Source organism: Providencia sp. 2023EL-00965, from assembly GCF_033550225.1.
Lineage (GTDB): Bacteria > Pseudomonadota > Gammaproteobacteria > Enterobacterales > Enterobacteriaceae > Providencia > Providencia manganoxydans.
Genome location: NZ_JAWUEH010000002.1, coordinates 285,916 through 343,586, shown reverse-complemented (window position 1 = coordinate 343,586; position 57,671 = coordinate 285,916). Strand labels below are relative to the sequence as shown.

The following is a 57,671-nucleotide window of genomic DNA, read 5'->3' as shown; positions in this document are numbered from 1 at the left end:
TGACAACGATCATTCAGCCCATAAACAAAAAGCCAATTTATTATTGGCTTTTCAGTCAATGATGACAAAAACAATCAAGCTATAGCACTTAGCCTAACAATTTTTTAATCCGTTGTAATGCATTGAATAAAGAATCTATCTCTTCTTTTGTTGTATAGATCCCAACAGAAGCACGACACATTGCTGGAACTTTATACCGTTCCATCAATGGTAATGCACAGTGATGACCTGTACGTATTGCAATACCATATTGATCTAAAAATGAGCCGACATCATAAGCATGATGCTCACCCAAATTGAAAGCAAGTACTCCTTCCCGCTGCTCATTGCCATATAAAACTAATGAAGGAACTTCTTTCAATTTTTGCGATGCATAGGACATAATCGACTTTTCATAAGCAAATGCCGCTGATCTTCCCAAAGTATTGAGATAATCAAAAGCAGCGCCTAAGCCAATAATCGCACTGACGTTTGGGGTTCCTGCTTCAAAGCGCCATGGCGCATCTGCATAGGTGATCCCTTTTTTTAGGCTAACATTGCGGATCATAGCTCCGCCGCCTTCCCATGGAGGCATGTTATCTAATAGCGATTTTTTACCGTAAAGTACACCAATTCCTGTTGGACCATACAATTTGTGCCCAGAAAAGGTATAAAAATCACAATCTAAATCTTGTACATCAACAACACTGTGCATCGCACCTTGCGCACCATCAACTAATACGTGAAGCAGAGCCCCACAAGAGGCTGCAAATGAGCGAGCCTGCGTTATGATCGCTTTAACTGGGTTAACAGTGCCTAGAACATTAGAGATGTGAGTAAAACTCAGTAAACGGGTCTTGGCATCAATTAATGCTTCAAGCTCCGCAAGTTCCAGTTCACCATTATCGGAAACAGGAAGCACGCGAATTTCACAGCCAATAGTTTCAGCTAACATATACCATGGCACAATATTCGCATGATGCTCCATCTCAGTAATGATGATGTTGTCACCCTGACTAATGAACTTGCGACCAAAGGTATTCGCAACCAAATTAATCGCTTCTGTAGTGCCTTTGACAAAGACAATTTCTTCGGCAGACGAAGCGTTGATAAAATCAGCCGCTTTTTGACGAACTTCTTCCATCATACTTGTCGCTTGGGCACTTAAGGTATGAATACCCCGATGTACCGCAGCATAATGGTGCAACGTAAACTCGCTCTCTTTTTCAACCACTTGAAGAGGCTTCTGTGCGCTAGCTGCACTATCAAGATAAACCAACGGGTGATTATTGATATTTTGAGACAAGGCAGGAAAATCCTGCCTTACTGCTGCTACGTTGTATGTCATTTGCGTATTAAACCTCTGCTAAGCGTCGACGTATATTCGCCATAACCGCTTGTTTGAGTTCATCTGAACCAATTGATTCGGTTAACTCAGCAGCAAATGCGATAATAATCATATGTTTTGCAGCTTTGCCGTCGATCCCTCTTGAACGTAGGTAGAACAACTGTTCATCATCGATACGCCCCACTGTTGCACCATGGCCACATTTTACATCGTCAGCATAGATTTCTAACTGAGGTTTGGTGTCAACTTCAGCTTGCTCACCAAGTAATAAGGTATGATTCCCCATCTGACCATCAGTTTTTAAGGCGCTCGGTGCGACTTTAATCATGCCGTTAAATACCGCTTTACTGCTATCCATTGCAATGACTTTATGTAATTGTCGGCTTTCACAATGGCTTGCGTTATGTTCAAGATAAGTGCGCGTATCAACAATTTCGTTATCTTTCGGCAATAATAAGCTATTCAGTGATAAATTAGCATTTTCCCCTGTCAGCTGAGCACTAGTATGATGACGCGTTAGTGCCCCACCCAGTAAAAAGCTGCTGCTAAGCACTTGGCTATCACGACCAACTACAATGTCATTGTGAGCAAAATGCTGTGAACGATGGTTCTCATTGTTCAGTTTAAAATGCTGATATTGCGCATTATCACCGACTTCAACGGTCAAACGGCTGCCTGTCAGGTGAGCACAGTCATTTGTGCTGACAAAGTGCTCAATAACTTGAGCCTGACTATTTGCACCTAGCGCAATATGATAACGATATTGGCTCGTATTGACCTCTGTGCCTTCATTTCCACTGGAAATATTCAGAAGATAAAGAGGCTTCTGTGCCACTTGATTGGCGGCAAGGTGGATCACAATCGGTTGCTGTGCAAGACTTTCAGTTAAGTGTAAGAAGATCTCGCTATTCACTGCATCAGGCAAAAGATCTTGATTATCTAACAACGCAACTTGGAATGGCCCCATATCAATTGAGCTCAACGCTGAACTATAACGACCATCAATCATGACAATTCGATAAGCGTCTATTGATAGTGCTAATGCCTCACACGCTTGCTCATTAATAGACTGATCTGCAAAGTGATATTGGGTTTTTAATACCGTATGCAAAGGGGTGTAGTGCCAGTCCTCATGACGAAACGGTGGTAAGCCAACTTGTTTAGCCTTTTCCCAATGTGCTGCTGCATGATGCGATTTAGCACCTGCACGTTGTTCGAAAAGTGTTGCAAAACGCGCCATGGCTTGCTCATTTAAAGCAGCGACTTGACCACGTTTACCTGCTCTCTCACTGTTGGTCAATAAGCCAGCCATAACCTTGCTCCTCCAGTTTTTTCGCCAAGCTGAAATCACCTGATTTGATGATTTTCCCCTGATATAACACGTGAACAAAATCAGGTTTGACGTAATCTAGAATGCGCTGGTAGTGCGTCACGATAATAAATGAACGTTCTGGAGAGCGCAGTGAATTGACACCATTTGCAACAGTTTTCAATGCATCGATATCTAAACCTGAGTCGGTTTCATCTAAAATGCATAGCTGTGGCTCTAAGGCCGCCATTTGCAAAATATCATTACGTTTCTTTTCACCACCCGAGAAACCAACGTTTACTGAGCGCGTTAGCAGATCTTCAGGCATTTCCAATAATTGAATTTTATCTTCAATAAAATCTTGAAAGTCAAAGCGGTCTAATGCTTCTTGCTGACGGTATTCACGAACCGCGTTTACCGCAGTTTGCAGGAAAAATTGGTTACTGACACCTGGGATTTCTACTGGGTATTGGAAAGCAAGGAAAACCCCTTCACCAGCGCGTTCTTCAGGATCAAGCTCTAGCAGATCTTTACCTTTGAAGGTCACTTCACCACTGTCGATTTCATACTCTTCACGACCCGCAAGGGTTGCAGATAACGTACTTTTACCCGAACCATTTGGCCCCATAATGGCGTGAACCTCACCCGGTTTCACTTCCAATGATAAGCCTTTTAATATTTCATTACCTTCAACACTTACATGTAAATTTTTAACACTTAACATATCAACATGCCTTTAGCGCTTTTGCGCATAAACTCTTATTGTGATCAACCCACGCTATGCTCTAGGCTGATTGCCAGCAATTTCTGTGCTTCCACTGCAAACTCTAACGGGAGCTCTGAGAAAACATCTTTACAGAAACCATTTACGATCATGGATATAGCATCATCCTCACTAATTCCACGTTGTAAGCAATAAAACAATTGATCTTCACCAATACGAGAGGTGGTTGCCTCATGTTCTAGTTGAGCAGTATTGTTTTTGACTTCAACATAAGGGAATGTGTGAGCGCCGCATTGAGTACCAATCAACATCGAGTCACATTGGGTGAAGTTACGTGCATTATGTGCACTTGGTAATATCTTCACTAAACCACGATAGCTGTTTTGGCTCTTGCCCGCAGAGATACCTTTAGAAATAATCGTTGAACGGGTATTTTTCCCGATATGGATCATCTTAGTCCCTGTATCGGCTTGCTGGTTACCATTAGTCAACGCAACAGAGAAAAACTCACCCACTGAGTTATCACCTTTCAAGATAACACTCGGGTATTTCCATGTAATAGCAGAACCGGTTTCTGACTGTGTCCACGACATTTTGGAGTTTTCACCTTCACATAATGCACGTTTGGTCACAAAGTTCAGGATCCCTCCCGTATCACTGTCACCACCTGAGAACCAGTTTTGTACTGTGGAATATTTGACTTCAGCATCTTTATGAATAATGACTTCAACAACCGCAGCATGCAGCTGATAACTATCACGGACAGGCGCAGAACAGCCTTCAATATAACTCACGTAGCTGCCTTCATCGGCAACTAGAATGGTCCGCTCAAATTGCCCTGTTTTTGCTGCATTAATTCGGAAGTAAGTCGATAATTCCATTGGGCAACGCACCCCTTTCGGGATATAAACAAAGGTACCATCTGAAGCAACCGCTGCGTTTAAGGCCGCAAAGAAGTTATCGTGACTGGAAACAACCGTACCAAGGTATTTTTGCACTAACTCAGGATACTCTTGGATTGCTTCACTGAATGAACAGAAAATAATGCCATGCTTAGCAAGATCTTCACGATAAGTGGTGGATACTGACACGGAGTCAAAAATTGCATCAACCGCAACTTTTGCGCCTTCACGGACAGGAACCCCCAGCTGGTTGAAAGCATCTTCAACTTCAGCGGTAAGATAATTATTGGTTTCAGTGACGCCAGTTGCCTGTGTCGCACCTGATTGCGAACCACAAGTATCATCACATGAACCACAAGAAGGTGCTGAGTAGTAGCTATATTCTTGATAATCTAAATTTGGATAATGGGCTTTTAACCAGTGTGGCTCTTCCATTCCTTTCCAGTGATGATATGCATCAAGGCGGAATTTTAGCATCCACTCAGGTTCATTTCGTTTCGCAGAAATCGCTCGGACCACGTCTTCGTTGATCCCTTTAGCCATTTCATCTGTGGCGACATTCGTAAAGAAGCCTTCTTTATATCGCTGGTCATCTAGCCAGCTTTGAACTTCATCGCCAATTTCTACATTGCTCTGAGACATAATCTGACTTCACATGTTAAACGCCGAAGCTTTCACCACACCCACAGGCATGTTGGGCTTTCGGGTTATTAAATTTAAAGATGCGATTTAGCCCTTCTTGGACATAATCAACAACGGTACCATCAATAAATGGCATTGCTTGTTTCGGCACATAAAGGCGTGCCCCATCGTGTTCAAAGAGTAAATGATCATCTGTTGGGTTTTTGATCATTTCAAAAACATAACCAAAACCAGCACAGCCCGACTGTTTAACCCCTAGCGAAAGCCCTTTAGTATCAGGATTCTGCTCCATCAATTTTTTAATTTGTTTCGCTGCGCTATCAGTCAGATTGACACCTTGCCAATTGGTTTCATCAATAGAAAACGTTTCTACATTGTCATTCACTTTTGCAGTCATTTTGACCCCACAATTTTCATGGCTTTTCAGCCAGTTATCAGGAGATTAACTCCGTTTGTCCTATGGTAACGATAACCCTTGTCACTTCAACCATTTGTTTTGAGAGGTTATACCTATTTTAGCTCATTTTTTGCCCATTCGTAGTCTATTAACTCAGCAAAAACAGTAAAAATGAGTGCTAACCTATTAAATATAAACAGTTAAATTATTTTACATTTTTTTTAATTTTGTGTACTAAGAGATACATAAAAATCGCACAAAATAATAAAGATACATTTATTATACAACTTAAATAATAAACCTAATATTGAAATTATGCTGAAAAAGTTGAAAGAGCCTCAAGTCTAACTCACTTGAGGCTAAAAGCGACTAATCAGAAAGGACCGCGGTAGTTAAACGAGAAGTGCAACACAATTGATCTTTTTCATTAAAAATATCAATGCTCCATACTTGTTGACGGCGCCCTAAATGAATAGGTTTACAAACACCTTTCACCAGCCCTTCTCTTGCCGAACGAATATGATTGGCATTAATCTCTAACCCCACTACGCGTTGTTCCCCTTCACTGCACAGATAACCTGCAATAGAACCTAATGATTCGGCCAGTACCACCGAAGCCCCACCATGTAACAAACCAAATGGCTGTTTAGTGCGATTATCAACAGGCATAGTCCCTTCAATATAATCGTCACCATAACATGTGATTTCAATGCCTAAATGACCTAACATGCAATCTTTTGCCATTGCTGACATCTGCTCAAGCGTAAATTTACGTTTCCAAATCATCCGATTATCTCCAGCAAAGCTTGTATTGGGTGTTTTATTTGTATATTTTCCATCCGTTTCACTTGGCTACGACATGAGTATCCCGTGCTTAAACAACGCGCTTTTGGCAAATTATCCATCGCAGGTTTCCACGACAAATTATAGATGCCTTTTGAATTTTTGAGATTAGCCACTTCATGGCCATACGTTCCCGCCATTCCACAACAACCTACACTGATATTTTTTAACTCTTGTCCGTAACGCTTAAACAAATTAACCCACTGTGCCCCACTATTTGGTAGAGCGGTTGTTTCAGTGCAGTGAGCAAAGAAATACCATGGGTCTGACGTCAAAGTAGCCATTTGTTGAGGTTCAGGCAATGTGCTCAACCATTCATGAGCTAGTTGTACGGTAAAACGGCAGTGTTGCTGACCTAATATTTCATGATATTCATCGCGATAGCATAGAACCAAAGCAGGATCGACCCCTACCATCGGTAACTCAAGTTTAGCCACTCGATTCAGGAAATCTGCCGTTTTCTGTGCGGTTTTAGCAAAACGAGCAAGAAAACCTTTAATATGTTGTGCTTTACCATTTGGTGAAAATGGCAGTAAAACAGGGTTAAAACCCAATTTTTCAATCAATTTAACAAAATCAGCTACCACTTTTGCATCGTAATAACTGGTAAATGGATCTTGAACCACCAGCACATATTTTTCTCGCTGGGAAGGTGACATTGTTTCTAATTGCTCTAGTGTTACCGTGATTGCCGCATGTCCTGATAATTCTTGTTTTAGCGTAGGCTGAGAAAATAACGGTAAATCCACCATACCGATAGTCTGTTCACTCAGTTTTTGCACCCACGGCTGGCGTAAGAAAAAGTTAAATACACCGGGAGCTTTTGATAGCATCGGTGCAGTCGCTTCAACCCCTGCAACAATATGATCACGAACAGGTCTTAAATAACGACCATGGTAGAGCGCTAAGAATTTTGACCTAAATGAAGGTACATCAATTTTAATTGGGCACTGGGTCGAACATGCTTTGCAGGCTAAACAACCCGACATGGCCGCTTTGACCTCATGAGAAAAATCGTAATCCCCTTTTTGGGCACGCCATGTATTACGTGTTTTATCAATCAAGCCACGCAATGATGGACGATTTTCTTTAATCCCCTGTTCTAAGCTCTCAGGGGTGACACCTTGCTCAGAAAGTAAACGCAACCATTCGCGGACTAACGTTGCCCGACCTTTTGGTGAATGGATACGTTGGCCACTGATTTTCATTGATGGGCACATCGGGCTTTTCACATCAAAGTTAAAACAGAGGCCATTGCCATTACAATCCATCGCCCCACGAAACTGTTGACGAACTTGCACTGGTATTTGTCTATCGTAGGTTCCACGTTTTACCGCATCGACTTGTTTCATAGGCGCATCGATACCCGCTGGAGGACAAATTTTCCCGGGGTTAAGACGGTTATCCGGATCAAAAGCGGCTTTTATATTACGCAGTTCTGCATACAATACTTCCCCAAAAAACTCAGGGCTGTATTGTGCTCTAAAGCCTTTCCCGTGCTCTCCCCACAGTAGGCCACCATATTTCGCCGTTAATGCCACAATGTCATCTGAAATTTGTTTCATTAATATTTCTTGTTGCGGATCGCACATATCTAATGCAGGGCGTACATGTAAAACCCCCGCATCCACATGCCCAAACATGCCATAATTCAGTTTATGGTGATCCAGTAAGGCGCGAAACTCGACGATATAGTCCGCTAAATGCTCTGGTGGCACACAGGTATCTTCAACAAATGGGATAGGCTTGGCTGCCCCCTTGCTATTACCTAGCAGACCAACGGCCTTTTTACGCATATTGTAGATACGGTTAATATCTTCCAAGTCACCACAAACCTGATAACCAATAACCCCTGCTTGCTGACTAGCCATCAACTCATCTAAGCGCTGACAGAGGCTTTCCGTTAAACTATTAATCTCATTTTCATCATCACCACTAAACTCAACGATATTGAGACCTAGCATCTCTTTATTAGGGATATCGGTGATCAGTGATTTAACTGAATGCCAAACGATATCTTCACGAGCAAGGTTAAGTACCTTCGAATCAACGGTTTCAACGGATAACGCTTTGGCTTGCACCATAAACGGTGCGTTACGCAAAGCAGATTCAAATGAATCGTATTTGACATTCACCAGACGACGCACTTTAGGTAATGGCGTGATATCAAGGGTTGCTTCCGTAATAAAGGCGAGAGAGCCTTCAGAGCCGGTTAAGATACGAGTCAGATCGAATTCACTAAGGTCGTCATTAAAGACATGGCGTAAATCATAACCCGTTAAAAAGCGGTTAAGTTTTGGAAATTTCTCTTCAATCAGAGGGCGTTGTTCTAAACAACGCTCTAAGACGGTTTTATAAATACGTCCAGTCACCGAGTCTTCTGACGCAATCGATTGGGCGAGTGCAATAGGCATAGCGCGTGTATCAATGCACTCTCCTCCCAATAATACGGCTTTTACCCCAAGAACATGATCCGAGGTTTTTCCATAAACTAAAGAACCTTGTCCAGAAGCATCCGTATTAATCATACCGCCCAAGGTCGCACGGTTACTGGTGGAAAGCTCTGGAGAGAAAAAATAACCATAAGGTTTAAGGAATTGGTTCAGCTGATCTTTGATCACACCGGCTTCAACCTTTACCCAACCTTGCTCAGGGTTTATTTCTAAAATACGATTCATATAACGTGACATATCAACCACTATCCCTTCGGTTAGCGATTGACCATTCGTCCCCGTTCCCCCGCCTCTCGGTGTGAACGTTAATTCACGAAACTTTGCGAGCCCTGCAACGCGGGTAATTATTTGCACATCAGCACTAGAACGTGGAAACACAACAGCCTGTGGTAGTAGCTGATAAATACTATTGTCTGTTGCCATTGATAAACGCTCTGCATAGCTAGTACCATTATCACCGGTAAAGCCTTGCTCTTGCAGCTGTTGCAGGAATTCAATGACAAGTTTACTTAAATGAGGTGCTTCAGTTATACGCGGGATCATTATTAACGATGACTCTTGTTGTTTATACTCGTGATACTTCAAGATGCAACACCTTTCATTTAGGGATGGTGACGACGCTCCGTCACGCCGCTTTATAGGCTCTAGTGACTCGTGCACTTGTCGTCTAGCTGCACCTCAAAATATTTAGAGTATAGTGTTCGCATTACTCGTTATGTACTATCTTTATTTTAAGTAGCACAATAGTGCTTTATTGGTTGATAGGGCTTCCCCTGTACAACCTGTAGTCTTTAAGTTAAAGAGAATACAATCGCTGATGACATTGTCAGTGAAGAACCATATCACAATATTGTTTTTTTTTGATCGCGAAAAAAAATTACGTTATTTTCACCTGAAAAAACGGCTCACTTGCAGTGTTTTTATTTGTTAAGGATTAGTCATTGATGGAAAAATCGCAAAAAAGGCTCGACTTACCCAAGTTGATCTTCGGATTTGCCTCAATCATTTTAATGATTGCCGCATGCTTTTGGGTATTGAACCCTTTTATTCTTGGATTTGTTTGGGCAGGTATGATGGTCATCGCTACATGGCCCCTCCTTTTACGAATAGAAGCAAGACTCTGGAACAAACGTTGGCTTGCCGCCTTAATCATGGTTTCTTTAATATTGCTGCTGTTCGTCATTCCTTTAGGGATCTTGATTGGCAGCATCATTCAAAATAGTGCACCTCTTATTGATTTAGCTAAATCACCCAACAGCCTACGTTTTCCAGATTTAGAATGGTTAAATACACTGCCATTCGTGGGTGAAAAAATTTATTACGCTTGGCACAGCTTAGTCGCCAGTGGTGGTAACGCCTTATTAGCTAAAGTTCAGCCATACTTTGGTCAAGCGGCAGGATGGTTTATTGCTCAAGCTATCAATGCGGGGCGTTTTATGTTCCATCTCATGCTGATGTTATTATTCAGTGGCTTACTATATCTGAAAGGTGAATCTGTCATGTTAGGTATTCGCCATTTTGCGGTACGCTTAGCTGGAATTCGCGGCGATGCTGCGGTTGTCTTAGCCGCTCAATCTATCCGAGCAGTTGCTCTGGGTGTCGTTGTCACGGCATTAATCCAAGCTATCGTCGGCGGGATTGGCTTGGCACTCTCAGGCATTAGCTATGCGGCGATTTTAACTGTCTTACTTTTTATTTGCTGCGTCGCTCAGCTTGGCCCTTTACTGATCATGGTGCCTTCAGTGATTTGGTTGTTTTGGACTGGCGATACCACATGGGCAATTATTTTAGCGATTTGGGCTGCGGTCGTCGCTACCATGGATGGGGTGTTACGCCCTTGGTTAATTAAAATGGGGGCTGACTTGCCGATGGTATTAATACTTGTTGGGGTTATTGGCGGTATTCTTTCATTCGGTATGATTGGTTTGTTTATCGGCCCTGTCGTACTTGCCGTTTCATATAGTTTATTAAAAGCATGGATGAATGAAGTTGCAGTACCCAATGAAAACCTTGATGAAACAGAAAAGTTTCTTCACGACGAATTTATGAGTAAGAAATAATTTAGCTTTAAATTCACCAACAGTGCACAACAATTTAAGTGCACTGTTGGATTAATTATTATCCCCATTAATATTTAGAAACAATATTTAACAGACTAATGTTAGTTTTCAATCATATTTGTGATATTATCTTTTTCGTCGAAACGAATTCTCTTTATGATACAGCTACTAACAATTATATTGAGAGTCTTCTTAATGAAGATTAATTTTAATTAAATTATCATTAATATAATAAATTACGTTTCACTCAATACGGATCTCAAAGCCATGCTTATTTAAGCTAAAGCGTGGCTGTCTCAATCGAATTGCTGTGTGTAGTCTTTGCCTGTCAGCCCATGATAGGCTTTTTTTTTATCTTGACCTTCCAACATGAATATTATTCACTTTAACAAGGCTGTTACCTTGTAAATCATCATATTGTGTACTCACGCTAATTACTCCGATTTGGAGTAAATAAAACTATTTTATAATCCTTTATATATCTATTTATATAACACAATTAAATTTAACTAAAAACGATTAACACTAATGGATCGGTTCATTAACTTTTTAGTTTAAGCTATGTGAGTAAATACTTATTCATTATTATGCATACAGCATTACTTATATTACTTGTATGAACATATTTGATAGTTTATATAAATATCAGTAATTGATATATTCTATTTGATTAATAAAAAAAGCCGGCAATATTATTACCGGCTTTTTTGAGACACTAGTCTTAAATAATAGATTAACTTCTTGTTAATCAGCTAATGTTAGCCAAGTTTTAACAACAGTATCTGGGTTAAGTGAAAGGCTATCAATTCCTTCTTCAACCAGCCATTGTGCAAAATCTTGGTGATCCGATGGGCCTTGACCACAAATACCAACATATTTGTTTTGGCGTTTGGCCGCTTTTATTGCCATCGATAGCATCGCTTTTACTGCATCATTACGCTCATCAAACAACTCAGAAACCACACCTGAGTCCCTATCTAAGCCTAATGTCAGCTGAGTCATATCATTTGAACCTATTGAGAAGCCATCAAAATGTTCAAGGAACTGGTCCGCCAACAATGCATTTGATGGAATTTCACACATCATAATGACTTTCAAGCCATTCTCACCACGTTTCAAATCATGTTTTGCTAATTCAGCAACCACAGCTTCAGCTTGAGCAACGGTACGAACGAATGGGATCATAACTTCAACGTTAGTAAGGCCCATATCATTACGCACACGTTTTACCGCTTCACACTCAAGTGCAAAACAATCACGGAAGCTATCTGAAACATAACGGCCCGCGCCACGGAAACCTAACATCGGGTTTTCTTCTTCTGGCTCATAAATATCACCACCAACAAGGTTGGCATATTCGTTAGATTTAAAGTCAGATAGACGGACGATAACGCGTTTAGGCCAAAATGCGGCTGCAAGAGTCGAAATGCCTTCCGTTAATTTGCCAATATAGAATTCAATCGGATCATCATAACCCGCCATCATGGTACGAATTTCGCTTTGCAGCTCAGGTGTTTGAGCATCAAACTCGAGTAACGCTCTTGGGTGAACACCAATCATACGGTTGATGATAAATTCTAATCTCGCTAATCCAACGCCTTCGTTAGGTAAACAAGCAAAGTCAAAAGCACGGTCAGGGTTGCCGACGTTCATCATGATTTTGACATCAAGCTCAGGCATTTTATCGACAGCAGAGCTGTGAATTTCAAACTCAAGTTGACCATCATAAACAAAACCGGTATCACCTTCAGCACAAGATACAGTGACTTGACTGCCTTCAGTTAAACGTTCTGTCGCATCACCACAACCAACAACAGCTGGGATCCCAAGCTCACGAGCAATAATTGCAGCATGACAAGTACGGCCACCACGATTGGTCACAATCGCAGCAGCCTTCTTCATGATTGGTTCCCAATCAGGATCGGTCATATCGGTCACCAGCACATCGCCTGGCTGAATACGATCCATTTCATTCAGATTATGGATCACTTTGACTTGCCCTGCGCCAATACGATGCCCAATAGCACGCCCTTCAACTAATACATTTCCTTGTTGTTTCAGTTGATAACGTTCCATGACTTGCTGATTAGAACGCACCGTTTCAGGACGAGCTTGAACGATATACAAACGCCCATTATGACCATCTTTAGCCCACTCAATATCCATTGGGCGGCCGTAGTGTTTCTCAATTTGCAAAGCTTGACGTGCAAGCTCTTCAACTTCATGATCCGCCAAAGAGAAACGATTGCGTAGCGCTTCTGGCACATCCTCAATTTGCACTTGTTTACCATGTTCTTGGCTATTTGCATAAACCATCTGCAATTTTTTTGAGCCAAGCGTACGGCGAACAATCGCAGGACGTTGATTAATTAATGTTGGTTTATGAACATAAAACTCATCAGGGTTAACAGCCCCTTGCACAACCATTTCACCAAGACCATAAGCCGAGGTAATAAAGACAACTTGGTCAAAACCTGATTCCGTGTCAATGGTAAACATGACACCGGAAGAGGCTAAATCAGAACGCACCATTCTTTGCACACCAGCGGACAATGCAACGCCACGGTGGTCATAACCTTGGTGAACACGGTAAGAAATTGCTCGATCATTAAACAACGAAGCAAATACGTGTTTAATCGCAACTAATACAGCATCAATACCTTGAACGTTCAAAAAGGTTTCTTGCTGCCCTGCAAATGATGCATCAGGCATATCCTCAGCGGTTGCAGAAGAACGAACAGCAAATGAAGCATCTTTTTCACCTTCAGATAAGGTTTGGTACGCTTCACGAATATCGTTTTCTAACTGAGGTGTTAATGGTGTATCTATTACCCATTGACGGATCTGTTCACCCGCAGCCGCGAGCTGATTAACATCATCAATATCCGTTTCATCTAGCAGCGTATAAATGCGCTGATTAACGCCACTCTGCTCAAGAAAATCATTAAACGCCTGTGCAGTAGTCGCAAATCCGTTAGGTACGGATACACCAAGATCGGACAGGTTAGTAATCATTTCACCGAGCGAGGCGTTTTTACCGCCAACACGGTCAACATCATTCATCCCTAATTGGTTATACCAAAGTACATTACACGGAGTGAGGCCATTTGTGGACATTGAAAGCGATCCTTTATCTTTATCTAGCAATTTAGTGACAAGGTACAAACTCGTAAAAAATCTCATTGGCGATTATTCGCCTCACGAACTAGACTAGCACAGACAATATAGGAATATAGACAGGTGAATCGTTCCAACTAGCAAGAAAAAATTTTTGTTCTAAAAATTGTTCAAATATTGGCTATACTTTCCCCTATAAACTATTTTTTAAACTTTAATCAAATATAATATCTCTTTAAAACCGATAAAAAATACAACAAAAGACCAAATATATGAGTGAAATCACCGTAACTAATCGTAATAAAACCCTCGCAGAACGAACTGTTTTCTTTATTTCTGACGGAACGGCAATCACCGCTGAAACATTAGGGCATGCTGTATTGTCGCAATTTCCTTTAGCATTCACTTCATACACATTACCTTTTGTCACCACAGAAACACGCGCGCAGGAAATAAAACACAAGATTGATACTATTTATCAAGAAACCCAAAACCGCCCTTTAGTGTTTTACTCGATTATTTCGCCATCAGTAAAAAAAATCATCACCGAAAGCGCGGGTTTTTGTCAGGACATCGTGCAAACCCTCGTTGCACCAATTCAGAAAGAAGTTGGCTTAGAGCCTGAACCCAAACTCAATCGAACGCATGGTTTATCCGTTCAGAATATGAACCAATATGATGCGCGTATTGCGGCGATTGAATACACATTAGCCCATGACGATGGTATTTCGTTACGTAACCTCGACCAAGCACAGGTTATTTTGATCGGCGTTTCACGTTGTGGTAAAACGCCAACCAGTCTCTATCTAGCCATGCAATTTGGCATTCAAGCGGCAAATTATCCTTTTACTGCTGATGATATGGATAACTTACAACTCCCTGCTGAACTGCGCCCTTATACGCATAAATTATTTGGTTTAACGATCAGCCCAGAGCGGCTTGCGGCAATTCGCGAAGAGCGTCGAGAGAACAGTCGTTATGCCTCATTACGTCAATGCCGCATTGAAATAGCCGAAGTAGAAGCATTGTTTAGGCAAAATAAAATTAATTACCTCAATACGACGAATTATTCCGTAGAAGAGATATCAGCAAAAGTTATCGACACAATGGGGTTACAGCGACGTATTTTTTAATAGGCGCGTTTTATACTCTAAATAATTCGAGATGTAGGTAGGCGACTCAGTGAACGTAGTCACCCCCTACAGCTTGAAGTATGACGAGTATAGAAAAAATATTGCATTCAATCGCAGTTGTTGGTTGAATTTGAGCCATTTTCGTTTATTGTGATCTTAATCACTGATATGGCTCAGCCTATTAAAGTTTTGAGAAGAAATAATGCATAAAACTGATGAACTACGTACTCAGCGTGTTGATAGCTTAATAACGCCACAAACACTTGCTGACGAGTACCCTATTTCTGAAAAAGTCGCGGAAAACGTGACAGCGTCACGTAAGCGGATTGAGAAAATATTATCGGGTGAAGACCCTCGCTTATTAGTCATTGTTGGTCCATGCTCAATTCATGACATTGATGCAGCTCTTGATTATGCGAATAGATTAAATGTGTTACGTGAACGTTATCAAGATCGCCTAGAAATCGTGATGCGTACCTATTTTGAAAAACCGCGTACCGTCGTGGGTTGGAAAGGCCTAATCTCCGATCCTAATTTAGATAATTCATGCCAAGTGAATACCGGTATTCGGCTTGCTCGTAAATTACTGATTGATGTTAACCAACTTGGTTTACCAACAGCCACTGAATTTCTCGATATGGTCACTGGGCAATACATTGCCGATTTGATCAGTTGGGGTGCAATTGGCGCTCGAACTACAGAAAGTCAAATCCACCGTGAAATGGCATCAGCACTCTCTTGTCCTGTCGGATTCAAAAATGGTACTGATGGCAATATCCGTATCGCAATTGATGCGATCCGTGCTGCGAAAGCTCAGCATATGTTTTTATCACCAGATAAAAGCGGCCAAATGACTATCTACCAAACCAGCGGTAACCCACATGGTCATATTATTATGCGTGGTGGTAAACAACCTAATTATGCGATTGGTGATATCGCCGCTGCCTGTGACAAACTCCGTGAGTTTGAGTTAGCAGAGCATTTAGTCATCGACTTTAGTCATGGAAATTGCCAGAAAATCCATCGCCGCCAGTTAGATGTTGCTCGTGACATTGCTGAGCAAATTAAAGGGGGTTCAACCGCAATTAGTGGCGTCATGGCTGAAAGTTTCTTGCTTGAAGGTACACAAAAAATTGTCTCTGGGCAGCCTCTTACCTATGGACAATCAATCACTGATCCATGCTTAGGATGGGATGATACTGAAGAACTACTCGATATCTTAGTTCAAGCTGTTGAAAGCCGTTTCAAGTGATTTAAATGATATCATTGGCTCTTTCTGGTTATCTTAGCCTGAAAGAGCCAGACCGCCCTACCTACAACCTTATGATTCTCTTTCAATCATTCAATTCTAGTTATAAATCACTATTGCATTGTAGTTAATTTGTCATCCAAATGTAAAAACCTCTTGATGTTACCAATTAACCTAAAGATAATGATTCTCACTATTAGTTTTATTATCAATTGAGTTAAGTATGACGGATAACATCGCTAAACCACCTGTTGAAAATATCGTAAGCCCTACGGTACAACCTGTAAAAGTTGACGTTATAGATAGCTATCAGTTGCTAGGTCATGATGGTAAATTGGTCATTCAACATCGTGGCGAAATGTACCAATTAAGGGAAACCCGCGCCGGTAAATTAATTCTGACTAAATAGTTTTTATTTAAAAATTGAAACTCAAAATAATTCGAGTAGCAGATAGACGACAAACGAAGATAGTCGGGGTGCATAGATAATCACTGAGCCTCGGCGAGCGTAGTCTAGCCTTCTGCAACTTAAATTATCACGAGTATAATCACAGCAAGCCACCCAGATCACTATCAAGGCAGCCAGCTAAATTCACCACATAAGGAAAGGATTTCCTATGGAGTTTAAACTGATGTCTGCAACATCCATCACTTCTTTACATGGGCAAAAAATTGCCATGCCCACCCTTGTTACCGCTTTAGCACTAACTGGATTTAGCGCTTCGGCCTCGACAAAAGAAAAAGATGTGGTTGGTGATACCATACATGTCAAAACCACCCCTTTTCAAAGGGAAAATATTGCCGTTGCAGAACAAGTTGATGTGATTGATGCCCAATCCCCTGAGTATCAATCAGCAACTTCGGCACTCGATTTACTCAAAGGCCAGGCGGGTATCTTTGTATCAGGTACCGGTGGAACTTATGGCCAAGAGATCCACATGCGTGGCTACGACTCACGAGGCGTCAAAGTCACAGTTGATAACGTCACTCAAGATTTTTATTCGGGCCTGTATGAAGCCACCTTTATTGATCCTTCATTGGTGAAAAAAGTCTATGTGCATAAAGGTGCATCATCTGTTGCACACGGTAGCGGCGCATTGGCGGGTGTTGTGGCAATGAAAACGGTTGATGCTTCCGACCTCTTAAAAAAGGGGCAAAATTTCGGTGGTCGTGTCTTCAGTGGCATCAATCGTAATGACCATAGCTACCTTGCGGGTGCCTCTTTATACGGGCGTATAAAGTCATTAGATACCCTGCTCAGCTATAGCCAACGCAAAAAATACTTGTTGGCGCCACCTGAAATATCGACAACGGATCATCACGAAAAAGTGCATAACTGGGCATTGAAAACCACATGGCATGCGCACCCTGCTTATACCATTGCACTGCAATTACGTGAATACCGTAATGATGGCAGCGGTTTAAAACAACCGACCGTTTTTGATACTGGCAATAAAAAGTTTAAGAATACCCCTCATGAGCGCTATAGCCATCAACGTGATCTTGCAATTAATCAGCATTTTTCGCCGCAAAACTCACGTCATTGGCAAGCAGATTGGGATCTGTACTATACCGATTTGTTTTTAGGGCAATTGGATTTAGTTAAACAAAAAACGGATAAGAAATATCAACGAGAAGAGCGTAATCAATACACTTACGGTAGCAAGTTTGCCCACCATTTTATGGTTCCCGTTGAAGGTTGGTTCAATAACCATATCGAAAATGGTGTTGAATATTATCAGCAGCAGCAAAAACCGAATTTGCACACTAATAGCTACCCACAGGCTCAGCTATCTAACCTTTCAGGTTGGATTAATAATGATATGACGCTACATCATTTACCTATCACTTTTTCTGCTGGTACCCGTTTTACCCGTTATGAGTCGTCACGCAAAGACGTTGCGACAAATAAAGATACCAATTGGTCATCCCGTTTTGCGGTGAGTGTAACGCCAACAAATTGGTTAAATCTCTATTCATCTTATTCGGAAGGCTATCGTGCACCACGCATGACCGAGTTATATAACAACTCAAATCATTTTAAGGCATTTATTTTTAGCTCAGATTTTAGACCTTCACCAGATCTCAAACCTGAAACCAATAAGACGCTTGAGGTTGGCTCAAAATTAAGCTTTGACGATGTCATCGGTGTAGGCGACTCGTTACAATTTGGTTCGACCTATTTTAATACAAAAGCAAAAAACTATATCGCTATTGCTGGGAGGTACCTTGATACCTATCGTGGCCCGTTCCCGTTAGAGGTTTTTTACATCAATATTCCATCAGCAAGCATTCACGGCTTCGACAGTTTTATCACCTATAAGACACATTGGTTTGATTTAAATATCAATCACAATCTAACCACTGGAACAGAAGATGGTACCGATAATTCACTATCTTCTCTCCGCCCTGAAACCCTGACAGTTTGCTTTAATGCACCGATTGCAACAACAGGTTTCAACCTTGGCTGGGTAGGCGAATTTGCCGCTAAAACTCAGCTTCAAGGCAATTATGAATATGATCCTAAGAAAAAAACACAGCATGGACTCGATCGTAGACATAGAGAAGTCATGCAGTATGCAGGTTATAGCCTGCACGATTTCTATGTTAACTATCAAGCTGATCAATTTATCAAAGGGTTAAGTACGACACTAACACTGAAGAATGCTTTTGATCGCCAATATGTTTCATCAATGGGTGTTCCTCAAGAGGGTCGTAATTTCTATTTCAATGTGAGTTATCAATGGTAACCATTTAATAATTATAAAATAAATAATACTCACCGGTTAGTTTTCCTACATGCGGGTTTAGGCAAAAACTTAAACTTGAAAACTGCGCTCTAAATAATTCGAGGTGCAGCTAGGCGACAAGTGAATAAGTCTCTAGGGACATAGAAAACTATGTGACTAGTGCGAATGAACGTAGTCAACAACGCTGCAACTTGAAGCATAACGAGCGCAACCGGTAACACTTTATGGAGTATAACAACATGTCTCATGTTTTACGTTTATCAGTTATAACAAGCGCCGTTCTTTCTGTTATTGCTACTGCTCAAGCAGAAACACAAACAACATCAACCCATCGCAATGATGTTATGACCGTCTATGCGACAGGTACTGAACGGGATAGTTTTGATGCACCGATGATGGTGACTGTTATCAAAAATAACTCACCAGAAACCAAAACAGCGAGTACCGCAAATGATATTTTACGCAAAATTCCCGGTATTGGTGTTTCAGGAACCAGCCGAGTGAATGGTCAAGAAATTTATATGCGTGGCTTTGACCGCAAGGGGATTTTGACTCTTGTCGATAATGTCCGCCAAGGCACCGATACGGGCCATGTTAATGGCACGTTTCTTGACCCTGCGTTAATCAAGCAAGTCGAGATCATTCGCGGTCCTTCCGCCCTACTGTATGGTAGTGGTGCAATGGGCGGTGTCATAGCATGGGAAACCGTTGATGCTAAAGACTTACTAGAGGATGGTCAAAATAGCGGTTTTCGTGTCTTCAGCCAAGCCGCTACCGGTGATCATAGCTTTGGTTTTGGTGGTACTTCATTTGGGCGAACCGAGCAATTAGATGGTCTATTCAGTTTTGTCACTAAGCAATCAGGGGATGTTCGCTTGAGCAATGGTGATGATATGGATAATAAAGAAACCATTGCCAACATGCTCGCCAAAGGTACATGGCAGGTGAATGATGACCAAAAGTTATCAGGGCAATTACGTTATTATAACGATAATGCTTATGAGCCGAAAAATCCCCAAGACTTAAACGTGGCAAAAGATAATCTCAAAGTTAATCGCACCACACGTCAACGCGATGCTCAAGCAACCTATTACCTCGCGCCAGAATCAAACAATTGGTTAAATCTTAAAGCCACCACCTATTATTCCGATGTCAATATCACCGCTAAAGGTAATGGTACACCATATGAAGGGCGTACCCAAAAAACCTATGGTTTGAAACTGGATAATAAAACCCATTTTTATGAGTTACCTTTCGCTGCTCATAACTTGACTTATGGTGGTGAGACCTATAAGCAAAATCAGACGCCGTACGCTGCGACCACTCAGTTCCCTGATGCAGATATCACTTTTGCTTCCGGCTTCTTACAAGATGAGATTGCATTAAAGGATTTGCCTGTTTCATTTATTATTGGAACCCGTTACGACCATTATAAATCAACGGCAAAAGGCAATGATGACGTTAAAGAAGGGAAATGGTCATCCAAAGGTGCGGTTAGTATTACGCCTACAGACTGGTCAATGCTGTTTGCTTCCTATTCAGAAGCTTTCCGCGCACCAACCATGATGGAAATGTATAACGATGAAATTCATTTTCAAGTCGGTCCATTTGTAAATAGGTGGAAGCCCAATCCAAACTTAAAACCTGAAAAAACTCAAACTGCCGAGTATGGTTTTGGTTTACGTTTTGATGACCTATTTATGGCTCGCGACAATCTACAATTTAAAACCAGTTATTTTGATACGAAAGCTAAAGATTATATCAATACTGAAGTGAGTTTTCTCGAAGGCTACACGACATCCGTTAACGCCAAACAAGCGAAAATTTGGGGTGTCGATGCTTCAATGGACTATAAAAATGACTATTTCAACTGGAAACTGGCCTATAACAAAACCACAGGTAAAAATGAATACAACGGACAATCGATAACGTCTATCAAACCTGAATCTGTCACCAGTAACCTTTCTGTTCCTATTTCTAATAGCGGTTTTTCTGTCGGTTGGTTAGGTGAATTTACCCGCCATACTGACTTTAATACTGCATCAAAACAACCACGTCAAGCAGGCTATGCAGTACATGATTTCTATGTTAGCTATCAGGGTGATGGTCAATTAAAAGGCTTGGGTACTAGCGTTGTCTTAGGCAATGCCTTCGACAAGGAATATTACTCTTCACAAGGCGTTCCGCAGGATGGACGTAATGCGAAGCTATTTGTCAGCTTCCAATGGTAATTTTAATCAAATAAGGAGATACACAGTGAGTTCAACATTATTCGAGCGTTATCAACAAGCTAAAGCAGAAAATAAAGCAAAATACGCTCGCGATCTAGCGGCTTACCTTAATGTTTCTGAAGGTGAGCTATTACATAGCCGTGTCGGTCATGACAAAGCGCAAAGACTCAATGTTGATGCCCCTACCTTGCTAAAGGCTTTAGCTGCCGTTGGTCAAGTCAAAGCCATCACACGTAATGAATACGTGGTACATGAGCAAGTTGGCCGCTACGATAATGCGAAATTCAGCTCACACGCAGGGTTAATTTTAAATCCACGCGCGTTGGATTTACGGATGTTCTTCAGCCATTGGGATTCTATTTTTACCTTGACCGAAGAAGCTAAAAACGGTGAACGCCATAGTATCCAGTTTTTTGATAAACAAGGTGATGCTCTGCATAAAGTCTATACTACAGATGAGACAGACATGGTGGCATGGCAGGCATTGATTGAACAATATGCCTCTAATGACAACCCGCCATTAGTTGTTGAAGCTGCGGAGCCTTTTTCTCAACAGCCAATCAGCGATGAGCTGAAACAGCAGTTAGAGCAAGAATGGCGCAATATGACCGATGTTCACCAATTCTTTATCTTACTGAAGAAAAATAATCTGAGCCGCCAGCAAGTGTTCCGTGCCGTCAGTGATGATTTGGCTTGGCAAGTCCCTGTTGATTCATTCAATCAATTGATTAATACCGCGTTTAACGATCAAAATGAAATTATGATTTTTGTTGGTAACCGTGGTTGTGTACAGATTTTCACAGGCCAATTGAAACGTTTGATGCCATATCAAGCCGAAGGATCTGAAATTAAATGGCTGAACATTTTCAATCCGGATTTCACCTTACATATGATTGAAAATGGTGTTTCTGAGTGCTGGGTAACACGCAAACCCACTCAAGATGGTTTTGTCACCAGTCTTGAGGTGTTTGATAAAGATGGCAATCAAATTGTACAGATGTATGGCCAACGTACCGAAGGAACGCCAGAACAAGAACAATGGCGTAATCAAGTTATGGCACTGCCACACATCTAATCGTTAGAGACAGTCCTTTTTAGTTAATCGCCAATTTTCATCTGAATTAACGGCTGATATCTAAAATGTAAGTTAACCTCCGAGAGGTTCTTATCTAATGATTAAGATAATGAACCTCTCGATACACATTGGATTGAATGATTGGTTTTTAGATCAACGGCCTGTAGGTAAATAACATGAAACAATGGCTTCTAATTGCAATGACACTCATCATCAGTTGCACCGCCCAATCAGCAGAACGAGTCGTAACGCTCGGGGGAGATGTGACGGAGATAGTCTTTGAACTCAACGCAGGTGACCAAGTGGTTGCTAGGGATAGCACCAGTCTCCACCCTGCTGAAGCAGTTAAACTACCCGATGTTGGCTATATGCGTATGCTTAATGCCGAAGGTGTATTATCTATGCGCCCAACAGTGATACTCGCGAGTGAGCTTGCCAAACCGTCGATTGCACTATCACAGATAGAAAAAAGTGGCGTTAAGATCATCAAAGTCACAGGTAAACCCTCATTAGAAGCTGTTCCTGAAAAAATCACGACCATTGCGAATGCTGTCGGTAAAGTGGAACAAGGCAAACAACTTACTGAGAAATTTAATCAACAATTAGCCAAAGTGAATACATCACCGATTGATAAGAAAGTACTCTTTATTATGAGCCACGGTGGTGTACTTCCTCTCGCAGCGGGTCAACAAACTGCCGCTGATAGTCTGATTAAAGCAACCGGCGCTAAAAATGCCATGTCTGGTTTTAATAGCTATCGTCCATTATCTCAAGAAGGGGTCATCGCTAGCCAACCCGATCTCATCATTGTCACTCAAGAAGGCATTAAATCTTTAGGTGGTAAAGAGCGAGTATGGAAATTGCCGGGGGTTGCAATGACACCGGCGGCGAAAAATAAAGCATTAATTGTCGTTGATGATATGGGAATGCTTGGCTTTAGTCTTGGTACACCAGAAGTGATGCTGCAAATACGCGAGGCATTAGAGAATTCGCAATGAATCGGATTAAATACCCACTATTTGTCGTTATTGCCCTACTCTTAGTGCTGATAACCATTGCAATGGTTTCATCTAATACTGGGGCAATGAATGTCTCATTTAAAACACTGTGGCAACTCCCTACAACCGATCCTGTCTGGCAAATTTGGCTAAATATCCGTTTACCGCGACTTTTATTGGCCATTTTAGTCGGACTTGCCCTTGCCGTCTCTGGCGCAATTATGCAGGGACTATTCCGTAATCCACTCGCCGATCCCAGTTTATTAGGTATCAGTAGTGGTGCCGCTCTGTGTGTGGCTGCTTTTATTGTGCTCTCTGTTTCTTTGCCTAGCGTTTTGCTGAACTATGGTCATATCGGTGCTGCCTTTGTTGGTAGCTTAATTGTCTCGTTAATTATTTTTAGTTTGAACCGTTATTCGAATGGCAATCTTGCTCGATTACTCTTAGCTGGTATCGCTATCAACGCCCTGTGCATGTCATTTATCGGTGTACTCAGTTATATCAGTGATGATCAACAATTGCGTACTTTTAGCTTATGGATGATGGGTACACTTGCGAGCGTAGATTGGACTTCACTGACGATCGCAGCCAGTGTCATTTTACCAACCTGCCTTATTTGTTTATGGCAAGGCAAAAAGCTTAACCTGCTACAGCTTGGTGATGAAGATGCACATTATTTAGGTTTAAATGTTGAGAAAACTAAATTTATTTTACTCTTCTTAAGTGCCTTATTGGTTGGCTGTGCTGTTGCAATGAGTGGTGTGATTGGCTTTGTTGGCTTAGTAGTTCCTCATTTGATCCGTATGACTTTAGGTCCTGACCATCGCTGGTTAATACCCGGCTCGGCTATTGTTGGTGCGACATTACTACTGGTTGCAGATACTATCGCACGTACCGCTGTTAGCCCAGCAGAGATCCCTGTTGGCTTATTGACAGGTTTAATTGGCGGACCTTACTTTTTGTGGTTAATACTGCGACAGCCAGCAGGGAGGATTTAAAAATGAGCAGTAAAGCTCTCCTTGAAGCACGCCATCTTGGCTTTCAAATTGGCGATAAAACATTGATTGATGATATCAGTCTATCCATACAACAACATGAAATGGTTGCTATTATCGGCCCAAATGGCGCGGGAAAATCAACATTACTAAAGTTACTAACGGGATATTCAGCCCCCACGCAAGGCAAGTGTCTATTAGAAGGCCTAGATCTACGTGACTGGCAACACCGTGCACTCGCGAAAAAACGTGCGGTAATGAAGCAGCAGAGCAATTTGTCTTTCGCCTTTACCGTTGAAGATGTCGTCGCTATGGGACGTAGCCCACATGGCTCTGAACACAAACAGCAAGCCATTAAGGAAGTGTTAACACAAACAGATTGCCTTGAACTACGTCAACGTGATTTTCGCCAACTCTCTGGCGGTGAACAACAGCGAGTACAGTTAGCGCGTGTATTAGCTCAAGTTTGGCAACCAACCCCACAACCCGTATGTTTATTTTTAGATGAGCCGACATCAGCCCTTGACCTCTATCATCAGCAACATAGCTTACGCCTACTACACCAGTTAACCCGAGAACGACCCATTGGTGTTTGCTGTGTACTACATGATCTCAACCTCACGGCGTTATACGCTGACCGTATTTATTTGATACATCAAGGTAAACTTGTTGCTGGCGGTACACCTGAACAGGTATTAACAGAAGAAAACCTCACCCAGTGGTATAAAGCTGACTTAGGTATCATTACCCACCCTGAAACAACCACACCACACGTCTACTTGCGCCGCTAATTTCTTCCAGTTTCTTGCAGCGTATTCTGCAAGAAACTGTGTTCTTCGGATGACAACACATGCTCTAATAATGAATTGACTATTTGCGCTAGCATCTTGTTATGAATTAGTTAACACTTTAATTACAATTTTTTACTAATAAAACGAATAACACCAATCATATTATCTTAAAATTATAGATAAAAAAGCATTAACATTTGTGATTATCACATCGGTATTTCCTGTCTATTAAAGCCATTCATCGTTTTTTCCATAGAACTTAAAACAAATTAATTTCTCAACATTTTACTTGGTTAATAAATTCGAATGCATCATACAAAAAAATTGAACAGGGCATTTTTACACGTAAAAATAAACCTAATAAGAACAGCAATAAAATTTATCACATTGATTTAAATAAAAAAATAACATACAATATTGAATGTATAAAACAGTTAGATTGATAAATCCAATCGTATCAATAACCATTCTCACTAAAAAAAAGCACGTTATGCCTATCGATATATCGGAAAAATAGGAAGAATAGACACTAATTTCTTTAGTTATTATTAGTTATTAATGAACAATAACCCATCGTAGTGGGAGGTAAATATGTCTGAGAGTGTAGTTAACGATATTGTTAAATGGCTTGAAAGTCAGTTACAGCGCAATGAAGGTATCAAAATCGACACTATTGCCGATAAGAGTGGTTATTCAAAATGGCATCTACAGCGTGTTTTCAAAGAAATGAAAGGTTGCACGCTTGGCGAATACGTCCGTAAACGTCGTTTATTAGAAGCTGCGAAATCTTTACGTGATGGTAACTTACCGATCCTTGATATTGCTCTGCAATACGGCTTTAGCTCACAAGCGACTTTTACACGTATCTTTAAAAAACATTTTGACATTACACCTGCAAAATTCCGCCAAAACGGTCAAATGCCTGAATGCCAAGAATTTATGTCTTGCAGTTGTAATAATTAAACTTATTTCAGTTCAGTTGTAGAAATATTCGTCATCCCCTTAATACCTTTTATTTCTTTATACTCTAAGTAATTCGAGGGGCAGCTAGGTGGCAAGTGAGTTGATCGCTAGGAACACACTTAAGTATGTGACTAGTGTGAATGAAACTAGTCACCCTACCTAAACAAAAAACGCTGCAAATTGAAATATGATAAGTATATTTAAGTCTATGTCTGAGTCGGTAGCGATACCGGCTCTTTTTTTAACTTAATTCATGTATCAACCAACCTTCTATATCGACAAGTTGCTCAGCTAATTCAGGCCACATCGTGTGCATTTTCGCTATGAGCTGACGTACGGTCTCTGTTTGATAAACCTGCCCCGTCAGTTGCTCACTTAACCACTCCAGTGGTGACGGATCCAAACTATCCGTGAAAAATTGACAGCGCTTAATTTCCCCTTTTTCAATATCAAAATGGAATTCAATACCACCCCATGGGAAACGTGTATCACTGTAATGCGTAAACGCAGGCGCTTGACCAAAATTCCATTCCCAACTGCTTTGCTTAGCGAAGGTTTCACTAAAATTAGGCAGATCAGGCAGCTTCTCAGGTGAAATATATTCAGGTGCTACTGACTCACCATAGTACTCAAAAAAGCTAGCGATAATCCCTTCACAGACTTTTTCGTGGCTGATATCGGATACCAGTTCACATAAATTAGCCACACGAGAACGCACAGAAGTGATCCCTTTAGCCTGTAGTTTTTTAGGATCTGGGTTAAGGTAATCAGCTAAACGATTTAAATCAGAATTAATCAGTAACGTGCCATGATGGAAGCCTCTATCTTTGGTTTCGCGATACGCTGAACCCGATATTTTACGAGGGCCATCAGTGGTATTTAATATGAGATCATTGCGCCCTGAAACTTCAGCTTGAATGCCAACTTTAGCCAATCCATTGACAATAATATTTGTGGAAATACTTTTATCATATTCAGGTTTACCCGCCATAAAAGTAAAGCAGGTATTACCAAGATCTTGAAATACCGCCCCTCCACCGCTACTACGACGAGCTAAACGGACATTGTCCAATTCCATACGGCGGGTATTACATTCTTTCCATGGATTCTGTGCGCGACCTATAACTACGGTTATTAATACTATATCAAACAAATCATTTCTAATATCGTTCTATTTTTTTCATACACAAAATGCATATTCCCATCAAAACTTTTGACAAAAATTATAGATTATCAATATCATAGAATAAGAAAATGCGAGTCGTATACAAATTGATAGCATTCCAAACTATGCAACAGTAATATGATATTTAGTAAAGTGAAGTATATGTAATAGGTACACATCATTGTAGAGTAATTCAGAAGTCGTTATAATTAGAGTAATGGATTATTAATTTAGTTCTTACGTCAATATAAGAGGGAAACACTGTGTCATATCGTGATGGGAAATTGCTATATCACCTTACATCTCTAAAAAACTTACCTAACATACTTAGCTCAGGTTTATGCTCTAGAGCGTCTTTAAAAGGTGGATTTGTCGATGTTGCTGATTCTGAAATAATTGTAGGGCGTGGAGCTAAAACGCTAGAGAATATGGTTCCATTTCATTTTTTTGCTGGTAATCCATTTGATGGGAGGGTATTAACTGATCATAAAGATAAAGATTTTTGTATGATTACTGTTCATAGAGCATTTGCAAAAGAAAATAATTGGAAGATACTACCTAAGCATCCACTTTCTTCTGCTGGTGTATCATTAGTTGATTATGACGAAGGCATCGATTTGATTGACTGGGATCTTATGGATACAAGAGACTACAAAAATACAAATTGTAAATTAGTATGTATGGCAGAATGTTTATCACCGAGTACAGTACCAGCAAATTGCTTCCAATCAATAGCTGTTAAAGATGAGAAAACAAAAAAAGAAGTTGAAGCATTATTAACTAAAAATAGAATCAAAAGTGTTTTTGTTGATGTAAAGGACTGGTACTGCTCAATAAAATGATAAAATATCAATATGGTGACATACTCGAATCTGAAACAGTAGCTCTGGTAAATGCAGTCAATTGTCAAGGAGTTATGGGCAAAGGATTAGCATATCAGTTTAAAGAACGATATCCTAAAAATTATTGGGTATATAAAAATGCATGTGAAAATAATAAATTTAAAATAGGAGATATTCTTGTAGTTGAAGAAAATAATAAGCTAATAGTTAATTTCCCAACAAAAGATTCTTGGAGAAAAAAATCACAGTATGATTTTATCACTAAGGGATTAGAATCTTTAAAACGGATAATTTTAGAAAAAAATATTACGTCTATATCAATACCACCACTAGGTTGTGGTAATGGTGGGCTAGAGTGGCAACGCGTAGAAAATATTATTATAAATATTTTAAGTGATTTAGACTTCGTTGAGATAATATTATTCCCCCCAATAATAGCTAAAGATATCTCAAACAAAAAAGACTTGCTCAATGTAAAGCATTTATTGGTTTTTCATGCTGCAAATAAACTGAATAATAAAAAAATATATAACTTACATTTATTATTCTATATGTGCCAGATTATTTTAAATAATAATATTTTCAAGTTTGATAATAAAGATCATGAACCACATTCAAGTGAATTAGATAGCATAACTGCCGAACTAAAAAATTTAAAGATGAAGTATAAGAATAATTTAGATTTACACATTGATGAATTTATTAATACTCATTTAACTAAGAATATGAAACTTGAGTTTCAAAAACCGATTCCTGTGTTAAATTCTTGCATTCAACTAATTAATAGTTTTGAGTCTAAAAATGAATATTTATCAACCTATAACATCATAAGCTTAATTAAAAATAATAGAGAAATTGATGCTAATGAATTTAATAAGTCATTACTGAATAAAATGATGGCTTTTGAAATTATTGAGAAAAATATGTTTGGACAATATTCTTTATGTAATAAAAACACATGATTTTTATATCATATAAGACTATTAAAATTAATCTATTTTATACGAGGATAACTAACACAAGTATACCCAGAAGAAAAAAGCATCATCTGATTACCATAGAGAGGTACAAAAGGAAAGTTTGCATATTTGAAATTTATAGGCGACATATTAAAATATAAATTTTTATCATCTAACTCAAGCTTAGTAGCTTGTGCTGGATATGTCCCTCTCTCTTTTAGAGTGATTAAAAAAGCTATAGGAAAAAAATGCATACAACAACAGAGACAAAAATTTCCATCATTATAAAAGCTTGCTAATTGTGATGTTATTTGCAGTTTATTTGGATAAAACCAATAATAAAAATCATGAGTTAATTTTATATCTTCATTCTGTCCTAGTACAAATTTTCTTAATGGTGTGTAAAACTCACTCTCAGTTAATTCATTTTTACAAGATTCAACTGAAGTAGCAGCAAGAAGATGTCCAACCATAGCTTTAAGAAACAAATTAGAATTGAATGGCACCTTTATTATGTTACTATAACAACTACCCGATAAGTATATTCGTAATTTCCCTAAAAAATATTCAATTGGTTTTTTTATTTCACTGTCTAAAGAGCCAAGAATATTGTTATTACAGTCTCTACAAATAGTTTTAAATATAGAGCCATGATGAGCATTAATAGGCTTTATTTCTTCTGATGAATAATATTCAGATATTGTTTTTTGTAGCATTGGTTGTATGTTTATAGCACAACGTGGAGGAACATGATCTTTACTTAAACGCCCAAACTCTCCACAGATAGTACAAAACCCTTCTGATATTCTAGCATTTTTTAGCCGCTCCGAAATTTTACGCATTAAAACAACCTAAATAAATTTATACATTTTCGTTATAAGTACATATTATTATAATGCCTAAATTTTTAATAACAATACAATGAGTACTTTTTAGCTACTCCCTAATGATACCCGCCTAATTCAACTAAAACAGTATCATTTAGTACTTGAACCCATCTATATGATTCAGTATCATTTGGATATTATAAATGATACCAAAGAGCTTAATATGATACTAGGATACGTTAGAGTTTCTTCAAAAGATCAAAATCTAGAAAGGCAGCTTTCAGTACTTGAGCCTATCTGCAACAAAGTGATTCAAGAAAAAGCATCAGGGAAAAATATTAACGATAGGCCAGAACTACTATTGCTATTATCGCATTTAAGGGAAGGTGATACTCTCATTACAAAGTCTATTGATAGATTAGCCCGTAATACTAAGGAACTTTTATCGCTAGTGGATGAGTTAGTAGAAAAAGGAATCACTGTTAGGTTCTTAGACAATAACATGAGTTTTGATAATTCTCCCGCTTCAAGGCTAATTTTGACCATGATGGGAGCAGTGGCAGAGTTTGAACGAGGTATTATTGCATCAAGAAGAGATGAAGGTATTGCTATAGCTAAAAAAGCTGGAAAATATAAAGGAAAACAAAAAAATGTCGCACTACATAGTAAAATAAGTGAAATGCTAGAAACAGGAAAATACACTGCTGATGAGATCGCCAAGCTTTGTGATTGTGGTCGGGCAACAGTTTTTAGAGTGAAAAAAGATTACAAATTATTTGAATCAACATAGTAGAATATTTCATAAATGTCATCTTAGTAAGAGGTAGCCTATCGATATCAAGATTTTAATAGGCCACCTCTAAATAATAGATCTGTAATTTAAATTGTAGGAAGTTATATATTAGTTAATTTTTGTACACTCTGTTGTAAAGAACGTCTGTACTTGAATTAAACCTGAACCATTTTTTAAAGCTTGTGATATGTGTATTTCAGGTTTATTTTTATCTTGATACAATGTAAAATAATTAAAACCAGTAACATTATCTTTATTAATTACTGTAAAGCCATTTTTGCTTTCTCTTCCGTTAACATCCACAAGTTTATCTTTCAATTCAGGTGAATCAAAACTTTTATTGATTAAATCTAAATAAAAAGAGAATCTATTATTTTTTATTGTTAATATTGCAGTGCCTCCGTCTATATACTTTCCTTTTCTCACCTGATTTAAATTGAAGTTTTCAAATTTATTGCTACTTAAATTATATAAACCAATACTACAACTGTACTTTTCCTCTCCAATATTATTAGACTTTTGAAATAGCAACGCTAATATAAAAACTGACAGAATAAATACTATAAAACTAGTTCCAATTAAAAAAACATATTTAACAAACCCTTTTATATTACTTTTGATACACCATTTTTTCATTTTTATATAATAAAATATTCCTAATAACATACTAACTAAAAATACTACTAAAGGATTCATGGTAAACTCCACATTAAATATTTTTTCTGTAACGCTCAGGCCAAATGTCAGAAACTTTCAAGCCTAAAAAATCAGCAATTATTTTTTCACCCTTGGGCCAACTTCTATCTAACACATTGTATAAGGTTCTTTCGTGCAATCCATTTACCCTAGAAAGAGAAGCTAGAGAACTCCCTTTCTTTTTTACTTCAGCAATAATTTCTGCTCTATGCCAGTTCTTTGAACTAGCATTTTGTTCCTTTTTCTGAGATGCTAAACTGTTGTGATTACTCATAATGACTACTCATTAATTATTTCAAGAACATGATTGATCATTATTAGGAACTTGTCAAACCATAAAAGGAACTAAATTCCTTTTAATGTAATGAGCAATAGATTATGAATAGTAAAAAGAAGACGATCGTAGAATTCAGTGAACGTTTAAAATCAATAGTACCTAAAGGTAGCGGAAGGGATTTCGCTCATAAGGCAGGTATTAGTTACAGTACCTTTCATAACTACATAAATGCTCAGTCAAGCCCAACACTTGAAAATCTAGTGCTTCTATCTAAAGCATGTAATGTTTCAATTGAATGGTTAGCCACAGGCAATAGTTCAACCTTACAAAATCAGAGAACAACTGATAGTGTTCCGTCGTTAATACACAAAATACCTTTTTTAAATAGAAAAGAGTTCCTTTTTTTAGGATTTAATGACTTTAAAAATATCGATGGTAGTACGGAAAGCCTTGCTGCACTATATGTTGATACTGATTCTATGGCACCTATTTTTAGTACCAATAGTGTAGTTCTTGTTGATACTAACAAAAAATTGCTTAAAGAAAGTAAGATTATGGTACTGCAAAAAAATGAACACTATTTATACAAATTAGTGCAAGTAACACCACACGGTTACTTATTAAATAGCACAAATCCAAACTATACAGATATTATTATTGATAATGACTCTTTAAGTGATCTACAAATAGTTGGTGAGGTAGTTTTGATCCTTACTACACCATAGCTAATTACTTATGACTATCAGACTATCTAGTTTAGCCTTGCTACACAAGGCTAAATCAAAACTTGGCAAGCCCCCACTTTTATAAGCCGTTAGAGAATACAATATTTTCATTTTTGTGCATTTCATTTATCACCCATTGCTTATCACCTAATCCACTGATGTAATTGATTAATAAAAAATAATCTTGAATTTTAACAAGCTTTAACCCCTTAAAATTACATTCTTGAGTAGTTTCATTTACACACAGTTTAAATTCACTAGTTGAATAAATAATTTTATCTTCTTCTTTTTCAATACTAATTTCATGCTCAATAACATTAACCTTTTTATCTGTTATTAGTATATGTTTATATACATTGTTATAATATTTAATTTCTATTAAAAATTTTTCTTCAATACTTCTAAATCTAATTTCATCAACTGTCTGTGTCAGATACTTTCTTAAGCTCATCCTTAAATCTATGTTAGATACGTCTATTAGTTCCTTAATTTCTATTTTTTCTAATATGGGTATAGGCTCTATGATATTAATCTGAGATAGTTCTTGTCTAACCTCATCAATTCTATCTAGTATCTCTGTTAATGAATCAGCTAAAATATAATTAACAGTTTTTCCTAATTTTTTCCTCTCACTAATTTTTTCTTTAAATTTTTTCTCTTCCTCATTTAAATACATCAATTCCATTTTTAATTTATTTTCATGTGTTTTATCTTCTTTATGAAACGAAAAAACTTTAGACATATCCATTTGCTTTGTATGTCTTATAATTATAGTTTCTAGCTCTCTAAGTCTAATACTTCTTTGTCTGCAAATTTCATGATTACGCCGATTTAAACATACAACATATTTAACACCTCGACCATTTTTAGCCGTTGTAACTTTTGCTCCACATTTACCACAACGAACAATACCAGTAAGAATATTATTCACTTCTCTAGTTTTATTATTTTCTCTAGGACGCCCTTTAATTCCAGCTGCATTAATATTAAGCATTCTATTAGCACTATTAAATAGATCCTCATCTATAATTACAGGGAAAATGTTAGGTACTGACTCTTGATTATTACTACGGCGAAGAGTTCCCCTAAGTCTTTCATCCTTTATAAGTTTAGTCACACCATTAGGACGCCATAGTGAGCCAGCCATAGACTCAATGCCCTCTTCATTAAGCCGTCTGGCTATCATAGTGCTACTCAATCCACTTAAATAGTCTCTAAACAATCGCTTTATAATTTCTACTTTCTCTTCAATGATGATGTAACCATTCTCATCAGTACTTAACCAACTGGGTAATTTATTTGTAAATACCTTTCCTTCGTTGCGAGTATCATCTAACCGCTTCTTCCAACCAGCTTTAGACCTTTCAGCTTTGATTTCACTTTCATTATGACCTCGAAGAAGAATCAAATCCATGATTGTTTTTGACCAAGGATCATCTTTCTTAAGAACGACAGGTGTTGTTACATCATGAATCTCTATATCATTTTTTACTAACCACTGTAAAATATCCTCATCCCATGACGAACGGCGAGAGAAGCGGTCTAAAGAATACAGAATTAAAGCGTGACCTTCTCCTATTAAACCTGACTTAACCTGTTTGATAAATTCAGCAATCTCCCCATCTTGAATATTTTTTCCTTTATAAGCACTTTTTCCTATATCTTCCCAGTAAGTCACTTTACCATCAAAAATGTTAGTATGCTTTTTAATATATTCATCTATTCTCTCACGCTGCTCATGCAAACCACTACCTTCTTGCTGGCTAGCTTTCGAAATCCTAGTATAAACGTGAGCTTTTAATTTACTCATAAATCACTCATAAAAAAGAAGATTATATTCATATAATATAATCTTCCATCTAAAAAAACAAACTAAAGTACTAGACAATAGATACAGCCTTATTCTACAAAATTGTACTAATGTACTATTAAAGTATTAAAGTATTAAAGTATTAAAGTATTAAAGTATTAAAGTATTAAAGTATTAAAGTATTAAAGTACTGTAATTTTCCTTCAGACACACTTAAACCAAGGAACCCAATCCCTTGCACTTTTCTTGGAGTTAAAAGATATGGTCATAAACCTATATCAGCCCCCCAAGGTGCTACAATATAATTAGGATAATTTACTAAGATCAATATTTTCATATCCAGTGCCTGATTCTTTTAAAATATAATGAACCACACCATTTATATATGTTATAACCTGACAATCAGTATTTGCATACTTACCAAGCTTACCAAGTATTTTTTCCCTCCAAGTATTTAGCAACAATTCGTTTAGAGGTGTACTTGTCTTAGTTTCTATTCCTGATAGGATATCTGAAAGTAAAATATGAATATGAATATTCTCATCCATTCCTTTCTCTATAGAAGAGAACATATTAATTATCATCTTGTCCGCATTATCTTTATTTTTATAATGTTTTCCAAAACATTCTCGATGCATAATTCTATGAAGATTATCTATATCTCTTTGTACTTTATCAGTTGTAAGCTTTTGATTTGCTGCATTTTTATATGTAAGTGTAATAAACCATTTGAAGTCTTTGCCTTTTAATAATTCGGCATACCCCTTATCTAGTTCATTTTTATTAAAATGACTAGTGTTAAAATTATCCATCATCAAAAATCCTTTTAATTATTTCATATATTCCCTTATTAAATGACTCGCTTCATGCAAGTTAAATACCCAATATGTTTCTGAATAAGCCTATTCAGTTTATAAAAATAACAAGCCTGTATACTGAAAGGTGGTTTTTCGGAGAAATATTTTGAGTACTGCACACTAGGGAGTGTGGGAGACGACACATTAGTTTCATTTGTCATAGTATTTATGCAAATTGAGTACATCTTCCTTTACATAGGAAGTATAACACAAAAATTATAAAATTCCCTTTGTCAATGATTTTATATGAATATTTATCTCAAATGTAATTCGTGACTTATCTACCCCATAAAAAATTAATTATTTTAAATCAAGTGGTTAGAAAGCCCACCTGCAAATTATTTTGTTTGATTAGTGTATCATTACCACAGTATCTGCATTGCGCCATAAAAACATCACTCGTTGGTCTGCTGCCATTTGGCGAAATATGGTTTCTTCAACTGCTAAATTAAACCAAGGGTCAAACGATTCAGAAATAAGTAAACGTAAGCTAGACATGCTGCTACCTTAGTAATAAAAAATTGGCATTAAGATAGCATATACTCGTCATCCTTCAAGTTGCAGTGCTGTTAACCACGTTCACTCGTGCTAGTCACCGATTTATGTAAGCGCCTAACTGCAATCTTGAATTATCTAGAGTATAAATAAAGAGGAAATGAAGGCTAGATACGGCGAGCTTGCCAAAACACCTTTCGCCAATACACATTATCCATCGATGAACGGATCACCCCTTTACTGGTTGATGCGTGAATAAATGTATTGTCCGTATCATAAATACCAACATGTAAACCATTCTCACCTGAACCTGTTTTAAAGAAAACTAAATCGCCAGGCATCAAATCTGATTTATCAATACGTGTGCCAAGCTGGGTTTGGTCAACCGTAGTACGTGGTAACTGGATAGCAAAGCGATCATTAAAGGTACGATATACAAAGCCAGAGCAATCAACGCCACTTTGGCTCATTCCACCGTAGTTATACGGTGTACCATACCATTGCTCCAACTGGTCTTTTAGCTGAGCAATGGTCATGATTGGGTCAGATAATTGTGTTTTTAACGGCGGCGGCGGGGTTCTTTTAACTGAAGTGGAACATCCCACCAGCACCAGTGAAAATATTATTGGTAAATATCGCCATTTAATTATCATATCGCACCCTGTGGATAAAAAATCAGCACATCAAATTCATCATAGCCGTTAAAATATGAAAAATAAATAATCGCGTCATTAAATTACATTATTTAGTTTTATTGGCTGACCGTTTTGTTGGTCGACTAATTAACCAAACACCGAGAATAATAAATGCGACGCCTCCGGCTTTTAGCCATGTTGCCGGTTCATTATACCAAGGCAAAATAACAGCCAGCAAATACACAAATATATAGCTCAAGCTAATTAATGGGTAAGCTTTATTCAATGGAATTGATTTCAAAGCCAACAACCAACACAGCATAGATAATGCATAACACACTAGACCAATAAACACGATACCTAAACTAACAGCGTTCGCCATTAGCCAATCGAGTTGTAACCAATGCCATCCAAGGGTGAACGAAGGTAGCCCAACTACACCAGCCTTTAAACTCAGCTGAGCAATCGTCACTAACAGTGCACTGCCTACTACCCAAATATAACCTTTATTCATCCACTAATACTCATCAGAAAGATACCGATCATAATCGCTACAACACCTAGCCAATGATCCAGCCCTGTTTTTTCATGATAAACAAATTGACCAATCAAAGTGACTAAAACAAAGTTAATACTGAGCATCGGGTAAGCAATACTTAATGGCATGGTTTCCAAGAGCTTTAACCAAAACAACATGCCCAAACCTAGCATCAACAACGCCAGCACCAACCAACGAATGGCTGATGCTGTTTTATTTTGCTTATCGCCCTGCCAACAAACGACCGCTTGTTTTTGTGCTATTTGGCCAATGCAAGTTAATGCACTGACCAATAATAGTAGTAATAATTGTGCAATCATTGTTTGTGATACACCACAATCGCAATGCGTGAATTACTGATCACCTGATCTGGCTTAGGTATGTCTGGGAGCCCCTCTTTACGACCAAGTAAAAATACCACGGTCACTTGCCCCTCTTGACGTGCTTTGGCTAACCAAGCCGCAAATTGATCGGGTTTGACTAAACGGTGTTGGCTATCAGGATACTCTAAGCCGTAAGTCAGCTCACCACTACTATTATATAAGTAGATATTTGAGTTTTGCGTTTCCCATGCTAGCCCAGCCGCAATTCCGACATTACTTGCCATTAAATATTTGCTATCCATAAGTAAATCATGATTCTGATGGATAAAACTTTGTGGCAGCTTTGAATTAATCGTATTGTTTGGCAATGCACTTCCGATGCATAAACTCACCGCAAGCGAACAAGAGGCTGCCCATAACCAATACTTAGCATTTAACACGGTACATAGGTAACCAATGATACCCCAAATAGAGAAAGCGACGATACCAAGTACCATCTTAGACCATTCATCTGCTTCGTAGAGAGGACGCTTAATAACAGTGCCGGCAATAATAATTGCGATAACCGCTAATACACCAATGGCAATGTTAATAATACCATTCGCTTTTAGCGCTTTCATTTTGCCATTACGCACACAATCTACCCCATACTTCGCCATTAACAATGCTAATGGAGCCATAAACGGTAGCATGTAGGTTGGTAACTTACCGCGTGAAATACTAAAGAACAACACGGGGACAACAAACCAACACAGTAGGAAAAACATATCAGGGCTTGATTTACGTTCTTTCCAACCTTTACATAATGCGCCTGGAAGCAATCCAACCCATGGAATGGAGCCTAATAAAATAATCGGAATGTAATACCAGAACGGTGCTATATGTTGTGCATCATCAGCAGTGAAACGCTTGATATGTTCAACCCAGAAGAAATAATTCCAATAATCGGGTTCTTGTTTTGCAATCGCCAGTGCCCATGGCAAACTAATTAATACCGCAGAGACAATGGCAAGCGGCCCATACTTGATCATTTCAAGAAAGCGCTTTTGGTATATCGTAATTGGCAGCATTACAATCACTGGAATGGCTAATGCAAGGAACCCTTTGGTCATAAATGCCATGCCACATGCTAAACCGAGACAGATCCATGCCCCCAGTTTTTCTTTTATTCCCCGTGCCTTCATTGCCCATAGACAGCAATACATACTTGCAGCAATCCACAATGACAACATCGGATCAAGTACGCTATATGTCCCAACAGCAAACACCAAGAACATCGAAACATAGATAAAGCTTGCAACGTAGGCAACATGGTTATTACGCCACATCATTTTAGCCATACGATAGATAAGTAATGCACTCAGCAAAATGCAAAACACAGAACCGAAGCGAACGGCAAAATTAGTTTCACCAAAAATCATTTGGCTAATATTGTTGATCCAATAACCGGCTACGGGTTTTTCAAAGTAGCGAGTGTCCAACATATACGGAACGATCCAATCGCCACGTTGTAACATTTCACGGCTAATTTCTGCATAACGCGTTTCGTCGGGCTGCCAAAGTAAACGGCTATTCAACGGCAGTAAATAAGTTAAGATAAAAAAAAGAGCCAGCAGTGAGGCTCCTATTTTGCTCGCTCGGTTATTCAACATGCTTATACTATCCCTCTTCTTGGCAGCCAAGCCAGCCTTCACGCCCCGGGAATGGTGCTCTCACCACTTTGCCCGTAGGTAGTGTGTTGATGTCTTCTGGCAATAAATCACTTAATGTACAGAATTGGATTTCTTCTTGAGTAATTCGTTCCAATAATTGTGAAAATTGTTCTGATTTAGACATTCCTTCAACTTCAGTATGGATAGTGTAAACCGGAACACCTTGATCCTCTTTTATCGCTTGCAAGATAAAATCATTAAAAGCTTCATCACTAACCACGGTGCCGACCACTTCATCATAAGTTGGTAAGGTCACTGGGATCTGCACGGTACCTATCGAACCATCACGTAGGATCGGTCTAAATGGATATTGCCCGCGGCAATCACTATTGTAACTGAAACCAAACTTTTGTTTAACTTCAAGTACTCGCTCATCGCCACGCCATCCCGCAACCGCAGAACACATTACTGGCTGCCCTGTTGCCTTTTGTAACGCATCAACACCAAGCTTCACTTGCTCAGCGAGCTGAGCCTCACTCCACTTAGCCACCTTCGCTTGCCAGCCTTGGTGATCCCATGCATGCAATCCAACTTCATGGCCTTCATCTAACGTTTGCTTCATTAAATAACCTAAATCTTTGGCGATTTTTTTACCCGGCCAAGCCGTACCCGCCAATAAGATATCGAGTCCATATAAAGAGGCAGCGTTAGATCTCAGCATTTTCCACAGGAATTTAGGACGCAAAAGGCGCCATAAATGGCGCCCCATATTATCGGGTCCTACACTGAAGAAAAAGCTGGCCTGAATGTTGTGCTGTTTAAGCACTTTGAGTAATTGTGGAACGCCTTTCAATGTACCTTGATAGGTATCCACATCAATTCTCAAGCCAACTTTTTTCATTAGTCTTTATCACCTAACTCTTCAACAGCACCTTGTAGGAAGAAATCTAATGTCTCTTCGATGGTATCTTTCATGTCGATGCTCGGAACCCAGTTTAATAAACGACGTGCGTTTTCAACACTTGGTTTACGATGTTCAACATCTTGATAGCCTTGACCATAGTAGCTGCTGCTTTCGATTTCACGGAAGCCTGCAAATGGCGGGAATTTTCCACGTTGTGGGTGCTTTTCAAAGCTTTCAAGCAACATTTCCGCTAACTCACGAATACTTGCTTCGTTAGTTGGGTTACCAATGTTGATGATTTGGCCATCACATTTACCGTCTTTGTTTTCGATAATGCGGAACAGCGCTTCAATACCGTCTTTAATGTCAGTAAAGCAACGTTTCTGTGCACCACCATCAACCAGTTTAATTGGTGAACCTTCAACTAAGTTGAGGATCAACTGAGTGATTGCACGCGAACTACCAATACGAGCAGAATTCAAGCTGTCTAAACGAGGTCCCATCCAGTTAAATGGACGGAATAAGGTGAATTTCAGACCTTCTTTCGCACCATATGCCCAGATCACTCGGTCTAGCAGCTGTTTAGATACAGAGTAAATCCAACGTTGCTTGTTGATTGGACCAACAATCAGGCGTGATTCGTCTTCATCAAACTCTTTATCATCACACATACCATAAACTTCTGAAGTTGATGGGAAGATGATACGTTTGTTGTATTTCACACAGTAGCGAACCACTTTCAAGTTTTCTTCGAAGTCTAATTCGAATACGCGCAGTGGGTTACGGGTATATTCGATTGGTGTTGCAATCGCTACCAGCGGCAGAATAACGTCACATTTTTTAATGTGGTATTCAATCCACTCAGTATGAATGCTCACGTCACCTTCGATAAAGTGGAAACGTGGGTTACCAATAAAGCGTTCAATCGCAGACGAACCAATATCCATACCATAGATATCGTAGTTACCGTCTTTTAACAGACGCTCAGTCAAGTGGTTACCGATAAAGCCGTTAACACCAAGGATCAGAACACGTGTACGACGTTTTACTTGAGCGGTAGGTTTCGCACCAACACGCACGTCAGTCACAATCCCCATCTCGTTAGCAAGACGGTTACCTTGCATGTACAAACCTGTTTCGCTTTGACCGCTAACCACTTCAATCGCACCTTGACCACAAGCGATACGTAGTGGATCGCTAGACAGTACAGTACCAGCCGCTTTACCTTGGTTATCATCTAAAACGCGAGCGCGCCAAATGATCATTTTACGAGCACCCAAATAGGTGAACGCACCTGGATACGGTTCAGTTACAGCACGGATCAGACAGTTAACTTCTGTCGCAGAACGGCTCCAATCAATCAGGCCATCTTCAGCTGTACGACGCCCGAAATAGCTTGCTTGGCTCTCATCTTGAGCTGTCGTCTGGTAGTTGCCTGCTTCAATCAGTGGCAGAGTTTTATCTAATAACACTTCTGCGGCTTCACGTACTTTAGCATGTAGAGTCAGCGCAGTGTCAGTATCAGTGATCGCCACTTTTTCTTGCGCAACAATCTCGCCAGCATCCGCTTTAGCAACCATTTTGTGCAGAGTCACACCGGTTTCGTGCTCACCGTTTAGTAGTGCCCAATTAATTGGTGCACGACCACGGTATTTTGGCAATAAAGAGCCGTGTAGGTTAAACGCGCCTTTCGGTGCCAACGCTAACAGTTCTTCACTCAGCATGTCACGATAGTAGAATGAGAAAATAACATCTGGTTTCAATTCGCGAATACGTTCAATCCACAATGGGTGATTGACATTTTCTGGCGCGTAAACAGGAAGTTCCATGTCCGCGCTGACACGCGCTACTGAAGAGTAAAAGTGGTTTTCGTTAGGATCATCAGTGTGAGTAAATACCGCCTGAATATCGAAACCTGCTTTTTTAAGCGCTTTCAGCCCTACACAGCCAATATCATGATAGGCAAAAACAATAGCTTTCATTAGTTTTCTTCCTGATTTTTGTCAGTCTTAGCATCCGCACCGACGACTTTTTGAATAAAATAACGGGGTCTCGCACGCACATCATTATAGATCCTGCCGATATACTCACCAAGCAGCCCCATAGCGACAAATTGTGCGCCGATAAACATAAAGAGTATTGCAAACAGTGTGAACACGCCATCCGCGGCCCATGTTGCGCCAAAAAGCAAACGTAATACGATCAACAACACTGCTAATAAGAAACCGCCTGCTGCAATAATACTACCAACTACACTTAATAAACGCAGAGGCGCTGTAGTTAAGCAAGTCAGCAGGTCATACATTAAATTAATCAGCTTCATAAAGCTGTATTTTGAATCACCAAACTCACGTTCAGCATGCGCTACATCAATTTCAATCGTTCTACGCGCAAAAGTATTCGCTAAAATAGGAATAAATGTGCTTCGTTCATGGCATTGCAGCATCGCATCAATAATATGACGACGGTATGCACGTAACATACAACCATAATCACCCATCGAACGACCGGTCGCTTTCGTGATCATCGCATTAATCATTTTAGACGCCGTTTTACGGAACCACGAATCTTGACGATTAGCACGACGAGTCCCAACAACATCATAACCTTGAGCCGCAGTTTGCACTAAACGAGGGATCTCTTCTGGAGGGTTTTGCAAATCTGCATCCAGTGTAATCACTAAATCACCGTCTGCTTGATTGAAACCAGCCATAATTGCAGAATGCTGCCCATAGTTACGATTCAGAATGATCGCGATAACATGGTTATCAGGATTTTCTGCGGCTTCAGTCAACATTTTCGCTGAACGATCGCTGCTGCCATCATCAACTAAAATCAGCTCATAAGCCTGAGTTAATTGTTTACAGGACTTGATGGTACGCTCAAGCAACTGAGGAAGACTTTGCTCTTCATTATAAACAGGGATCACAACAGAGACTTTTTTAATCTCTTCAAATTCATCTACAAATGACACTATTTTGACTCCAAAAGGATTTCATTTATCGCTTTAACTACCCGATCAACATCTGCATCAGACATATCAGGGAAGAGAGGCAGTGAACAAAGCGTTGCTGTGTTCCATTCTGACTCTGCGAGTGAGAGTTCTGGGTACTTCTCACGGTAATATTTTTGCGTATGTGCAGCACGGAAATGCAAGCCCGTACCAATATCATACGCTTTTAGTTTTTCCATAAAAGTATCACGATCGATACCACACACAGTTTTGTCAACACGCACCATAAATAAGTGGTTAGCATGTAAATGAGGATATTCAGGTACTGACAGCATTTGCAGCGGTGAATCTTTTAATGCTTCACGATAACGAGCAACGAGCTGCGCACGTCGTTGGTTCATTTCTTCAACACGAGACAATTGAACCACCGCTATCGCAGCATGAATATCTGACAAGTTATATTTTAACCCAGGTTCAACCACTTCAGCTTGTGGTTTTCTGCCTTGCATTTGTCGATCAAAGGCGTCAACACCTAAACCATGGAATTTTAATGTACGAACACGCTGGGCTAATTCATCATCATCAGTAACCACTAAGCCGCCTTCGGCACAAGTCACATTTTTGATTGCATGGAAAGAAAAGATAGCAGTGCCATGTTGACCGACCCACTCATCTTTATAACGAGTGCCTACTGCGTGGGCAGCATCCTCAATCAGTACCACACCTGCTTTTTGTGCGATAGCGCGTAATGCGTCTAAATCACAAGGAGCACCTGCATAGTGTACAGGAATTATCGCTTTCGTTTTCGCAGTAAGCGCTTTCTCTACCGCATCAGGTTGCACCATAAGCGTGTCACGATCGACATCAATCATCACGGGTGTTGCACCTAATAGCTCAATCATATTGATGGTGGATACCCACGTTTGTGATGGTGTTATCACCTCATCACCAGGGCCTATCCCCAACGCCATTAAAACAACATGCATACCTGCGGTTGCTGAAGTAAGGGCAATTGCATGTTTACAACCATAACGTTTGCAAAAGTCTTCTTCTAACTGATGATTCTGTGGGCCTGTGGTGATCCAGCCTGAACGCAGAACTTTCTCTACTGCCTTAACCTCTTCGTCACCGATTGCCGGTTTTGAAAACGGAAGGAAATTGCTCATATAGTTTGTAGCCTAATTTTTATTAAGAATAGAGTATTCTAGTTAAAGTTACTTTAACCGAACATCAACACCTGAAAACATTTCTTATATCGTAAACCACAACGAAACCGTCGATTAAAACAATTTTTGAGTTACTCGTCAAAATTAATTACCTGCCAAAACCTATTTTCATCATTTGGACTTAAACGGATTTTACCTGCAAATATTTCAGAAAGATTACACTCGTTCATAACTTGCTCAGGTTTACCTGAAAAGATAATTTCACCTTTTTTTAACATCCAAACTTTATCTGCATATTTATATGCGTGACTCAAGTTATGATCACTCATTATAACCGTTCCTTGGCAATCACAAAAATATTTCACCCATTTATCTAACATTGATTGCTGAATAATATCTAAATTGTTCGTTGGCTCATCAAATAGGATGAATTTTCCACTCAGATCTTGGCCATCCCACACCTGTAAAAACGCGGCAATAATGCGTACTCTTTGCCACTCACCACCGGATAACTGATTGATAGGCTTCAATAATAAAGCGCCAAGTTGAAAATCATGGCATAAACTATCAAATAACGACGAACTAAAGTCAGTCGCTAAATGAAACAACGCTAAATACTGAAATACTTTTAAAATAGGTTGGTGAGGGACTAATTGGGGGAAATAGGCGCGCTGTTGGCTCAGCTCTTGAGTTGAATAGCTAACTATATCTTGCCCATTCACTTTAAGTTGTCCGGTAGAAAATAAAAAACCGCTTATTCCATTTAATAATGTGCTTTTACCTGAACCATTTGCACCTAATAAATAAATTTTCTCACCGGCAAATACACTCTCATTGATATTATGTAAACGGTTACCAATACTGAACTGTACTAATTCAATCACTGGAGGTAATTTCCCCATCTATTTTACCTCCATTGATTATTACGGATTAACAGCCAAATAAAAATAGGTGCCCCTAACGTTGCTGTGATCACCCCTATAGGGATTTCGGCATTTGCGATTAATGTTCTTGAAACGATATCAGCCAGTAGCAATCCCCCTGCACCTGCGAATGCACATCCGGGCAATAAAGTTCGATTATCCGTTAGCCCCGCTAATCGCAAAATATGCGGAACGACCAAACCAATAAAGCTAATAGCTCCTGCAATCGCCACACTTAAACCAACTAATACACCTGTTACGATAATCAAAGCTAATCGCCAGCGATGCAGAGAAACCCCCAATTGATAGGCTTGCAATGATCCTAGCGACAAGTAATTGAGGATATTACCTTGGAAGATAGCCCATAGTAAGAATGGTAAACATGCGATAACTAAGCCAAATTGACGCCAATCGATACCACTAAAACTGCCCATCATCCAGTAAAGCAACTGACGTAAATCCAAACTGCTACTGATATACACCATCCATGTCATTATCGCGCCACAGATCACGCCAAGTGCCACTCCCACCAACAGCAAGCTGGCATTGTTAAAATGCTTTCGACGAGCAAAGAAAAGCAAAATCGAGGTTAACAGCAGTGCACCAATAATCGCACCAACGCTGATTAGCCAATATTGCGTCACCCCGTTGGATAATAACACAACCAAAACCACGGCAACCCCAGAACCATTACTGATCCCAAGAAGCCCAGGCTCTGCCAATGGATTTTCAAATAACGCTTGCATGATCGCACCAGTAACAGCTAATGCTGCACCAATGGTGATTACCGCCAGTAGCCGAGGAAAACGAATTTGCCAAACAAACAATTGAGCACTTTCACTACCCCATTGGTTTGGCCAAAGCTGAATTTCACCCACACTCAGTGCCACCATTGAGATAATCATCAAAAAAATCATTAACATAATAATTAATCGCACATCAGAGCGCTGTTGCTGTTTTTGAAGATTTAATAAGTGATTATTCATTAGGTTAATAATATTTTAAAAAAAGAGGCCAGCAGACTAATTATAGCTATTTATGAAAGTAATACGCTATCCATCAATCTAGGATACTCATAATTTCTTCAACTATAAAACTAAAGGAACTTTATGAGCACTAATTTTAATCCTACTCGTAACAATCTAACAAACCAAATTAATGGCACCATAAATGGAGATAATGTACTTTCTACCAAAAAACAAGCCATTTCTTTCTCACGTTTTATTACAAAAGTTACTAATATTCTACGTTCAGTAAATCCATTCAAATCTAAATACTTTACTTATACAAACCCGATTTATGAAATCAAAACAGGTAGTTCAAACACTGAAGAAGTAACAAAATCAGCACATTTAGCCGAACAGATAGTTAAGCTTAAAGAAGCGCTTATCCAATGTCGAGTCAATCAAAAACAAATGGCTCAAACGCCATTAACAAAAGATGATATTCACTCTACATTGGAATCATTACAACCATTCATTGCTGATATAATGGCGGCTGACTCTAGTGAAACGAAAAAGCTTGATGAATTAAAAGAAAGCTGGATAAAAACAGGCCAATCTCCTTTAATTGATGAAAGTATTCTCCTACAAGAAACAGAGGGATTGTTAAAGTTCCATCCATCAAGTTTGGAAGCTCAACCGTTAGTATTACAGGAATTAATGCCAATATTATGCCAAATATTAGAACAACAAAATGTACATGAGGTAACGATTGAAGAGTTAGCTGGTCTCATAGCACCTGTTTTGCATAATGATCTTCCTTCATCATTTGGTGAATATAAAGAACAACGTGATATTGATAATCAATACGTTAGGTATCTTATCGCTTCTGAATATAGCAACTATAGAAAGATAGAAAATTTGACACCAGAACAACGCAAATGCTATCAAATTTATATGGAGAATAGACTACAAATTAATACAGCCCCTACTCTATCTCTTAAATCAAAAGAAATACTTCATAAAATAAACAGTTTGATTGCGCTCTTAACCTCTGATCCTAGGTTGATTATGACAGATGGAATACTTAGGAAGCCCAGTACTCAAACGCAAAAAGATAAAGTTCAGCAAATCATTAGTGCTCAAGAGATTGATTTTTTAGCATTTGAAGGAGAAGAATTCAACGCTCATGCATTAACGGGGGCAATTAAACAACTACAACAGGATTTTTTTAAAGCTAATAAACATGCAAGAGATGAAATACTGAATGAAAGCAAAAAATACAAAAGAACTAAACAAACGAAACCATTACATGAGCAAAATATTATGCTACGTCTCTGTATTCCTTTTTATAAAACCATTCAAACACACTTTAAAGATAACAACATGAGTACCGAAGCGATTATTTTAAGTCAGCTTGGCACTTATCTCCCTGATCCTCTTCCTTCCCATCTCCCCAATTCAATTGAGGATGATATTTTAAATTTGAAAAGGTTTATAACAAACCACATTAACCACAATGAATCAAATGCTTAAATGTTTTTTAACATTGCATTTGTCATAACAAAAACAAAAGACCGCCTAGGCGGTCTTTTATCAGCACAAAAAAGTGCTATTACTCTTTTGGTGTTGCTTTTTCCACACGGCTTTTTAATTTTTGGCCAGGGCGGAAGGTCACAACGCGGCGGGCAGTAATTGGAATATCTTCCCCAGTTTTTGGGTTACGACCGGGACGTTGATTTTTATCACGTAAATCAAAGTTACCGAATCCAGATAATTTTACTTGCTCACCATTTTCTAAGGAAAGGCGAACCTCTTCAAAGAAAGTTTCGACAAGGTCTTTAGCATCACGTTTGCTAACACCCAGTTTTTCAAACAAATTTTCTGACATTTCAGCTTTAGTAAGCGCCATAGGTTTAGTCCCTCAAGGAGGCTTGGAATCGCTGTTTTAACGCAGCAACACACAGATCAACGGTCGCGGTTATCTCTTCTTCTTCCATAGTACGCGCAGTATCTTGGAAGACAAGACTGATAGCAAGACTCTTATAACCATCTGCTATCCCTTCACCACAATACACATCAAACAAGTTTATGCCAACTATATGATTTATGCCAATTTTTTTACACTCTGCCAGAACATCTGCTGCAGCTACACTTTCTGGCACAACAACTGCGATGTCACGACGGTTCGATGGATAGCGTGAAATCGCCTTTGCATCAGGGATCACACGTTGTGCTATCGCATCACAGCGAACCTCAAATACGACGGTTCGACCATTCAAATCGAGTTTACGTTCTAGTTCTGGATGAACAACACCAATAATACCAATATGTTCATTTTCCAGATAAATCCCAGCACTTTGCCCAGGATGTAACGCTGGATGTGCTTCAGCTTTAAATGTAATTTGATTCAGTTTGCCAGTCAATTCCAAAACAGCTTCGAGATCACCTTTTAAATCAAAGAAATCCACAATTTGTTTATCTAATGACCAATGCTCTTCAAATTTGTTACCTGCAATCACACCTGCCAACATAGCTTCTTGGCGAATTTGATATTCTGCTTGATTATCAGGGATAAAACGCAGACCTGTCTCAAATAAACGAATTCTACTTTGTTGACGATTCTGATTATAGACTACAGTGGTTAAAAGACCGGTTAAAAGTGACAAACGCATTGCTGACATATCAGCTGAGATAGGATTTGGTAACACTAATGCTTCTTGCTCAGGGTGCAACAGAGACTGTACTTTCGGGTCAACAAAGCTGTAAGTAATCGCTTCTTGATATCCACGGTCAACTAACATCGCTTTAACACGCTTCAAAGGCAGATCAGCTTCTTGGTGCTTAGTCATAATTAAATCAGCACGCAGAGGAACATCTGGAATGCTGTTATAACCATAAACACGCGCAACTTCTTCAACCAAATCTTCTTCGATTTGCATATCAAAGCGCCAGCTCGGTGCTACCACATCCCAGCGGCCTTCTGAAACCTTCACTTGGCAACCTAAGCGAGATAAAATATCAGTGACTACATCATCCGCAATCACATGACCAATCAGACGGTCTAACTTCTGACGAGTCAGGGTAATATTGGCCGCTTTAGGTAAATGTGCCGCACTGGAAACGTCAATGACTTCGCCTGCTTCACCACCACAAATATCAAGGATCAGTTGTGTGGCACGCTCCATAGCCTTGAATTGTAATTCAGGGTCAACACCGCGCTCAAAACGGTGTGAAGCATCAGTATGTAACCCATGATGACGCGCACGACCTGTGATTGATAATGGATTAAAAAATGCACATTCTAATAGAACATTTTTCGTATCGCTATTAACACCTGAGTACTCACCACCAAAAATACCCGCAATACCAAGTGCTTTTTGTTCATCAGCAATCACTAACGTATCAGATTTTAATGTTGCTTCGCTACCATCTAACAGAACTAATTTCTCGTCCTGTTTTGCCATACGAACAACAATGGCTCCATTTAGGCGATCAAGATCGTAAGCATGTTGAGGCTGTCCTAACTCAAGTAATACATAGTTAGTGATATCAACAACAGCATCAATTGAACGGACGCCACCACGGCGCAGCTTCTCTTTCATCCATAATGGAGTTGGTGCTGATACATCAATATTTTTGATCACACGACCTAGAAAACGCGGACATGCTTCTGGCGCTTCAACGCGAATAGGGAATGAATCTGCGATTGTAGCTTTGACAGCCTCAATTTTAGGCTCTTGCAACTGCTGTTTATTAATCACCGCCACATCACGCGCAACACCTAAAATACTTAAACAGTCTGCACGGTTAGGGGTAATACTAATTTCGATAATACTGTCATCAAATTTTAAATAATCGCGTAAGTCAGTACCAATCGGAGCATCTAAAGGTAGCTCAATAATGCCGCTATGATCGTCAGAAATACCCAGCTCAGAGTAAGAGCACAACATACCTTCTGACGGCTCACCACGCAGTTTTGCCGCTTTGATTTTAAAATCGCCCGGTAAAACAGCACCAACAGTCGCTACAGCAACTTTTAAGCCTTGACGGCAATTTGGCGCACCACAAACGATATCGAGTAGGCGTTCACCACCCACATTAACCTTAGTTACACGCAATTTATCTGCATTTGGGTGTTGGCCACATTCAACCACTTCACCGACTACTACACCATTAAACTGTCCTGCCACCGGTTCAACACCATCTACTTCCAAACCGGCCATTGTGATTTGTTCTGATAATGCTTCACTGCTAATGGCTGGGTTTACCCATTCGCGTAACCAGAGTTCACTGAATTTCATGAGAAAGTCCCGCCTTATTTAAACTGTTTGAGGAAACGAAGGTCATTTTCGAAGAATGCGCGTAAATCAGAAACACCATAACGCAGCATCGTGAGGCGCTCCATTCCCATACCGAATGCAAAACCTGAATACACTTCAGGATCAATTCCCACATTGCGTAGCACATTCGGGTGTACCATACCGCAACCCAAGACTTCTAACCATTTGCCGTTTTTGCCCATAACATCTACTTCCGCAGAAGGCTCTGTGAATGGGAAATAAGATGGACGGAAACGAACTTGAACTTCCTCTTCAAAGAAGTTATTCAAGAAATCATGCAACGTGCCTTTAAGATTGGTAAAGCTGATGTCTTTATCAACAATCAACCCTTCAGTTTGATGGAACATTGGAGTATGTGTCTGGTCGTAATCGTTACGATAAACACGGCCCGGTGCAATTATGCGGATAGGAGGCTGCTGCCCATTCATGGTACGAATTTGTACACCTGAAGTCTGCGTACGCAATAAACGTTTCGCATCAAACCAGAAAGTATCATGATCTGCACGCGCAGGGTGATGAGCAGGAATATTCAATGCATCAAAGTTATGGTAATCATCTTCGATTTCGGGCCCAGTTTCAACACTAAAGCCTAATTCACCAAAAAACTCTTCAATTCGCTGAATAGTACGGGTCACTGGGTGTAAACCACCGTTTTCCATACGACGCCCTGGTAATGAAACATCAATGGTTTCTGATGCCAAACGTGCATTTAGGATCTCTGCCTGCATAGCGTCTTTACGTGTGTTCAGTGCATCTTGTACCTGTACTTTGGCTTCATTAATCACAGCCCCAGCAGCTGGACGTTCGTCCGCTGGCAGATCACGCAACGTTTTCATCTGTAGTGTGAAATGGCCACTTTTGCCTAAATATTCAACACGAACTGATTCTAACGTAGCAACATCTTGGGCCTGTTCAATGGCTGCTTTTGCCTGTGCAACCAACTCAGCGAGATGTGGCATTGTTTCCCCTCTATGACCCTTCAGGTCGTTTTGCTAGTTATTCACCGATTGATTAAGTTCTCATTTACCATTCATTAATAATGGATAAGCACTTAACTGATTTTACTGTATTTTTCTTAAATCAAAAACAAAAAAGCCTCCCTAAAGGAGGCTTTGGCGTAATTTTTCGTTTCTTTTCTACACGCATAAGCCCCCGATATTCAGGTGCTAAAGTAAAAGAAGAAACGAAAAGTAACGGTTTGCATTTAATTAATTCACTAAATAATTTGTATTTTTAAGTAGTAACACAAATAAGCATAAATGAAAAGAGGAAGTTACCTTCCTCTTTTCAAGCAAACATTAAGCTAAAGCGCCTTTCGCTTTTTCAACAAGTGCAGTGAATGCTGCTTTGTCGAATACGGCGATGTCTGCTAGGATCTTACGGTCGATTTCAATTGAAGCTTTTTTCAAGCCATTGATGAAACGGCTGTAAGACAGACCGTTCTGACGAGCCGCAGCGTTGATACGTGCGATCCACAGTTGACGGAACTGACGTTTGCGTTGACGGCGGTCACGGTAAGCGTATTGACCAGCTTTGATTACCGCTTGAAATGCTACGCGGTAAACACGAGAACGTGCACCATAGTAACCTTTCGCCTGCTTCAGAATTTTTTTGTGACGTGCACGGGCGATTACACCACGTTTTGCGCGAGCCATAGCTATCTCCTATCGTCTTTAATCTTATTAACCAATGTTTACTTATGCGTAAGGCAGGCAGGCAACTACCAGACCCAGATCGCCCTTAGATACCATTCCTTTCGGACGTAAATGGCGTTTACGCTTAGTAGACTTTTTAGTCAGGATATGACGAAGGTTTGCATGCTTACGCTTAAAGCCACCGCCTGCAGTTTTTTTAAAGCGCTTTGCTGCGCCACGTACAGTTTTGATCTTTGGCATTTCTTTAATTTCCAACTTCGCATTGTGATAAACTACGAATTAATTAGGCGAATATCAGTGACATTACTGCCACTGTTACTACTTGATGGCCTAATTATTTCTTCTTCGGTGCCAGCACCATGATCATCTGACGGCCTTCAATTTTTGAAGGGAATGACTCAACTACCGCCAGTTCATCTAAATCGGCCTTAATACGGTTAAGTACTTCCATACCGATTTGTTGGTGAGCCATTTCACGACCACGAAAACGCAGTGTAACTTTGGCTTTGTCACCATCTTCAAGAAAGCGAATCAGGTTGCGTAGTTTGACCTGATAATCACCTTCATCTGTACCAGGGCGGAATTTAATTTCCTTCACCTGAACAACTTTTTGCTTTTTCTTCTGTTCTTTTTGAGACTTGCTCTTCTCATAAAGGAATTTGCCGTAATCCATGATACGACAAACTGGCGGTTCGGCATTAGGGCTGATTTCTACAAGGTCTACCCCTGCTTCTTCTGCTTTTTCCAGTGCATCACGCACGCTCATAACGCCAAGTTGTTCACCGTCTAAACCGGTTAAACGCACTTCATTCACACGAATTTCATCGTTGATACGATTAGGACGTGCTGTTGGGATTCTTTTTCCGCCTTTAATACTTCATTCCTCCAACTGGATAAAGAGAGTTGCTATTTTCTCTAAAGCACACATTTCAGTAACGATTAAAACCAACGCATTCAAGCGTTAATACTGAAACGCAATATTCATTTGCCTATATCAAGTTCACTATGATGGACTGACAAAGCGATTCGACCGCGGATTTTAATGCTTATTGCTCGATTACTCAAGTAGATAATCAATTTTTTCGCATTAACTACCGACTTTTCTTGTTAATAGTTAACAAAGGTATAGGATGCCGCTGAATAAAAGGGTCATATACTCGTCATACTTCAAAATGCAGGATTGTGGACTGCGCTATGCTCCCGAGTCACGTAGTTCATCTATGCTCCCCGTCTATGTTCGCTTGTCGCCTACCTGAATCTCGAATTATTTAGAATATAAAACAGCCTAAACATAACAATCAATGCTTAAGGTTAAACCACTTTATTTAGTGCCATTCGTTAACATACACTTCAACAACGAAGATAGCACCCACATTTACAGAGGGTGCTATCTCATTATGGCTTAATTATTTTTTCTTCGGTGCCAATACCATGATCATCTGGCGGCCTTCAATTTTTGAAGGGAATGACTCTACTACTGCCAGTTCATCCAGATCAGTTTTAATGCGGTTAAGCACTTCCATACCAATCTGTTGGTGAGCCATTTCACGACCGCGGAAACGCAATGTCACTTTGGCTTTGTCACCATCTTCCAAAAAGCGAATCAGACTACGCAATTTCACTTGGTAATCGCCTTCATCTGTTCCCGGACGGAATTTGATTTCCTTCACTTGAACAACTTTTTGCTTTTTCTTTTGTTCTTTTTGAGACTTACTCTTCTCATAAAGATACTTACCGTAATCCATGATCCGGCAAACTGGTGGCTCAGCATTTGGGCTAATTTCAACTAAGTCAACACCAGCCTCTTCTGCTTTCGCCAGTCCTTCACGGACACTCATGACACCAAGTTGCTCACCATCTAAACCGGTGACACGGATTTCAGTTGCACGAATTTCTTCGTTAATACGATTAGGACGTGCTGTTGGGAGTTTTTTTCCGCCTTTAATACCTTATTCCTCCATCTGATTGAGCTGACGACTGCGAATTTCTTCTAGCAGTTTGCTTGTAAATTCATTGACATCTAGGCTACCTAAATCCTTACCACGACGAGTACGAACAGACACTTTACCTGATTCAACTTCTTTATCGCCACAAACTAACATGTAAGGAACACGACGCAGGGTGTGTTCGCGGATCTTAAAGCCGATTTTCTCATTGCGTAAGTCCGCTTTCGCACGAATGCCAACACTTTGTAGCTTGCTTACTAATTCTTGAACATAATCCGCTTGAGCGTCTGTAATGTTCATCACAACAACTTGCTGTGGTGCCAACCATGTTGGGAAGAAACCTGCATATTCCTCGGTTAAAATACCGATAAAACGCTCTAAAGAGCCTAATACCGCACGGTGGATCATGACAGGCACGATACGCTCGTTATTTTCACCTACATAAGATGCATTCAAACGACCCGGTAAGAAGAAGTCTAACTGTACTGTACCGCACTGCCATGCACGATCAAGACAGTCATACAGTGTAAACTCAATCTTAGGACCATAAAATGCCCCCTCACCTGGTTGGTATTCAAATTCAATACCTTGATCTTTTAACGCCTGAGCCAGATCTGCTTCCGCAGTATCCCACATATCATCGGTACCGATACGTTTTTCAGGACGAGTTGACAACTTAACAACAATTTTTTCAAAACCAAATGTTGCATAAACGTCATAGATCATTTTGATACAACTTGTTACTTCACTCAAAATTTGATCTTCAGTACAGAAAATATGCGCATCATCTTGAGTAAAGCCGCGCACTCGCATCAAACCATGCAGTGCACCTGATGGCTCGTTACGGTGGCAACTACCGAACTCTGCCATACGTAATGGCAAATCACGGTAAGATTTCAAACCTTGATTAAAAATCTGAACATGACCTGGGCAGTTCATTGGCTTAACACAATATTCACGGTTTTCTGATGAAGTTGTGAACATCGCATCTTTATAGTTGTCCCAGTGACCTGTTCTTTCCCATAATACGCGATCCATCATGAATGGGCCTTTCACTTCTTGATAGTGATAGGCTTTCAATTTTGTGCGCACAAAAGTTTCTAGTTCACGGAAAATGGTCCAACCATCATTATGCCAGAATGCCATGCCCGGCGCTTCTTCTTGCATATGATATAAATCTAGTTGCTTACCAATTTTACGGTGGTCACGTTTTGCCGCCTCTTCAAGGCGCAATAAGTATGCACTAAGCTGTTTTTTATCAGCCCAAGCGGTACCATAAATACGTTGCAACATTTTATTGTCGCTATTACCGCGCCAGTATGCTCCTGCCACTTTTTGTAATTTAAAATGGTGACAAAAACGCATATTAGGAACGTGTGGACCACGACACATATCAATATATTCTTGGTGGTGATATAAGCCAGGGCGGTCATCTTGACTAATGTTTTGATCAAGGATCTCAACTTTATAGTCTTCACCACGGGCAACAAATGTTTCACGAGCTTCAGCCCAAGAAACACGTTTTTTAATCACGTCATAATCTGTTTTGGCCAGCTCTAGCATACGCTTTTCGAGCTTTTCCAAATCTTCCTGTGTCAGCGCATAGTCCAAGTCGATATCATAGTAAAAACCATTATCAATCACTGGACCGATTGCCATTTTGGTATTTGGCCATAGTTGTTTAATGGCATGGCCTAGCAAGTGAGCACAAGAATGGCGAATGATTTCTAAACCTTCGTCATCTTTGCTGGTGATAATGGCTAATTTAGCGTCGTTTTCAATCAATTCACAAGCATCGACCAGCTCACCATTCACACGGCCAGCAATACAGGCTTTTGCAAGACCCGCACCAATATCACGAGCTACATCCATCACCGAAACGGCATGGTCAAATTGACGCTGACTTCCATCAGGAAGAGTAATAACAGGCATTAATAAATCCTTATCAGCAGTGGTGACCCACACGCAAGATCACTTGCTTGATTATTCCAAAGTTTATAAAACAATACGTTACAATTAATTTCTCGCTGCACAATGCGAGGTATGTACATAAACAATAAAATTGCGATGCACATTAAAAGTAACTCATACAAAATAATAACACAGACTATATTATTAGCGATAGTAAAGAGGATACAGCTCCCCTATTCTGCTTCACATTCCTCTCACTCGATGCCCATAAAAAAACCATCATGCACAATCCTTTAGCGCTATCTAAGAAAGATAATGACACAAGTGAATGTCTATGAATTACAGGTGAAGCTACCTATCGCGAAAAATGCGACAAGCCAATAACTGGCATCCCAATTATTGATATCGAGATATAAAAGTCACAAACAGAACACTTTCCGAGTATTTTCGTGATTGCTTAGCTTATTACAGATAATTGAACCCGTAGTTTCCACGAAGAATGACTTGTACTCGCTGAAATTAGAATAACTGGGCTATAAACCCTGATTGAGTTCATATTCTAAAGACTAAACTAATAGATTAGCTAAGTCTGCCCTGATTTATCTCTTTGTGGTAAGTTTATAGCTATCATCAATCAATGCTTTAAGCTCATTTTCAGGAAAGCCACGCCCTAGTATTATCGTTATCCAGTGTTCTTTATTCATATGATATGCAGGGTAAACATGCTCTTTTAATCGCAAAGAGCCAACGAGTTCAGGAGAGGCTTTTATATTGACAATATCAACCATGTCATTACCCCCGTTTTCGGATAATGTCTTAGATGTGACATTCATAAGAACAGCAAACCACTTTGAATTATTTTCATGTCTAAAAACCCTGTAGTTAGGAAGATTTTTCCACGGTGATTCAGCAACAACACCATAATTGCTTTGAATATAATCTATAAGCTCACTTCTTTTCATCTCACTATCCTATCGATTAGTTTTAGCACGGTTAGTTTATAGGGGGCACAAATTGAAGAAAACAAAAAAACCTGACGGGGTCAGTTGGTAAGACTTTTTTCATCATTCTGCTTTATAAAATTTCAATTTATAGGTAGAGATATATCATCAGTCAACTCAGCTTTATTGCGATTAAAAATACGTATGATTGAGAAACTACCCTGCATTCAAGGCGCTCTGGACATTATTTATTGGTACACCAAATTTACTCATCTGCACTTATCAAATGAGATGACTTCATTGCTTTTAAAAGCTAATATCGATGGCATTATACTCCCCTTACTTATTAATAGACTCTTACTACCTAAACAATTAACTCATTGAAACTATCTAAAAGGCGCATTTTTCAATAATGGAGATGAGAATTTATTCCTAACATGTCAATTACATTTATTATTAATTAGAAATAATTTGAAATGAATCAATCTCAGACTACACTTTCTTAGATATATGTTTTAATCAGTGGCATTATTTAAGAGATATGAAAGCGACATGTAAGTTCCTCTTAGCGTATTAATTCTATTTTATTAGCACTCTTATAATTTAGATGAAGGTAATACTAATGTTTAGATATCATGTTAACTCACCCAGCATCTGTTCTATAGGTTATGACAATCAAGCTAAAGTACTTGAAATAAATTATCACAAAAAAGGGTCTTATCAGTATAGAAACGTCCCTCTTATCGTCTACCAACGATTATCTGTAGCCAAAAATAAAGAGTTGTATGTCGAGAAAAATATAGATAATAGCTATATGGCAATTAAAAAACCTAACATTACTTCTCTAGCGTAGCAAACATAAATTTCTACGAAAATGAAAAGCCATCAGCGATTAACTGATGGCTATTTAGAGTTTTATTCAATGTTTTCGTGTAATTCTCATTGAAAATATAACAATGAGTTACCATTACTTATATAAATCATTGTTAATATTTAATCGCTAAATAGCAATTATAGAATTAAATAAAGTTAATTTTTTACTAATCAGCATATTTTCTTTCAATTATCTTTTCCGTATTTTGTTACATAATTTAACTTTAGGAACAGTTAATATCATTGTAGTATCCATTTCGCATTACTCCCCCTACGAGAGTTATGTATTTATTACTGTATTTCTTGTAATAAGTTTTCAAGTTTGCCCCAGTGAATAGCTGGGGTCTTTTTTATTAGGCTACTTTTTCTTCTATATCCTATATTGCTTTCTTGTCCAAATTAAATGGATTCATTCAAACTATCAGCTAGCAATCTCATTGCGCCAGTTGTCCTTGTCCTATAGATAGGTAGGTAGAGTTATACTTTCCGCTCACTTCTTTCGATAAAAAATAGGCCTCATTTCGCTGAACGATGACGAAAAGAGAAAGTAATAAAAATCCAA

The 57,671-nt window shown here is 39.3% G+C and carries 51 protein-coding genes, 1 other RNA gene, 2 pseudogenes and 1 other annotated feature; of the genes and pseudogenes, 19 read left to right on the top strand and 35 right to left on the bottom strand.

The window, feature by feature from the left end:
- Positions 1-88 precede the first annotated feature (88 nt).
- The 7 genes from sufS to SC428_RS04460 form a co-directional block, all read right to left on the bottom strand.
- On the bottom strand, positions 89-1,327 hold the full coding sequence (sufS, locus tag SC428_RS04490; protein WP_318706064.1) for a cysteine desulfurase SufS: 1,239 nt from the start codon (positions 1,325-1,327) through the stop codon (positions 89-91).
- A gap of 7 nt (positions 1,328-1,334) precedes the next feature.
- Positions 1,335-2,639, bottom strand: coding sequence for a Fe-S cluster assembly protein SufD (sufD, locus tag SC428_RS04485; RefSeq protein ID WP_283125835.1), 1,305 nt, complete (start codon positions 2,637-2,639; stop codon positions 1,335-1,337).
- Entirely contained in the window at positions 2,614-3,360 is a 747-nt protein-coding gene (sufC, locus tag SC428_RS04480) for a Fe-S cluster assembly ATPase SufC (RefSeq protein ID WP_070929762.1), read from the bottom strand. Before sufC ends, sufD begins: the two co-directional genes overlap by 26 nt.
- 44 nt (positions 3,361-3,404) lie before the next feature.
- The gene (gene sufB / locus SC428_RS04475) at positions 3,405-4,904 is read right to left on the bottom strand and encodes a Fe-S cluster assembly protein SufB (RefSeq protein ID WP_070929763.1); all 1,500 of its coding nucleotides are present in this window, start codon (positions 4,902-4,904) and stop codon (positions 3,405-3,407) included.
- Positions 4,905-4,920: 16 nt separating this feature from the next.
- Complete coding sequence (gene sufA, locus SC428_RS04470; RefSeq protein WP_070929764.1) at positions 4,921-5,301, bottom strand: Fe-S cluster assembly scaffold SufA; 381 nt, start codon at positions 5,299-5,301, stop codon at positions 4,921-4,923.
- 369 nt (positions 5,302-5,670) lie between these two features.
- Positions 5,671-6,087 carry a 1,4-dihydroxy-2-naphthoyl-CoA hydrolase gene (gene menI, locus SC428_RS04465; RefSeq protein ID WP_070929765.1) on the bottom strand — a complete coding sequence of 139 codons (417 nt, stop codon included), beginning with the start codon at positions 6,085-6,087 and terminating at the stop codon, positions 5,671-5,673.
- Positions 6,084-9,140: an FAD-binding and (Fe-S)-binding domain-containing protein gene (locus SC428_RS04460; RefSeq protein ID WP_070929766.1), complete on the bottom strand. Its 3,057-nt coding sequence runs from the start codon at positions 9,138-9,140 to the stop codon at positions 6,084-6,086. The genes menI and SC428_RS04460 overlap by 4 nt, the downstream gene beginning before the upstream one ends.
- 401 nt (positions 9,141-9,541) lie before the next feature.
- Between SC428_RS04460 and ydiK the strand changes: the two genes are divergently transcribed.
- On the top strand, positions 9,542-10,657 hold the full coding sequence (gene ydiK / locus SC428_RS04455; RefSeq protein WP_140179126.1) for an AI-2E family transporter YdiK: 1,116 nt from the start codon (positions 9,542-9,544) through the stop codon (positions 10,655-10,657).
- 206 nt (positions 10,658-10,863) lie between these two features.
- An RNA gene (rprA, locus tag SC428_RS04450) (antisense sRNA RprA) lies at positions 10,864-11,011 on the top strand.
- A gap of 390 nt (positions 11,012-11,401) precedes the next feature.
- Here the strand turns inward: rprA and ppsA are convergent.
- A complete protein-coding gene (gene ppsA, locus SC428_RS04445; protein WP_272579706.1) occupies positions 11,402-13,774 on the bottom strand; it encodes a phosphoenolpyruvate synthase in 2,373 nt (790 codons plus the stop codon).
- 272 nt (positions 13,775-14,046) lie between these two features.
- Between ppsA and SC428_RS04440 the strand changes: the two genes are divergently transcribed.
- The 11 genes from SC428_RS04440 (at position 14,047) to SC428_RS04395 (ending at position 25,959) form a co-directional block, all read left to right on the top strand.
- A complete protein-coding gene (locus tag SC428_RS04440; RefSeq protein WP_140179122.1) occupies positions 14,047-14,907 on the top strand; it encodes a pyruvate, water dikinase regulatory protein in 861 nt (286 codons plus the stop codon).
- A gap of 202 nt (positions 14,908-15,109) precedes the next feature.
- Positions 15,110-16,159, top strand: coding sequence for a 3-deoxy-7-phosphoheptulonate synthase (locus SC428_RS04435; RefSeq protein WP_070929769.1), 1,050 nt, complete (start codon positions 15,110-15,112; stop codon positions 16,157-16,159).
- A gap of 220 nt (positions 16,160-16,379) precedes the next feature.
- Positions 16,380-16,565, top strand: coding sequence for a hemin uptake protein HemP (gene hemP, locus SC428_RS04430; protein ID WP_318706054.1), 186 nt, complete (start codon positions 16,380-16,382; stop codon positions 16,563-16,565).
- Between the two features lie 208 nt (positions 16,566-16,773).
- Positions 16,774-18,906 (top strand): TonB-dependent receptor domain-containing protein, encoded by a 2,133-nt coding sequence (locus tag SC428_RS04425; RefSeq protein WP_318706052.1) that lies wholly within the window; start codon positions 16,774-16,776, stop codon positions 18,904-18,906.
- Positions 18,907-19,145: 239 nt separating this feature from the next.
- A complete protein-coding gene (locus tag SC428_RS04420; protein ID WP_318706050.1) occupies positions 19,146-21,137 on the top strand; it encodes a TonB-dependent hemoglobin/transferrin/lactoferrin family receptor in 1,992 nt (663 codons plus the stop codon).
- A 25-nt stretch (positions 21,138-21,162) separates the two neighbouring features.
- Positions 21,163-22,212 (top strand): hemin-degrading factor, encoded by a 1,050-nt coding sequence (locus SC428_RS04415; RefSeq protein ID WP_070929773.1) that lies wholly within the window; start codon positions 21,163-21,165, stop codon positions 22,210-22,212.
- Between the two features lie 176 nt (positions 22,213-22,388).
- Positions 22,389-23,210 (top strand): heme/hemin ABC transporter substrate-binding protein, encoded by an 822-nt coding sequence (locus SC428_RS04410; RefSeq protein WP_140179116.1) that lies wholly within the window; start codon positions 22,389-22,391, stop codon positions 23,208-23,210.
- Positions 23,207-24,208 carry an iron ABC transporter permease gene (locus SC428_RS04405; protein ID WP_318706046.1) on the top strand — a complete coding sequence of 334 codons (1,002 nt, stop codon included), beginning with the start codon at positions 23,207-23,209 and terminating at the stop codon, positions 24,206-24,208. The genes SC428_RS04410 and SC428_RS04405 overlap by 4 nt, the downstream gene beginning before the upstream one ends.
- Positions 24,209-24,210: 2 nt before the next feature.
- Positions 24,211-24,996 (top strand): heme ABC transporter ATP-binding protein, encoded by a 786-nt coding sequence (locus SC428_RS04400; protein ID WP_318706044.1) that lies wholly within the window; start codon positions 24,211-24,213, stop codon positions 24,994-24,996.
- Positions 24,997-25,268: 272 nt separating this feature from the next.
- Positions 25,269-25,439 (top strand): SH3 domain-containing protein, encoded by a 171-nt coding sequence (locus SC428_RS22165; protein WP_219339417.1) that lies wholly within the window; start codon positions 25,269-25,271, stop codon positions 25,437-25,439.
- A 148-nt stretch (positions 25,440-25,587) separates the two neighbouring features.
- Positions 25,588-25,959, top strand: coding sequence for a helix-turn-helix domain-containing protein (locus SC428_RS04395; RefSeq protein ID WP_070929058.1), 372 nt, complete (start codon positions 25,588-25,590; stop codon positions 25,957-25,959).
- A 241-nt stretch (positions 25,960-26,200) separates the two neighbouring features.
- Here the strand turns inward: SC428_RS04395 and SC428_RS04390 are convergent.
- Positions 26,201-27,091: pseudogene (locus SC428_RS04390) on the bottom strand (lipoate--protein ligase); the annotation flags it as partial.
- Positions 27,092-27,387: 296 nt separating this feature from the next.
- Here SC428_RS04390 and SC428_RS04385 point away from each other — a divergent pair.
- A complete protein-coding gene (locus SC428_RS04385) occupies positions 27,388-27,966 on the top strand; it encodes a DarT ssDNA thymidine ADP-ribosyltransferase family protein (RefSeq protein WP_318706038.1) in 579 nt (192 codons plus the stop codon).
- On the top strand, positions 27,963-28,928 hold the full coding sequence (locus SC428_RS04380) for a macro domain-containing protein (protein ID WP_318706036.1): 966 nt from the start codon (positions 27,963-27,965) through the stop codon (positions 28,926-28,928). The genes SC428_RS04385 and SC428_RS04380 overlap by 4 nt, the downstream gene beginning before the upstream one ends.
- Positions 28,929-28,960: 32 nt before the next feature.
- On the opposite strand, the gene SC428_RS04375 is transcribed toward SC428_RS04380, so the two are convergent.
- Complete coding sequence (locus SC428_RS04375) at positions 28,961-29,767, bottom strand: chaperonin (protein ID WP_318706034.1); 807 nt, start codon at positions 29,765-29,767, stop codon at positions 28,961-28,963.
- Positions 29,768-29,975: 208 nt separating this feature from the next.
- Here SC428_RS04375 and SC428_RS04370 point away from each other — a divergent pair, with 208 nt between their 5' ends.
- On the top strand, positions 29,976-30,542 hold the full coding sequence (locus SC428_RS04370; protein WP_318706170.1) for a recombinase family protein: 567 nt from the start codon (positions 29,976-29,978) through the stop codon (positions 30,540-30,542).
- Positions 30,543-30,653: 111 nt separating this feature from the next.
- Here SC428_RS04370 and SC428_RS04365 read toward each other — a convergent pair whose 3' ends face one another.
- Positions 30,654-31,241 (bottom strand): hypothetical protein, encoded by a 588-nt coding sequence (locus tag SC428_RS04365; RefSeq protein ID WP_318706032.1) that lies wholly within the window; start codon positions 31,239-31,241, stop codon positions 30,654-30,656.
- A gap of 13 nt (positions 31,242-31,254) precedes the next feature.
- Positions 31,255-31,515: a helix-turn-helix domain-containing protein gene (locus tag SC428_RS04360; protein WP_272677690.1), complete on the bottom strand. Its 261-nt coding sequence runs from the start codon at positions 31,513-31,515 to the stop codon at positions 31,255-31,257.
- Positions 31,516-31,619: 104 nt separating this feature from the next.
- Here SC428_RS04360 and SC428_RS04355 point away from each other — a divergent pair, with 104 nt between their 5' ends.
- Positions 31,620-32,243 carry an XRE family transcriptional regulator gene (locus SC428_RS04355; RefSeq protein WP_210849423.1) on the top strand — a complete coding sequence of 208 codons (624 nt, stop codon included), beginning with the start codon at positions 31,620-31,622 and terminating at the stop codon, positions 32,241-32,243.
- Positions 32,244-32,322: 79 nt separating this feature from the next.
- Here SC428_RS04355 and SC428_RS04350 read toward each other — a convergent pair whose 3' ends face one another.
- The 13 genes and pseudogenes from SC428_RS04350 to btuC all read right to left on the bottom strand — a co-directional run bounded on the left by SC428_RS04350 (position 32,323) and on the right by btuC (position 45,485).
- Entirely contained in the window at positions 32,323-34,053 is a 1,731-nt protein-coding gene (locus SC428_RS04350; protein ID WP_318706027.1) for a recombinase family protein, read from the bottom strand.
- Between the two features lie 305 nt (positions 34,054-34,358).
- Positions 34,359-34,868 carry a hypothetical protein gene (locus tag SC428_RS04345; RefSeq protein ID WP_318706025.1) on the bottom strand — a complete coding sequence of 170 codons (510 nt, stop codon included), beginning with the start codon at positions 34,866-34,868 and terminating at the stop codon, positions 34,359-34,361.
- Positions 34,869-35,270: 402 nt separating this feature from the next.
- Positions 35,271-35,408: pseudogene (locus tag SC428_RS04340) on the bottom strand (lipoate--protein ligase); the annotation flags it as partial.
- 164 nt (positions 35,409-35,572) lie between these two features.
- Positions 35,573-36,058, bottom strand: coding sequence for a C40 family peptidase (locus SC428_RS04335; protein ID WP_070925440.1), 486 nt, complete (start codon positions 36,056-36,058; stop codon positions 35,573-35,575).
- Between the two features lie 88 nt (positions 36,059-36,146).
- Positions 36,147-36,554 carry a 4-amino-4-deoxy-L-arabinose-phosphoundecaprenol flippase subunit ArnF gene (gene arnF / locus SC428_RS04330; protein WP_140179110.1) on the bottom strand — a complete coding sequence of 136 codons (408 nt, stop codon included), beginning with the start codon at positions 36,552-36,554 and terminating at the stop codon, positions 36,147-36,149.
- On the bottom strand, positions 36,551-36,898 hold the full coding sequence (gene arnE, locus SC428_RS04325) for a 4-amino-4-deoxy-L-arabinose-phosphoundecaprenol flippase subunit ArnE (protein WP_070925441.1): 348 nt from the start codon (positions 36,896-36,898) through the stop codon (positions 36,551-36,553). Before arnE ends, arnF begins: the two co-directional genes overlap by 4 nt.
- Positions 36,895-38,553: a lipid IV(A) 4-amino-4-deoxy-L-arabinosyltransferase gene (arnT, locus tag SC428_RS04320; protein WP_070925442.1), complete on the bottom strand. Its 1,659-nt coding sequence runs from the start codon at positions 38,551-38,553 to the stop codon at positions 36,895-36,897. Before arnT ends, arnE begins: the two co-directional genes overlap by 4 nt.
- A gap of 7 nt (positions 38,554-38,560) precedes the next feature.
- Positions 38,561-39,454: a 4-deoxy-4-formamido-L-arabinose-phosphoundecaprenol deformylase gene (gene arnD, locus SC428_RS04315; protein WP_070925443.1), complete on the bottom strand. Its 894-nt coding sequence runs from the start codon at positions 39,452-39,454 to the stop codon at positions 38,561-38,563.
- Positions 39,454-41,439, bottom strand: a complete 1,986-nt coding sequence (arnA, locus tag SC428_RS04310; protein WP_070925444.1) for a bifunctional UDP-4-amino-4-deoxy-L-arabinose formyltransferase/UDP-glucuronic acid oxidase ArnA — start codon at positions 41,437-41,439, stop codon at positions 39,454-39,456. The genes arnD and arnA overlap by 1 nt, the downstream gene beginning before the upstream one ends.
- A complete protein-coding gene (gene arnC / locus SC428_RS04305; protein WP_070925445.1) occupies positions 41,439-42,431 on the bottom strand; it encodes an undecaprenyl-phosphate 4-deoxy-4-formamido-L-arabinose transferase in 993 nt (330 codons plus the stop codon). The genes arnA and arnC overlap by 1 nt, the downstream gene beginning before the upstream one ends.
- Positions 42,431-43,576 carry a UDP-4-amino-4-deoxy-L-arabinose aminotransferase gene (arnB, locus tag SC428_RS04300; protein WP_070925446.1) on the bottom strand — a complete coding sequence of 382 codons (1,146 nt, stop codon included), beginning with the start codon at positions 43,574-43,576 and terminating at the stop codon, positions 42,431-42,433. The genes arnC and arnB overlap by 1 nt, the downstream gene beginning before the upstream one ends.
- 131 nt (positions 43,577-43,707) lie before the next feature.
- The gene (locus SC428_RS04295) at positions 43,708-44,478 is read right to left on the bottom strand and encodes an ATP-binding cassette domain-containing protein (protein ID WP_318706020.1); all 771 of its coding nucleotides are present in this window, start codon (positions 44,476-44,478) and stop codon (positions 43,708-43,710) included.
- 5 nt (positions 44,479-44,483) lie between these two features.
- Positions 44,484-45,485, bottom strand: coding sequence for a vitamin B12 ABC transporter permease BtuC (btuC, locus tag SC428_RS04290; RefSeq protein WP_318706013.1), 1,002 nt, complete (start codon positions 45,483-45,485; stop codon positions 44,484-44,486).
- A gap of 123 nt (positions 45,486-45,608) precedes the next feature.
- Here btuC and SC428_RS04285 point away from each other — a divergent pair, with 123 nt between their 5' ends.
- Positions 45,609-46,976: a hypothetical protein gene (locus SC428_RS04285; protein WP_318706011.1), complete on the top strand. Its 1,368-nt coding sequence runs from the start codon at positions 45,609-45,611 to the stop codon at positions 46,974-46,976.
- A 79-nt stretch (positions 46,977-47,055) separates the two neighbouring features.
- Here SC428_RS04285 and ihfA read toward each other — a convergent pair whose 3' ends face one another.
- The 10 genes from ihfA to SC428_RS04240 all read right to left on the bottom strand — a co-directional run bounded on the left by ihfA (position 47,056) and on the right by SC428_RS04240 (position 56,257).
- Positions 47,056-47,352, bottom strand: a complete 297-nt coding sequence (gene ihfA, locus SC428_RS04280) for an integration host factor subunit alpha (protein ID WP_004263721.1) — start codon at positions 47,350-47,352, stop codon at positions 47,056-47,058.
- 4 nt (positions 47,353-47,356) lie between these two features.
- Complete coding sequence (gene pheT / locus SC428_RS04275) at positions 47,357-49,744, bottom strand: phenylalanine--tRNA ligase subunit beta (protein WP_070925450.1); 2,388 nt, start codon at positions 49,742-49,744, stop codon at positions 47,357-47,359.
- 14 nt (positions 49,745-49,758) lie between these two features.
- On the bottom strand, positions 49,759-50,742 hold the full coding sequence (gene pheS / locus SC428_RS04270) for a phenylalanine--tRNA ligase subunit alpha (protein WP_140179098.1): 984 nt from the start codon (positions 50,740-50,742) through the stop codon (positions 49,759-49,761).
- 126 nt (positions 50,743-50,868) lie between these two features.
- Positions 50,869-50,993: a sequence feature (Phe leader region), on the bottom strand.
- Positions 50,943-50,987: a pheST operon leader peptide PheM gene (pheM, locus tag SC428_RS22160; protein WP_175442457.1), complete on the bottom strand. Its 45-nt coding sequence runs from the start codon at positions 50,985-50,987 to the stop codon at positions 50,943-50,945. (Overlaps the previous feature by 45 nt.)
- An 88-nt stretch (positions 50,994-51,081) precedes the next feature.
- Complete coding sequence (gene rplT, locus SC428_RS04265) at positions 51,082-51,438, bottom strand: 50S ribosomal protein L20 (protein WP_004263714.1); 357 nt, start codon at positions 51,436-51,438, stop codon at positions 51,082-51,084.
- Between the two features lie 42 nt (positions 51,439-51,480).
- Positions 51,481-51,678 (bottom strand): 50S ribosomal protein L35, encoded by a 198-nt coding sequence (rpmI, locus tag SC428_RS04260; protein ID WP_004263702.1) that lies wholly within the window; start codon positions 51,676-51,678, stop codon positions 51,481-51,483.
- 94 nt (positions 51,679-51,772) lie between these two features.
- Positions 51,773-52,312, bottom strand: a complete 540-nt coding sequence (gene infC / locus SC428_RS04255) for a translation initiation factor IF-3 (protein ID WP_070925452.1) — start codon at positions 52,310-52,312, stop codon at positions 51,773-51,775.
- 532 nt (positions 52,313-52,844) lie between these two features.
- Complete coding sequence (gene infC, locus SC428_RS04250) at positions 52,845-53,384, bottom strand: translation initiation factor IF-3 (protein WP_081335855.1); 540 nt, start codon at positions 53,382-53,384, stop codon at positions 52,845-52,847.
- Between the two features lie 3 nt (positions 53,385-53,387).
- Positions 53,388-55,316: a threonine--tRNA ligase gene (gene thrS, locus SC428_RS04245; protein ID WP_070925454.1), complete on the bottom strand. Its 1,929-nt coding sequence runs from the start codon at positions 55,314-55,316 to the stop codon at positions 53,388-53,390.
- 578 nt (positions 55,317-55,894) lie between these two features.
- Positions 55,895-56,257 (bottom strand): MmcQ/YjbR family DNA-binding protein, encoded by a 363-nt coding sequence (locus SC428_RS04240; RefSeq protein ID WP_070925455.1) that lies wholly within the window; start codon positions 56,255-56,257, stop codon positions 55,895-55,897.
- Positions 56,258-56,843: 586 nt separating this feature from the next.
- On the opposite strand from SC428_RS04240, the gene SC428_RS22155 reads away from it, so the two are divergent.
- On the top strand, positions 56,844-57,089 hold the full coding sequence (locus SC428_RS22155; protein ID WP_081335856.1) for a KTSC domain-containing protein: 246 nt from the start codon (positions 56,844-56,846) through the stop codon (positions 57,087-57,089).
- Positions 57,090-57,671 lie beyond the last annotated feature (582 nt).

Bases quoted from the DNA above. Each gene is read 5' to 3' on its own strand.
- sufS (WP_318706064.1), bottom strand. From the start codon at position 1,327: ATGACATACAACGTAGCAGCAGTAAGGCAGGATTTTCCTGCCTTGTCT.
- sufD (WP_283125835.1), bottom strand. From the start codon at position 2,639: ATGGCTGGCTTATTGACCAACAGTGAGAGAGCAGGTAAACGTGGTCAA.
- sufC (WP_070929762.1), bottom strand. From the start codon at position 3,360: ATGTTAAGTGTTAAAAATTTACATGTAAGTGTTGAAGGTAATGAAATA.
- sufB (WP_070929763.1), bottom strand. From the start codon at position 4,904: ATGTCTCAGAGCAATGTAGAAATTGGCGATGAAGTTCAAAGCTGGCTA.
- sufA (WP_070929764.1), bottom strand. From the start codon at position 5,301: ATGACTGCAAAAGTGAATGACAATGTAGAAACGTTTTCTATTGATGAA.
- menI (WP_070929765.1), bottom strand. From the start codon at position 6,087: ATGATTTGGAAACGTAAATTTACGCTTGAGCAGATGTCAGCAATGGCA.
- SC428_RS04460 (WP_070929766.1), bottom strand. From the start codon at position 9,140: ATGATCCCGCGTATAACTGAAGCACCTCATTTAAGTAAACTTGTCATT.
- ydiK (WP_140179126.1), top strand. From the start codon at position 9,542: ATGGAAAAATCGCAAAAAAGGCTCGACTTACCCAAGTTGATCTTCGGA.
- ppsA (WP_272579706.1), bottom strand. From the start codon at position 13,774: ATGTCCACAAATGGCCTCACTCCGTGTAATGTACTTTGGTATAACCAA.
- SC428_RS04440 (WP_140179122.1), top strand. From the start codon at position 14,047: ATGAGTGAAATCACCGTAACTAATCGTAATAAAACCCTCGCAGAACGA.
- SC428_RS04435 (WP_070929769.1), top strand. From the start codon at position 15,110: ATGCATAAAACTGATGAACTACGTACTCAGCGTGTTGATAGCTTAATA.
- hemP (WP_318706054.1), top strand. From the start codon at position 16,380: ATGACGGATAACATCGCTAAACCACCTGTTGAAAATATCGTAAGCCCT.
- SC428_RS04425 (WP_318706052.1), top strand. From the start codon at position 16,774: ATGGAGTTTAAACTGATGTCTGCAACATCCATCACTTCTTTACATGGG.
- SC428_RS04420 (WP_318706050.1), top strand. From the start codon at position 19,146: ATGTCTCATGTTTTACGTTTATCAGTTATAACAAGCGCCGTTCTTTCT.
- SC428_RS04410 (WP_140179116.1), top strand. From the start codon at position 22,389: ATGAAACAATGGCTTCTAATTGCAATGACACTCATCATCAGTTGCACC.
- SC428_RS04405 (WP_318706046.1), top strand. From the start codon at position 23,207: ATGAATCGGATTAAATACCCACTATTTGTCGTTATTGCCCTACTCTTA.
- SC428_RS04400 (WP_318706044.1), top strand. From the start codon at position 24,211: ATGAGCAGTAAAGCTCTCCTTGAAGCACGCCATCTTGGCTTTCAAATT.
- SC428_RS04395 (WP_070929058.1), top strand. From the start codon at position 25,588: ATGTCTGAGAGTGTAGTTAACGATATTGTTAAATGGCTTGAAAGTCAG.
- SC428_RS04380 (WP_318706036.1), top strand. From the start codon at position 27,963: ATGATAAAATATCAATATGGTGACATACTCGAATCTGAAACAGTAGCT.
- SC428_RS04375 (WP_318706034.1), bottom strand. From the start codon at position 29,767: ATGCGTAAAATTTCGGAGCGGCTAAAAAATGCTAGAATATCAGAAGGG.
- SC428_RS04370 (WP_318706170.1), top strand. From the start codon at position 29,976: ATGATACTAGGATACGTTAGAGTTTCTTCAAAAGATCAAAATCTAGAA.
- SC428_RS04365 (WP_318706032.1), bottom strand. From the start codon at position 31,241: ATGAATCCTTTAGTAGTATTTTTAGTTAGTATGTTATTAGGAATATTT.
- SC428_RS04360 (WP_272677690.1), bottom strand. From the start codon at position 31,515: ATGAGTAATCACAACAGTTTAGCATCTCAGAAAAAGGAACAAAATGCT.
- SC428_RS04355 (WP_210849423.1), top strand. From the start codon at position 31,620: ATGAATAGTAAAAAGAAGACGATCGTAGAATTCAGTGAACGTTTAAAA.
- SC428_RS04350 (WP_318706027.1), bottom strand. From the start codon at position 34,053: ATGAGTAAATTAAAAGCTCACGTTTATACTAGGATTTCGAAAGCTAGC.
- SC428_RS04345 (WP_318706025.1), bottom strand. From the start codon at position 34,868: ATGATGGATAATTTTAACACTAGTCATTTTAATAAAAATGAACTAGAT.
- SC428_RS04335 (WP_070925440.1), bottom strand. From the start codon at position 36,058: ATGATAATTAAATGGCGATATTTACCAATAATATTTTCACTGGTGCTG.
- arnF (WP_140179110.1), bottom strand. From the start codon at position 36,554: ATGAATAAAGGTTATATTTGGGTAGTAGGCAGTGCACTGTTAGTGACG.
- arnE (WP_070925441.1), bottom strand. From the start codon at position 36,898: ATGATTGCACAATTATTACTACTATTATTGGTCAGTGCATTAACTTGC.
- arnT (WP_070925442.1), bottom strand. From the start codon at position 38,553: ATGTTGAATAACCGAGCGAGCAAAATAGGAGCCTCACTGCTGGCTCTT.
- arnD (WP_070925443.1), bottom strand. From the start codon at position 39,454: ATGAAAAAAGTTGGCTTGAGAATTGATGTGGATACCTATCAAGGTACA.
- arnA (WP_070925444.1), bottom strand. From the start codon at position 41,439: ATGAAAGCTATTGTTTTTGCCTATCATGATATTGGCTGTGTAGGGCTG.
- arnB (WP_070925446.1), bottom strand. From the start codon at position 43,576: ATGAGCAATTTCCTTCCGTTTTCAAAACCGGCAATCGGTGACGAAGAG.
- SC428_RS04295 (WP_318706020.1), bottom strand. From the start codon at position 44,478: ATGGGGAAATTACCTCCAGTGATTGAATTAGTACAGTTCAGTATTGGT.
- btuC (WP_318706013.1), bottom strand. From the start codon at position 45,485: ATGAATAATCACTTATTAAATCTTCAAAAACAGCAACAGCGCTCTGAT.
- SC428_RS04285 (WP_318706011.1), top strand. From the start codon at position 45,609: ATGAGCACTAATTTTAATCCTACTCGTAACAATCTAACAAACCAAATT.
- ihfA (WP_004263721.1), bottom strand. From the start codon at position 47,352: ATGGCGCTTACTAAAGCTGAAATGTCAGAAAATTTGTTTGAAAAACTG.
- pheT (WP_070925450.1), bottom strand. From the start codon at position 49,744: ATGAAATTCAGTGAACTCTGGTTACGCGAATGGGTAAACCCAGCCATT.
- pheS (WP_140179098.1), bottom strand. From the start codon at position 50,742: ATGCCACATCTCGCTGAGTTGGTTGCACAGGCAAAAGCAGCCATTGAA.
- rplT (WP_004263714.1), bottom strand. From the start codon at position 51,438: ATGGCTCGCGCAAAACGTGGTGTAATCGCCCGTGCACGTCACAAAAAA.
- rpmI (WP_004263702.1), bottom strand. From the start codon at position 51,678: ATGCCAAAGATCAAAACTGTACGTGGCGCAGCAAAGCGCTTTAAAAAA.
- thrS (WP_070925454.1), bottom strand. From the start codon at position 55,316: ATGCCTGTTATTACTCTTCCTGATGGAAGTCAGCGTCAATTTGACCAT.
- SC428_RS04240 (WP_070925455.1), bottom strand. From the start codon at position 56,257: ATGAAAAGAAGTGAGCTTATAGATTATATTCAAAGCAATTATGGTGTT.
- SC428_RS22155 (WP_081335856.1), top strand. From the start codon at position 56,844: ATGAAGGTAATACTAATGTTTAGATATCATGTTAACTCACCCAGCATC.